General features: G+C 36.8%; 39 protein-coding genes (1 of these 39 cut by a window edge). 38 read left to right on the top strand and 1 reads right to left on the bottom strand.

Going from position 1 to position 41,540, the window contains the following annotated elements; genetic code table 11:
• From HA632_RS00905 to HA632_RS00790, 24 genes are all read left to right on the top strand, one after another.
• Nucleotides 1–392, top strand: a 392-nt coding sequence (locus HA632_RS00905) for a T9SS type A sorting domain-containing protein (RefSeq protein ID WP_176305361.1), incomplete at its 5' end; no start/stop codon positions are given.
• 190 nt (nt 393–582) lie between these two features.
• Nucleotides 583–2,040 carry a lipopolysaccharide biosynthesis protein gene (locus HA632_RS00900; protein WP_176305360.1) on the top strand — a complete coding sequence of 486 codons (1,458 nt, stop codon included), beginning with the start codon at nt 583–585 and terminating at the stop codon, nt 2,038–2,040.
• Complete coding sequence (locus HA632_RS00895; protein WP_176305359.1) at nt 2,033–3,265, top strand: polysaccharide pyruvyl transferase family protein; 1,233 nt, start codon at nt 2,033–2,035, stop codon at nt 3,263–3,265. The genes HA632_RS00900 and HA632_RS00895 overlap by 8 nt, the downstream gene beginning before the upstream one ends.
• Nucleotides 3,266–3,289: 24 nt before the next feature.
• Nucleotides 3,290–3,826 carry a serine O-acetyltransferase gene (locus tag HA632_RS00890; protein WP_176305358.1) on the top strand — a complete coding sequence of 179 codons (537 nt, stop codon included), beginning with the start codon at nt 3,290–3,292 and terminating at the stop codon, nt 3,824–3,826.
• A gap of 6 nt (nt 3,827–3,832) precedes the next feature.
• Nucleotides 3,833–4,831 (top strand): NAD-dependent epimerase/dehydratase family protein, encoded by a 999-nt coding sequence (locus tag HA632_RS00885; RefSeq protein ID WP_176305357.1) that lies wholly within the window; start codon nt 3,833–3,835, stop codon nt 4,829–4,831.
• Nucleotides 4,828–5,646, top strand: a complete 819-nt coding sequence (locus tag HA632_RS00880; protein ID WP_176305356.1) for a polysaccharide deacetylase family protein — start codon at nt 4,828–4,830, stop codon at nt 5,644–5,646. Before HA632_RS00885 ends, HA632_RS00880 begins: the two co-directional genes overlap by 4 nt.
• Nucleotides 5,643–6,752 (top strand): glycosyltransferase family 4 protein, encoded by a 1,110-nt coding sequence (locus HA632_RS00875; protein ID WP_176305355.1) that lies wholly within the window; start codon nt 5,643–5,645, stop codon nt 6,750–6,752. Before HA632_RS00880 ends, HA632_RS00875 begins: the two co-directional genes overlap by 4 nt.
• Before the next feature lie 21 nt (nt 6,753–6,773).
• On the top strand, nt 6,774–7,640 hold the full coding sequence (locus tag HA632_RS00870) for a GNAT family N-acetyltransferase (RefSeq protein WP_176305354.1): 867 nt from the start codon (nt 6,774–6,776) through the stop codon (nt 7,638–7,640).
• 10 nt (nt 7,641–7,650) lie between these two features.
• On the top strand, nt 7,651–8,739 hold the full coding sequence (locus HA632_RS00865) for a glycosyltransferase (RefSeq protein ID WP_176305353.1): 1,089 nt from the start codon (nt 7,651–7,653) through the stop codon (nt 8,737–8,739).
• A complete protein-coding gene (locus HA632_RS00860) occupies nt 8,740–10,188 on the top strand; it encodes an MBOAT family protein (protein WP_176305352.1) in 1,449 nt (482 codons plus the stop codon).
• A 2-nt stretch (nt 10,189–10,190) separates the two neighbouring features.
• Entirely contained in the window at nt 10,191–11,144 is a 954-nt protein-coding gene (locus HA632_RS00855; protein ID WP_176305351.1) for a D-alanyl-lipoteichoic acid biosynthesis protein DltD, read from the top strand.
• A 4-nt stretch (nt 11,145–11,148) separates the two neighbouring features.
• Nucleotides 11,149–12,264 carry a glycosyltransferase gene (locus HA632_RS00850; RefSeq protein ID WP_176305350.1) on the top strand — a complete coding sequence of 372 codons (1,116 nt, stop codon included), beginning with the start codon at nt 11,149–11,151 and terminating at the stop codon, nt 12,262–12,264.
• On the top strand, nt 12,261–13,202 hold the full coding sequence (locus HA632_RS00845) for a GNAT family N-acetyltransferase (RefSeq protein ID WP_176305349.1): 942 nt from the start codon (nt 12,261–12,263) through the stop codon (nt 13,200–13,202). The genes HA632_RS00850 and HA632_RS00845 overlap by 4 nt, the downstream gene beginning before the upstream one ends.
• Nucleotides 13,203–14,408, top strand: coding sequence for a hypothetical protein (locus HA632_RS00840; RefSeq protein WP_176305348.1), 1,206 nt, complete (start codon nt 13,203–13,205; stop codon nt 14,406–14,408). It begins immediately after the preceding gene.
• The gene (locus HA632_RS00835; protein ID WP_176305347.1) at nt 14,405–15,361 is read left to right on the top strand and encodes a polysaccharide deacetylase family protein; all 957 of its coding nucleotides are present in this window, start codon (nt 14,405–14,407) and stop codon (nt 15,359–15,361) included. The genes HA632_RS00840 and HA632_RS00835 overlap by 4 nt, the downstream gene beginning before the upstream one ends.
• Before the next feature lie 8 nt (nt 15,362–15,369).
• A complete protein-coding gene (locus HA632_RS00830) occupies nt 15,370–16,476 on the top strand; it encodes a hypothetical protein (RefSeq protein ID WP_176305346.1) in 1,107 nt (368 codons plus the stop codon).
• The gene (locus HA632_RS00825; protein ID WP_176305345.1) at nt 16,469–17,632 is read left to right on the top strand and encodes a glycosyltransferase family 4 protein; all 1,164 of its coding nucleotides are present in this window, start codon (nt 16,469–16,471) and stop codon (nt 17,630–17,632) included. Before HA632_RS00830 ends, HA632_RS00825 begins: the two co-directional genes overlap by 8 nt.
• 99 nt (nt 17,633–17,731) lie before the next feature.
• Nucleotides 17,732–18,853 (top strand): ATP-binding protein, encoded by a 1,122-nt coding sequence (locus tag HA632_RS00820; RefSeq protein WP_176305344.1) that lies wholly within the window; start codon nt 17,732–17,734, stop codon nt 18,851–18,853.
• Nucleotides 18,854–18,862: 9 nt separating this feature from the next.
• Nucleotides 18,863–19,465 (top strand): sugar transferase, encoded by a 603-nt coding sequence (locus HA632_RS00815; protein WP_176305343.1) that lies wholly within the window; start codon nt 18,863–18,865, stop codon nt 19,463–19,465.
• 1 nt (nt 19,466) lies between these two features.
• Nucleotides 19,467–20,075 (top strand): acetyltransferase, encoded by a 609-nt coding sequence (locus HA632_RS00810; protein WP_317174595.1) that lies wholly within the window; start codon nt 19,467–19,469, stop codon nt 20,073–20,075.
• Nucleotides 20,068–21,219 (top strand): aminotransferase class I/II-fold pyridoxal phosphate-dependent enzyme, encoded by a 1,152-nt coding sequence (locus HA632_RS00805; protein ID WP_176305341.1) that lies wholly within the window; start codon nt 20,068–20,070, stop codon nt 21,217–21,219. Before HA632_RS00810 ends, HA632_RS00805 begins: the two co-directional genes overlap by 8 nt.
• A 53-nt stretch (nt 21,220–21,272) precedes the next feature.
• Entirely contained in the window at nt 21,273–23,249 is a 1,977-nt protein-coding gene (locus HA632_RS00800; RefSeq protein ID WP_228778730.1) for a nucleoside-diphosphate sugar epimerase/dehydratase, read from the top strand.
• 147 nt (nt 23,250–23,396) lie between these two features.
• Nucleotides 23,397–24,128, top strand: a complete 732-nt coding sequence (locus HA632_RS00795; RefSeq protein WP_217902799.1) for a polysaccharide biosynthesis/export family protein — start codon at nt 23,397–23,399, stop codon at nt 24,126–24,128.
• Nucleotides 24,129–24,132: 4 nt separating this feature from the next.
• A complete protein-coding gene (locus tag HA632_RS00790) occupies nt 24,133–26,526 on the top strand; it encodes a tyrosine-protein kinase family protein (protein WP_176305339.1) in 2,394 nt (797 codons plus the stop codon).
• A 12-nt stretch (nt 26,527–26,538) separates the two neighbouring features.
• On the opposite strand, the gene HA632_RS00785 is transcribed toward HA632_RS00790, so the two are convergent.
• The gene (locus HA632_RS00785) at nt 26,539–27,279 is read right to left on the bottom strand and encodes a tyrosine-protein phosphatase (RefSeq protein ID WP_176305338.1); all 741 of its coding nucleotides are present in this window, start codon (nt 27,277–27,279) and stop codon (nt 26,539–26,541) included.
• A 164-nt stretch (nt 27,280–27,443) separates the two neighbouring features.
• Here HA632_RS00785 and HA632_RS00780 point away from each other — a divergent pair, with 164 nt between their 5' ends.
• The 14 genes from HA632_RS00780 to HA632_RS00715 form a co-directional block, all read left to right on the top strand.
• Nucleotides 27,444–28,313, top strand: coding sequence for an ABC transporter permease (locus HA632_RS00780; protein WP_176305337.1), 870 nt, complete (start codon nt 27,444–27,446; stop codon nt 28,311–28,313).
• A gap of 129 nt (nt 28,314–28,442) precedes the next feature.
• Nucleotides 28,443–28,814 (top strand): four helix bundle protein, encoded by a 372-nt coding sequence (locus HA632_RS00775; RefSeq protein WP_176305336.1) that lies wholly within the window; start codon nt 28,443–28,445, stop codon nt 28,812–28,814.
• Nucleotides 28,815–28,822: 8 nt separating this feature from the next.
• A complete protein-coding gene (locus HA632_RS00770) occupies nt 28,823–30,085 on the top strand; it encodes an ABC transporter ATP-binding protein (RefSeq protein WP_176305335.1) in 1,263 nt (420 codons plus the stop codon).
• Nucleotides 30,086–30,096: 11 nt separating this feature from the next.
• Nucleotides 30,097–30,936 carry an FkbM family methyltransferase gene (locus tag HA632_RS00765; RefSeq protein ID WP_176305334.1) on the top strand — a complete coding sequence of 280 codons (840 nt, stop codon included), beginning with the start codon at nt 30,097–30,099 and terminating at the stop codon, nt 30,934–30,936.
• A gap of 9 nt (nt 30,937–30,945) precedes the next feature.
• Nucleotides 30,946–31,962 (top strand): glycosyltransferase family A protein, encoded by a 1,017-nt coding sequence (locus HA632_RS00760; RefSeq protein WP_176305333.1) that lies wholly within the window; start codon nt 30,946–30,948, stop codon nt 31,960–31,962.
• A gap of 7 nt (nt 31,963–31,969) precedes the next feature.
• Nucleotides 31,970–32,878, top strand: coding sequence for a glycosyltransferase family 2 protein (locus HA632_RS00755; protein WP_176305332.1), 909 nt, complete (start codon nt 31,970–31,972; stop codon nt 32,876–32,878).
• Between the two features lie 30 nt (nt 32,879–32,908).
• A complete protein-coding gene (locus HA632_RS00750) occupies nt 32,909–33,916 on the top strand; it encodes an N-acetylneuraminate synthase family protein (RefSeq protein WP_176305331.1) in 1,008 nt (335 codons plus the stop codon).
• The gene (gene neuC, locus HA632_RS00745) at nt 33,913–35,073 is read left to right on the top strand and encodes a UDP-N-acetylglucosamine 2-epimerase (protein WP_176305330.1); all 1,161 of its coding nucleotides are present in this window, start codon (nt 33,913–33,915) and stop codon (nt 35,071–35,073) included. The genes HA632_RS00750 and neuC overlap by 4 nt, the downstream gene beginning before the upstream one ends.
• Entirely contained in the window at nt 35,073–35,771 is a 699-nt protein-coding gene (locus HA632_RS00740) for an acylneuraminate cytidylyltransferase family protein (RefSeq protein ID WP_176305329.1), read from the top strand. The genes neuC and HA632_RS00740 overlap by 1 nt, the downstream gene beginning before the upstream one ends.
• A complete protein-coding gene (locus HA632_RS00735; protein WP_176305328.1) occupies nt 35,752–36,693 on the top strand; it encodes a D-isomer specific 2-hydroxyacid dehydrogenase family protein in 942 nt (313 codons plus the stop codon). The genes HA632_RS00740 and HA632_RS00735 overlap by 20 nt, the downstream gene beginning before the upstream one ends.
• Before the next feature lies 1 nt (nt 36,694).
• Nucleotides 36,695–38,389 carry an asparagine synthase (glutamine-hydrolyzing) gene (asnB, locus tag HA632_RS00730; protein WP_176305327.1) on the top strand — a complete coding sequence of 565 codons (1,695 nt, stop codon included), beginning with the start codon at nt 36,695–36,697 and terminating at the stop codon, nt 38,387–38,389.
• A 1-nt stretch (nt 38,390) separates the two neighbouring features.
• On the top strand, nt 38,391–39,254 hold the full coding sequence (locus tag HA632_RS00725; RefSeq protein ID WP_176305326.1) for an FkbM family methyltransferase: 864 nt from the start codon (nt 38,391–38,393) through the stop codon (nt 39,252–39,254).
• On the top strand, nt 39,254–40,342 hold the full coding sequence (locus HA632_RS00720; RefSeq protein WP_176305325.1) for an acyltransferase: 1,089 nt from the start codon (nt 39,254–39,256) through the stop codon (nt 40,340–40,342). Before HA632_RS00725 ends, HA632_RS00720 begins: the two co-directional genes overlap by 1 nt.
• 64 nt (nt 40,343–40,406) lie before the next feature.
• Nucleotides 40,407–41,540, top strand: the 5' portion of a protein-coding gene (locus HA632_RS00715; protein ID WP_176305324.1) for a UDP-glycosyltransferase. The gene runs 267 nt beyond the window's last position; 1,134 of the gene's 1,401 nt are visible here — the first part of the coding sequence; the start codon lies at nt 40,407–40,409; its stop codon lies off the right edge, out of view.

Genomic DNA, 41,540 nt, shown 5'->3' with positions numbered 1-41,540 from the left:
TAAATCAATTTACAGGACTTCAGCCGGGTGTTACTTATGTAATTACAGTGGCGGTTGAAATGTTTGGTGAATTTGGTCCTTACGGAAAAGATTGTACGGTGACCACTCCTGCATTTGCTGCTAAATCAACACCGGCTATGGTTACAGGATTTGAGGCAACGGTTTATCCGAATCCGTTTACTACAAACTTCACTTTGGCTGTTGAGACATCAAGTCAATCTGATTTTGGTATTAAAGTGTTTGATATGGTTGGAAGATTAGTTGACCAAAGAACCGTTTCGGTATCAGAATTAAAGAAAGGCATCTTAGGCGACCAATACCCAAGTGGTGTTTACAATGTAATTATCACCCAAGATGAAGTAGTAAAAACACTTCGTGTAGTAAAAAGATAAGTTTAATTAAAATATCGGGCATTCTTCAATATGCTTAAAATAAAATCCCCTGTTTTGTGATTGTGCAAAGCGGGGGTTTTTATTATAAAGCCTCGCAAACGTTGTAATGTTTTATTTTTCCGCTAAAATTTGTGCCCTTAAAAAATACGACTACTTTTGTTGTCTAATTCTTAAAAAGAAATCAAATATTTTGTCTACTTCTAAACAAATAGTCAATGGTGTTACTTGGACTACAATTCAGACTTTAATAAATAGAAGCTCAGATTTTATAGTCAAAATGATTTTGGCAAGGCTACTATTTCCTGAAGATTATGGTCTCATTGGCATGGCTGTTGTCTTTTCTGGATTTTTTAAAGAGATTACCAATTTAGGATTTGGTAGTGCGATAATTCAGAGACATGAGTCGATAATTACTAAGGCTTATTTATCAACTGCTTTTTGGACAAATTTCATATGGAGTTTGTTTACTTTTTTAATTTTGAGTTTTATTATCGGGCCTTTAGCAGCTTCATTTTACAATGAAGAAGCACTGATTTATGTGATTCCGGCTTTAGGAGTAAGTATTTTAACTAATCCTTTGTATCTTATACATCGGTCTTTGTTTTTTAAAGAACTGGAATTCAAGAAGATATCAAGAATCAACAATATTGCAAATATCACTTCAGGAGTGGTAGCTGTTATTTTAGCTTTTTTAGGTGCTGGTGTATGGGCGTTGGTTGCCCAAAGTGTGGTATTAACAATAGTTGAAATGCCGTTGTATTATAGAGCTTCTAAATGGAAGGTGGATTTTTTGTGGGATAAAGAATCATTTCACAATATTTTTGGCTTCGGAGTTTTTACAACATTATCGGGTTTAGTAAACAGGTTTGCTTCTCAGGGAGATTATCTTTTGGTAGGTAAACTTTTAAATAAAGTTGAATTGGGCTTTTATTCTTTTGCCTTTATAATGACTGACTCTTTTAGAGTACAGGTTAGGCAAATTATAGATAGTGTCATGTATCCAATTTATTCTAAAAACCAACATGATATCATTAAACAAGAAGGTTTTATGAATAAAAGCATATTCTTCAATAGTCTTATCATAACACCAATAATGGGAGTTATGTTTATTTCAACTGAGTTGGTAACTTATATTTTTGGACATAAATGGGTTGGAAGTTTGTTAATAATGAAGATTATAGCTGTTTCAGTAGTTGTGCAAATTATTACAAATTCCTTTTCAACAATTATGAGAGCAAATAATTTAAGCTATATTGAATTTAAATTACAGTTGGTAAAGGTTTTTCTGTTTTATTTTCCTTTGATATTTGTTGGGACTTACTATTATGGAACTATTGGTTGTTCATACGCTGTTGTTATAGCTAGGGTAGTCATCAATATTATTAATATTTATGGTTTAAAAAAGTACTTGAATATTAAACCAAAGGGGATTTTAATAAGTTTTTACAAAGGTATTTTACCTACATTTATTTCTGGCTTTATTGTCATTACAGTTTTTTATTTTTTTAAGTTCGAAGGGGTGATATTTGTATTAATAAAAACTTTAATTTTATTTATATTAATTGTTGTTCTATCCTATTTAATGAATAAAAAAGAAATCAAAAATTTAGTTGCAAACTTTAAAAATAAAACTATAACGTATGAGTAATATCATAATCAGTACAAAACTGAAGACCACTAATATTGGTAACGAGGCCTTGTCGAATGAGCTAATTAGAATGTCAACCGAATTTTGCAAGCCTGAAGATAAGTTGAAGTTTGTTGGAAGACCATTTGGTTTGGATCGCTATACGATTCATCAGCTTAACGAGAATGACATTTTAGCCGACTTTGATAGTATAGCAGAGAGAATTGCAAAAACAGTAAAGAAAATTCCAAATAGTGAATTTGAAGGGTCTGATTTAATTACTTTAAAAACAAATCTTTTGAACGTTGATGGTGTTACCGTTAAAACTGAGAAGTTAAGAAGAATAGCCAGAGACATTAGAAAAGCAATTTATTCATTCTTCCCTTATTCATCACACTATAAAGAAAGGCTTTCATTTTATAAGAATGCTGATTTTTATATTTATAGTGGGGCCGGAGAAATTGGTGAAGCAGATTATTTTTACAGACAACTTTTGGATTTAAGAGTAGCACAATTGCTAGGTGTTAAAACGTGTGCTATTAACCAATCAGTTGAGTTGTTGAATGGTAAATATAAAGACTTATTAGCACATGTTTATGCAAACATGTATCGAATTGTGGTTAGAGGTAATATTACTAGGGAGGAGTTAATAAGAATAGGTGTTGACGAGTCAAAAATATTTCTATGTCCCGATACGGCTTTTTATAATGAAATGGATTTCCAAACCAAACAAAAATGGAATAAAAAAATAGCAATAAATTTTACAGAAAAGACTTTTAAGTCAAAACACATAGAACCATTAATTGAAAAGTTAATAGCAAATGATTATAAGCTCTATTTTGTTTCTAATGAACCTAAAGGAGATAAAAAAATAGCAGAACACTTAAATAAAAAGTATGGTATCCCTTTTACTCTAGAATCAAAAGGATATAAAGATTATTGTAAGTTCATACAACAGTTTAATCTCTTGATAAGTTGTCGATTACACTCAAATGAATTGGCTATTACCGCAGGAGTTCCTGTATTACCAATTGAAGGTAATATTCATAAAACAACAGAGGTGTTTTCTTTAGTTAATTATCCAATATCGGCGGTAAATTATAATTCAGATGAATATGGCAGTCAGATATACAATAATCTAATTTATTTAGAAGATAATTTTGAAACGATGCAAAAATGGATTGAAGATAATTTAACTAGTATTGCTGAAAAGACCAAAGGGAATTTCCTTAAAGCAGTATATTAATTTCGTCACTTAATTAGCCTAAGTATGCCACAAAAAGTAATTCATAACGATTTAAAAAGGTTTGGAAATACCAATAGGCTACTCTGTTTTTTTACCAACCCAATGTTCAGGTATATGGTGATTTTTAGAGCAAACCAACGAGTGAAAAAGTACCATCCTTTGTTTTTTCCGTTGCGAGTATGGTATAAAAACATAAGCAGAAAATACGGAATCCAAATTCCGGTGTTGACTAAAATCGGTGGTGGTTTTTTAATCAATCATTATGGTGGAATAGTCGTTAACCAAGGCGTGAAAATTGGAACCAATTGCAATATTTCTCAAGGTGTTACCCTGGGGAATGTCAGCAGAGGAAAATTAAAAGGCTGTCCGCAAATAGGCGATAGGGTTTGGATTGGGGCTAATTCTGTAGTGGTTGGAAAGATTACTATCGGTAATGATGTATTGATTGCACCGCTTAGTTATGTTAATTTTGATGTTCCGGATAAAGCCGTGGTCATGGGAAATCCGGCTCAGATTGTCAACTACAATACCAGCGCAGTATATATTAAAAACGCTAACTAATCAAGTATGAAAATTCTAATTACAGGGAGTGCTGGTTTTATTGGGATGCACACGGCTCAAAAATTGGCCCAAGCCGGCCATGAGGTTGTTGGGCTTGACAATATCAACTCGTATTATGAAACCCAACTAAAGTTCAATCGCTTGCTGCAATTAGGAATTGAAAAAGAAGACATACAGTACAACAAAAAATTAAAGGGTCAGGACCATTTTACTTTTATCGAACTAGACATCCAAGATGCCGGAAATCTGAGTGCTTTATTTGCTTTTGAAAAATTTGATTGTGTGATTCACTTGGCCGCTCAAGCCGGGGTTCGATATTCTATCACCAATCCGAGAGATTATATCGACAGTAATATTATTGGTTTTTTTAACATACTCGAATCGTGTCGCCAATTCAATACACCGCATTTGGTTTTCGCCTCGAGTTCTTCAGTATACGGCAACTCAACGGCAGTCCCTTTCTCGGAAAGTCAAAATACCGACGAGCCGGTTAGTTTTTATGCCGCCACCAAGAAAAGCAATGAAGTAATGGCACATGCCTATGCCGATTTGTATAAAATTAAAGTGACCGGTTTGCGCTTCTTTACGGTTTACGGGCCATGGGGAAGACCCGATATGGCGCCCATGTTGTTTGCCAAAGCCGGGGTGGAGCAAAAACCCATTAAGATTTTTAATAACGGGAATCAAAGCCGAGATTTTACTTATGTAGATGATATCGCAGAAGGCATCAAAATAGTAGTAGAAGACCAAACATCAACGGTTAATTACCAAATTTTGAATATCGGTAAGGGCAATCCCGATTTGTTGATGGATTTTATAAGCATCCTCGAAAAAGCACTACAAGTTGAGTTTGTTTATGATTTTAAACCGGCCCAAAAAGGTGATGTAGTGACTACTTTTGCCAATACCAAGGCGCTGGAACAATTAGGCTACAAACCCAAAGTGTCTCTTGAAGATGGCATACCCAAATTTGTAGCATGGTTTAAAGAATACTATAAACTATGAAAAATTTAAGGGTATTGACTTATCACGAAGTGGATAATCCGGCCAATTTTGGACAACAGTTAAGGTGGTTGAAGAAAAATTATACCATAATTGGTATTGATGCCTTAGAAGAATTGCAAAGGCAAAATTCAGATTTAAGCGGCTGTGTTTTGATTACTTTTGATGATGGAGAACGTACTGTTTTTGAACAAGGATTACCCATCTTAAAAACATTATCTATCCCGGCCACTGTTTTTATTGTAACCGATTATATCGGAACTAAAAAACCTTTTTGGTGGCAAAAAGTCAATTACTATTTTAAAGGTCAACCTATACAAGAAAGGCAAAATTTTACCAAACAATATAAAAATGCTACCGTTGAACAAAGAGAGACGTTGATGAACCGCTTAGAGCATGAAAGTCACTTGCCTATTTTCGAGTATAATCAGCTTACTTTGGCTGAGTTAAAGCAAATGCACGACAATGGTGTAACCATTGCCAATCACACTGTTAATCATCATTTTTTGAATGAACTGGGTTATGAGGCGCAATGTAAAGAAATGACTGAGGCTAGAGATTTTCTGAATCAGCATGGCTTTTATGGCGATTATTTGGCTTATCCCAATGGGTTTTACAATGAGCTCACGGCAAAAGCCTTGAAAGACAGCAAAATCAAATATTCTTTTTTATTTGATCATAAAATTAATAAAGAAGCCAAAGATTTTAATATTAGTCGGTTGAGTGTTAACTCTAATACGGCACTTTGGAAATTCAAATTTATTCTCAGTGGTTGGCACAGTAAAATATTAAAATTCAGATTATTATTAAAAAGATGAAAATAGTGGTTGTCATCAATTCATTTGGTAGAGGCGGTGCTGAAAAGTCAACGGCTTCCTTTATGATACATTTGTCAAATAAATATAAGGGTTATGAAATCATAGGTGTTTATTTACATGACCGTAAATATGGTGCTTACGATAGTTTGGTAAACAGCAATATCCCTTTGTATCATATTGCTCAAAAAGGCTATGTTAGAAAATTTTTTGCCTTACTGAAATTGTTGAAAACCTTAAAGCCAGATGTCGTTCATACAGTATTGTTTGAAGCTAATATACTGACCAGATTTGTTAGTTTGTTTCATAAGTTTTATTTGGTCGAGAGTTTGGTTAACAGGAGTTATGCCTCTAACAGAGAATTCAGAACAAAAAGTTTGAAGTTTAAGAACAATATTATAAAATGGATTGATTCCACTACCAGTTTTTTAGTAGATCATTTTCATTCTGTCTCTGATGCCGTTCTCGAACATTATGAGTCGGTTTACGGAAAAAAAATTAGTTGTACCATAATACGCCGAGGAAGAAAAGCGGTACCGGTTCAAAAATCGAAATATGAATTGGGTGATGAACTCCGTCTTTTTACCATAGCCCGACAAGAATACCAAAAAGGGCTTATTTATTTGTTTGAAGCCATAAATAAAAGTGATAAGAATGTTACCTTAAAAATAGCAGGTAGAGAAGGAGATGCCTCAAAAGATCTTTTAGATTATATTAGGTTAAACAAATTAGAAAGTAAAATACAATTTATTGGCTTCAAAGATGATTTAAGTGCTTATTTTTTGGAGGCTGATGCTTATATTTCCAATTCTTTTTTTGAAGGTTCTCCTGGCAGTGTAATCGAAGCTATGTCCTATGGATTGCCCTTAATATTAAGCGATATACCTGAGCACAGAGAAATAGCTAAAGCGGAGGTCAATACAATTTTTTTTCAGCTTAAGAATACAGATGAAATCAAAGGCGTCTTTGATGGAATTTTTAACAAGGAATACAGTTTGTCGTTTTTGGGAAAGAACTCGATTAGAATTTTTTCAGAATCATTTGTCGAAGAAACTATTTATGCCGCTTATGATTTGATGTACCAACGCATAAAAAGTCAACTTAAATAGTATTTTTAATCTGAATTTAATATGCTCCAACTAAAAACAATCAATTTTGATGAGGATATGCCTCAAATCATCGAATTAACCAAAGGTCATTTAGATGATAATTTTAACGAAAGTTTTTTTCTTTGGAAGCATCTTCAAAATCCTTTTGGTGTTTCTTTTGCTATGGGCGCTTGGGATTCGGATCAATTGGTAGGTTTGCGACTGTTTATGCGATGGGAATTTGTTGGGTCTGATAATGCTGTAATCAAAGCCATTAGACCGGTTGATACCGTGACGCATAACGATTATCGCGGACAAGGTGTTTTCAAATCGCTTACACTAAAAGGGCTTGAGTTAAATCAAAATAACAATGATTTGGTTTTTAATACACCCAATCAAAACAGTTTACCAGGTTATTTAAAAATGGGTTGGCAAAAAATCGCCTTACCTCATACTTTTATCTATGCTTTAGTGAACCCTTTTAGCCGTAAATTAAATGCCGTTTTTTTTAGTAAAAATTCAGAACATTTGCCAGAAGCAAAAACAAAAATCGGGCAAACATTTTTAAGCAAGGATTATTTAAAATGGCGGTATCAAGACAATTCGTTTCGCTATATTTATTCCGATGACGCATTTGTAATTTATAAAACAGGAAGTTTGAAAGGTTTAAAGACTGCGCTGGTCTATGAGATTTCCGGGGAGAATGATAAGGTTGCTTCTTTATTTTCAAGTATAGCTTGTAAGGAAAAATTAATTTTGTTTTATGGCTATTTTGGAAGTCGGACACATGATTTAAATTTTAAAATGATTTTTAAAAGAAATACTCCGGTAGTTGTTTGGAGAGATGATAAAAAGGCTATTCATTCAAGTTTGCAATTTAGCTTAGGAGATTTAGAAGGAAAACTGTGAGGATTCATTTATGATAATATTTCAATTAATTCAAAAACCGCAATTCAGAGGTGCCGAACTTTTTGCTTGTCAGCTTTCGGGTCATTTGGAAACTTTGGGACATCAAGTTTACCTTATTTCTTTGTTTCCCGGGGAAAGTGACTTGCCTTTTTCGGGATCCAAAATCCATTTGAATCGTCCGGTTGCCAAGCGATGGTTTGACTATCAAGGTTGGAAAGCTTTGGCCCAATTGATCCAACAACACCAACCCGATGTGATACAATGCAATGCCGGTGATACGCTGAAATTTGCCGTTTTGTCAAAGCAATTCTTTGGTTGGAATTCACCTATCATTGCCCGAAACGCCAGTATGGTCAGCCTTTATATCACCAATCCGTTGACATTATGGATTAACAGACAGTTGTATAAAAATACTGCGGCTATTATTTCGGTTTCTGAAAATTCTAAAAAAGACCTCACCACATTATTCCCCGAAACGCTTGACAAAACCACCGTGATACCGGTGGGTATTGAAATCCAACCGATCAAAGCAGTAGCGTGGTTGGGCGGAGGAAACGCCGGTAAACACCTGATTCATGTGGGCGGTTTTAGTTTTGAAAAAAATCACGAAGGTTTGTTGTCCATTTTCAAGCAGTTTTTAGCTCAATATCCGGATGCCCATTTGCATCTTTTGGGTGAAGGACCCAAGAAAGAAGCGATCCAAAAAAGAGCCAACGACTTGGGTTTACAAAATAATATCACTTTTTACGGCTGGGTTTCCAATCCGGTGGATTATATCGCTAAAGCCGATGTTTTGGTTTTACCCAGTATTATCGAAGGTTTGCCGGGCGTTATTTTAGAAGCCATGTCTTGTAAAACACCGGTGGTAGCTTATAATGTAGGGGGTATTTCCGAAGTTGTTGATAATTTAACCACCGGATATTTAGTTCCTAAAAATGAGGAAACTATATTTGTTGACGCCTTAGGCAAGGTTTTTTCAGCAATGAACCAATCCATGATTGACCGTGCTTTTGAACTGGTCAACCAAAGTTATAACAACGCAGTTATCGCTAAACAGTTTGAGAAAGAATACTTTTTAATAAACCATAACCATAGATAAATGCTTTTTAACTCTATTGATTTCCTCTTTTTTTTACCCATAGTTTTTGTTTTATATTGGTTACTCGCCAATAAAAAATTGGTTTATCAAAATACTTTGCTTCTTGTTTCCAGTTTCTTTTTTTACGCTTGTTGGGATTGGCGTTTTCTTTTTTTACTCATTTTTTCAATTCTTTTAGACTATATCACCGGAATCAAAATGGGAGAAGCCAAAAATTTGGGTTCCAAAAAGTTTTGGTTTTGGTTGAGTATTTCTGTCAATGTTGGTTTTTTGGGCGTTTTTAAATATTATAATTTCTTTGCCTCTTCTTTAGCGGAATCATTCGCTGCAGGTGGAATCCATATTAATCCTTGGACTTTAAAAGTGATCTTGCCAGTCGGAATTTCATTTTATACTTTTCACGGGTTGTCTTATGTAATTGACATCTATTATAATCGCATAAGGGCGGAGAGAAATTTTATTGATTATGCTGTTTTTGTTAGTTTTTTTCCGTTGTTAGTTGCAGGTCCTATTGAAAGGGCTACCCATTTACTGCCGCAAATAAAAACAAAACGAAAGTTTGATTATCACCAGGCTGTTGATGGATTACGTCAGATATTGTGGGGACTTTTTAAAAAAATTGTAATCGCTGACAATTGCGCTGAATTGGCCAACTTGATTTTCAATAATGCCGATAGTTATAACGGAAGCACGCTTTTCTTGGGTGCAATTTTCTTTACATTCCAAATTTATGGGGACTTTTCGGGATATTCAGATATAGCGCTTGGGACAGCCAAATTGTTTGGCATTGATTTGTTGCGAAATTTTGCTTTCCCATATTTTTCAAGAGATATTGCTGAGTTTTGGAGACGTTGGCACATCTCTTTATCTTCATGGTTTAAAGATTATTTATATATTCCATTGGGAGGGAGTAAAGGAGGCATTTGGATGAAAGTCAGAAACACTTTTGTCATCTTTTTAGTCAGTGGTTTTTGGCATGGTGCCAATTGGACTTTTATTATTTGGGGATTGTTAAATGCCTTATATATTATGCCTTCTATTATTTTTAATACCAATAGGAATAATTTGGAGATTGTGGCTAAAGGCAGATTTTTTCCCTCATTGAAAGACTTTTTTTCAATAGTCATCACTTTTATACTTACTGTTATTGCATGGATATTTTTCAGAGCAGAAAATGTTGGGGATGCTTTATATTTTATTAGTCGTATTTTTTCTAGTTCTGTAATTAGTATGCCAGACGTTAATAGTTTAGATGATTTTAAATTAGTAATTTGTTTATTATTCTTTTTTATCTTTATTGAGTGGCTTGGTAGGGAAGATAAATTTGCTATTGAGAAAATCTTGACTTCTAAAAATAGATTGTTTAGATATGCTTTTTATTATATAATAATCATGCTAATAATTTTTTTAACAGGCGAGAGTCAGGAATTTATTTATTTTCAATTTTAGTTATGAAAAAATTTTTAATTAAAATTTTTATTTTTCTTAGCCCTTTCATTGTGGTTACACTTTTTTTTGAAGTTTATTTGAGAATTGTTAATACACATTATAAAGAAAAATTAAATGGTCTTTATGATAATAATGATAAAATTGAACTATTAATTCTAGGGAACTCTCATGCTAATTACGGAATCAATCCTAAGCAAATAAATATTGAGTCTTACAATATGGCCATGGTTAATCAACCCTTGCTCCATGATTATAAAATTTTAGCTAAAGTGATTGATAGTTTGCCAAACTTGAAAGCAGTTGTGATAAATTTGGACTATCATTCATTATATTTTTCAAATCAAGGCATTAGAGAAAATTGGGTCTTTTATGATTATGGTATTGATACCAATATTGAAACAGCAGCAAAGCTCTCAAGGTTTTGGATTGGTTATACACCAAAAGTTGCTTTTTCAATGCTGAAATATGATGTAAAGACTTACGCCTACAGTTTGAAAAATAGAAACCCAACTTTGAATTTTAAAGTTGAAGAAGGAGTTTCGTTTACCGATACCATTTATAACGGCTGGCTAGGATATACTGGTTCTAAATCGAAAAAATTCACCACTGAGTCAATACAAAATAGAGCTGATATTTTTAACGAAAATATTACTAGAAAAAGCGAAAGATTTAAAAATCTGATTGTATTTAACTCAATTTTAAAATTATTAGATAAAAAAAATATAAGAGCTTATGTCATAACAATGCCATGTCATCCAAAATTTAGAGATATGATAAATGAGAATGTTAGACAAAAGGATATCAAAGAAATAGAAAAAGCTATAAAAGGTTATAATGCAATTTATATTGATTTTTTTGATGCAATCAATAAAGAAGAGTTTTATTATGACAGTGATCATTTAAACAAGCAAGGGGCTACATTCTTTTCGAAAAAATTAAACAGCTATATACAATAGAGCTATGAAAAAAATCAAAGTTCTCCATATCATTAAATCTTTGGGACGCGGCGGCGCGGAAATGTTACTGCCTGAAACGCTGAAAGTGCATGATACTACCCAGTTTGAGTTTCACTATATTTATTTTTTGCCTTGGAAAAACCAAATGGTCGAAGCCATAGAAACTGCCGGCGGAAAAGTAACTTGTTTTTCGGCTAACAATAATCTCCAACTCTTACTCCAATACCCCAAAATTATTCGGTATTGTAAAAAAAATGAGATCCAACTCATTCATGCTCATTTGCCGTGGGCAGGATTTGTGAGCCGATTGGTGCACCGATTGACCAAAATTCCCACTTTGTATACCGAACACAATCTTCAGGAACGGTATCATTTTATTACCAAAATCCTCAACCGTTTGACCTTCAACTCGCAAACCTTGGCTATCGGTGTATCTGAAGATGTGACGGGTTCAATTCAAAAAAACATTCAACCCAAGATACCGTCGATTACCATTTTAAACGGGGTAAATACCGATAGTTTTAAAAGAGACCAATCAGTTGCTCCAAGCGAGGTCAGGGCTGCTTATCAAATTCCGAAAGAGACCTTTTTGGTTGGAACCGTAGCTGTTTTCAGATTCCAAAAGCGATTAGACAAATGGCTCGAAGTCATGGCAAATGCTATTGAAAAAAATCCCAATATCAAGGGAATCATTGTAGGTGCCGGACCACTCGAGGCCGAACTGATCGCCAAACACCAAGCCTTACAGTTGGAAGGGAAAGTGTTTTTTGCCGGTTTGCAAACCAATGTCAAGCCTTTTTATGAAGCCATGGATGTGTTTATGATGTCTTCCTCTTTTGAAGGATTGCCCATCGCGCTTTTAGAAGCCATGAGTATGGAATGTGCTATAGTTTCTACTGATGCCGGCGGGATTAAAGAAGTGCTACGACCACAGGAAGACGGTCTTATCATTGGGGTAGACCAATGGCAATCGCTTTCTCAATCTGTCATAGATTTGAGCCAAGACCATGAAAAGCTGGCTTTTTATCAAACCAATGCCCGAAAAAGAGTCGTAGCCCATTTCAGTATCGGCGCGATGGTAAAAACACTAGAATCCTATTATTTAAAATACACCTCATGAATGTAAGAGCTTCCCAATCCTCCGATAAACAGGCCATTATTTCGCTGCTGAAGTTGAGTTTGGGCGAAGGGCTTTTGAAAAAATCTCAAACGGTATGGGACTTTAAACACGAACAAAATCCTTTTGGGACTTCCTATGTTTTGTTGGCTTTTGAAACTACCGAATTGATAGGTGTAAGGGCTTTGATGCAGTGGCGTTGGCAACAAGGCAACAAACTTTGGACTGCTTATCGAGCCGTGGACACGGCCACTCATCCTAATCACCAAGGCAAAGGGATTTTTAAAAAACTCACTTTACAAGCTTTAGACGATGTTGCCCAAAAAGGCGATTGCTTTATTTTTAATACGCCTAATGAGAAAAGTCGTCCGGGTTATTTAAAGATGGGGTGGCAGGAAGTGAGTGCTATTCCCTTGGCTTTAATTCCAATACCAGTTTATGGGTTTCATTATCTTTTTTCAAAGAAACAACCCTTAACAAATACCATTACACCAAGCCGACTAGAAGAGATTTGCCAACTTCACAATACTGTTTTGTCAAAAAAAAACAGCATCTTTACACCCAAATCAGCGGCCTATTTGAAATGGCGTTTTGAAGACAATCCAATGCAGAATTATGTGGTGGTTTCTGACGAGGATTGGTATGTAGCGATGTATGTAAAGCGGCATCGATTCTTCAAAGAACTCCGAGTGGCTGAAATCATCAACGCTAATCCTAAAGAGGCTTCTGCTTCAATCAGGAAGTGCGTGATACAGTTTGCCTTTCAAAATAAATGTTGGTTAATAACGTCAGCTGATAAAAGTTTATTTGGGTTTAGAATTTTCGGAAAGTTTGGTCCAAAGCTCACTTTCAAACCCCTGACTCAAGACACCACATTCAGTAATAACGCGCTCCAAATAGACTATTGGGAATATAGTTTGGGCGATTTAGAATTGTTTTAGATGATAGAATTTATAATTGTATTCATACTACTTTATTTTTTGAACCAATTGCTTTTGGGCCGTTTGTCAAGAAAGTATTCTTTTTTTGATGCCGGTTTGATGCGGAAATTGTATTGGTACCATCTGGTTTTTTATTTGATTTATTTTGTTTACACTTTATATAATCCTTCTGATTCCTTGCAGTACTATAAAGTTGCTAAAGAGGCGGGAGATATGTGGCCGTTGTTGTTTGAGCCCGGAACGCATTTTATTAGCTTTTTAGGTGCGCCTTTAGTGCAGTTGGGACTTGAGTTTTCCTCCTTAATGCTCGTTTTTTCTTGGATGGGATATATTGGGTTTGTTTATGCTTATCTGTTTTTTAAGGAAAATATTCCACTTAATGTCACTATTTTTAAACGGTTTGATTTGCTTACCGTTTTACTTTTTTTACCCAACATGCATTTTTGGACAGTATCATTTGGTAAAGGTTCAGTCATTTTTATGGGATTGATGTTGTTTACACAGGCGGTTCGTTACCCGCAGAGAAGATTGGTTACCCTTATCATTGGAGGTTTTTTTGTTTATATGGTGAGACCACACGTAATTCTTTTTGTTTTGGTTGGCGTCATGATTGGATTGTTAACCGGTAAAGGAAAATTAACACCCGGTATTAAAATCTTGATTTTGGTGGTTTCGATAGGTTTTTTGTATCAGGCCAGCAGTACCATCTTGGCAGTAGCCAAATTGGAAAAATCCGAAAATGTAGTAGAGGATTTTGAGCAATTCTCCGAAAGTAGATCTACTAGCTTGTTACAAAGTGCAGGTTCGGGAGTAGCGATGAATGATTACCCGCTGTCATTGAAACTCTTTACTTTTTGGTTCCGACCGCTGTTTGTAGATTCACCGAGTATCTTAGGGATTTTCAGTTCGTTAGAGAACTTGTTCTACTTATTACTGTTTCTCAAAATTTGCAACCGAAATTTTTTAAGGTTTTTGAGAAAATCACCTTATATGGTTAAAATGTCAGCGATTGTTTTTTTGTTGACCTCGTTTGCTATGACCTTTGTGATGTCTAATTTAGGGATTATCATGCGTCAGAAATCGATGGTGATGTATTTTGCTTTTTTTGTCATTTATTATTTTTTAGCACAAAAAGAATTCAATAAGAGACAGAAACTACTGCAGAAACAAAAAGAAAATGAGTTGACACCAATTGTAAGTCTATGAAAAAAGGTGCTTTAGTCATATCGTTGGATTTTGAGTTGGTTTGGGGCATTTTTGACCATATCGAACTCAAAGATAAAGTAGCCTATTTTGATAATACACTGGCTGCCATTCCAAAAATGCTTGAGATTTTTGAGCGTCATGACATCAAGGTGACTTGGGCTACCGTTGGTATGCTTTTTAATGAGAATTGGGACGAATGGCAGGCTAATATTCCTGCTATGTTACCCACTTATGACAACACTGCTTTGAACGCTTATGCCTATGGTAAAGCTCACCAGAAAAGCGGTTATGACCGGTTCTTTTTTGCACCAAACCTTATCAAATTCATCCAAAGTGTCAAAGGACAAGAAATCGGAACCCATACTTATTCTCATTATTACTGTTTGGAAAAAGGACAAACGGTAACGCAATTTGAAGCCGATTTGCAACAAGCCAATCTTTTGGCCAATCAGTTTGGGATAAAGTTGGCTTCTTTGGTTTTTCCTCGCAATCAGTTTAACAAAAACTATTTGGAAGTTTGTGCCCAAAATAATATAGAAACGGTGCGCACCAATCCTGATAATTGGTATTGGGATACCACCAAACCGGATACGCTTTTCTCTAAATTAGCCCGAACCGGAGATGCTTATATCCCTTTGGGCAAAAAATCTTATACAACGGAAGGGATTCAGTCGGATACTGTGGTTTGTCAAAAAGCCAGCCGTTTTTTGAGACCGCAACATGCCGTAGGTTTATTAAATACGACAAGATTAGCCAGAATAAAAAACGAGATTAAGACTGCCGCTCAAAACGGGGAGGTTTACCATTTGTGGTGGCATCCGCATAATTTTGGGATTGATACTGAAAATGCTTTGAAAGCACTCAAGGAAATAGCCTTGATTTATCAGCATTGTGTTCAAGTCTATGGGATGGAAAGTCTCACTATGAAACAAGTAAGTGATAATAGTTTATAGACCAAAGCATGAAAAATGTTTCCAATTTATTGTTTTCAAAGTCCTTTAAAATTTATGCTATAGTATTTGCTTACCACTTAATTTTTATACTCTTTGCTTACCAATTCCGGGTTTCCAGAACAGTTTCTGACGCTCATTTCTATTGGGGAAAAACCATAAACTTCAGTCAGCATTCCTGGTTTGAGTTTGCCAATTACGGCGCAGAATTCATGCTGTTTCTCAATTATCCCTTGGTTCAATGGGGTTTTCCTTTTTGGAGTGGTTTCTTATTGTATGGTATCATCGGTTTTTTGGGTATTCTTAAATGGATGCAATGGACCGATTTAGTACTAAAAGACCGCTTGATTTATAAGGGTTTTAATGTAGCACATTTGCTTTTTTTTATGCCTAATTTGCATGTGTGGACTTCAAGTATTGGCAAAGAAGCTCTTGTCTTTTGGGGGATTGCCGCAGTTGTATTAGGGCTCACAACCCAAAGATACAAGACCTTCGGATTTATAGTTGGGTGTTTGTTGGTTTTAATCATTCGGCCTCATGTGGCTCTCATGTTATTGGCCGCGATCACCCTTGCTTATTTGTTTCAAAAAGGAATATCACTCCAAAAAAGAATGGTTATAGCAGGAGTTTCTTTTGCCGGTGTATTGGTACTGTTGTATTTGGTTTTTCAAACCACTCAAATCCATTATTGGGACTGGAAAAGAATCAATTATTTTAATGAATATTCCATCTTGTCGTTCAAACATTCCGGTTCTTATGTTCCTATGCTGGACTATAATTATTTTTACAAATGGTTTTCGTTTCATTTCCGCCCGCTTTTCTATGATGCCACTACGGTTTTGGCTTTTTTGGCCAGTATTGAAAATGCTTTTACACTCGTTGTTTGTATTGTAGGCTTGTTTTTTGCCTTTCGATTTTACCCTAAAATAAACTATAGCTTAGCCATGAAGGTTGTATTTTTATTTACTTTTACTGCTAGTGTATTGTACGTGGAAAGATATGCCAATTTGGGCATTTTTATGCGGACCAAAATGATGTTTCATCCCTTTATGATAGTGGCTTTACTGCTCATTATAGATCAAGGTTTGAGACTAAAGCAAAATAAGAAATATGAGTAAGCCCAAATTAATCCGCATCACTACAGTTCCTTTGTCTTTAGACAAGCTTTTGGGCGGTCAGCTTCAATTTATGAATTCGTTTTATAAAGTAGTGGCTGTTTCCGCAGAAAAAGAATATTTAGAAAGGGTTGGAATTAAAGAAGGCGTGAGAACTTTTCCATTGGAAATGACCCGGAAAATTACACCCTTTCAGGATTTGATGGCGGTTATTAAATTGTTTTTGTTTCTAAGAAAAGAAAAACCGCTTATAGTGCATACGCACACGCCCAAAGCCGGAATTATAGGCATGTTGGCTTCAGTGTTGGCCGGGGTTCCACATCGTTTTCATACCGTGGCCGGAATGCCTTTGCTGGAAGCTACCGGTGCCAAACGCAAAATGCTCGATTTTGTTGAAAAGTTGACTTACAGTTGCGCGACCAAAGTATATCCCAATTCCTATGGGTTGGCCGATATCATTTTGAAAAACAATTATTGTACAATTGAAAAGGTTAAAGTTTTGGCCAACGGCAGTTCTAACGGTATTGACACGTCTTATTTTAATCCGGAATTGTTTGATAAAGTCCAAAGAACCAATTTGAAACAGGATTTGAACATCGCAGAAGGCGATTTTGTTTTTGTCTTTGTAGGCCGATTGGTAGCAGACAAAGGAGTGAATGAATTGGTCATGGCGTTTGAACAATTGTCAGCAGAACATAAAAAAGTAAAATTGCTTTTGGTAGGGGATTACGAAGCCCATTTAGATCCTTTATCTCCGGAAACTTTGGCAATTATCCAAACCAATAAAGCGATTGTTTCTGTTGGTTTTCAAAGCGATGTCAGACCTTATTTGTCCATTTCAGATGTTTTGGCTTTTCCGAGTTATCGCGAAGGTTTTCCCAATGTGGTCATGCAAGCCGGTGCTATGGGTTTGCCATCAATTGTGTCGAATATCAATGGTTGCAATGAAATTATTGTTGAAGGTGAAAACGGAACTATAATTCCGGTAAAGAATACACCTGCTATTATAGAAAAAATGGAATTGCTTCTGAGTGATGCCAATTATTTCAAAAAGCTACAATCAAATGCTAGGGAAATGATAGTGTCACGTTATGAGCAAAAGCTGGTTTGGGAAGCAATTTTAGCAGAATATTCGGAGTTTGGTAAAGGTTCTAATTAGAAAAATAGGTCTTATTAAGGAATCAAATCCAAAAAAGTTGTAACTTTTAAGGAATCAAATCCAAAAAAGTTGTATTTTTGGTGTTTTATACCGGCTGTTATGATTGATCGTAGTTTAGAAAAGATTCTTTTGTCAAAGCTTTTTGAAAAAAAGGCAATCTTACTAATGGGCCCAAGGCAAGTAGGGAAAACTACATTATTAAGGCAGCTTTTTCCAAATCAGTCTGATGTGGTTTGGTTAAATGGCGATGAGATTGATGTTCAAAATTTGTTTGCTTCAATTTCAGCCGACAGATTTAAAGCAATAGTTGGTCAAAAGAAAATAGTTATTATTGATGAAGCACAACGAATTGAAAATATAGGTTTGCGACTTAAGTTAATTACAGATTCCATTCCGGATGTGCAGTTAATAGCAACCGGCAGTTCTTCTTTTGAATTAGCCAACAAAGTAAATGAACCGCTTACGGGGAGAAAATGGGAATACAAAATGTTTCCACTTTCCTTTTCAGAAATGGTACAGCATCATGGACTATTGGAAGAAAAAAGATTGTTACCCCATCGGTTATTATATGGTTATTATCCTGATGTGGTAAATAATCAAGGAAGTGAGAGGGAAATTTTAAAGCAACTTTCAGATAGTTATTTGTATAAAGATGTTTTACTGTTAGAGCAAATAAAGAAACCGGAAAAATTAATCAAACTTTTACAGGCATTAGCGTTACAAGTTGGCTCGCAAGTTTCTTACAACGAACTGGGGAATTTGTGTGGTTTGGATACTAAAACAGTAGAAAAATATATAGCGGTATTAGAGCAAACTTTTGTTGTTTTTAAGCTAAGTTCCTTTGCTAGAAATGCACGGAATGAACTAAAAAACAGCAAAAAAATATATTTTTATGATAACGGGATTCGCAATGCACTCTTATCTAATTTCAATCAAATAGAAAACAGAACTGATATTGGGGCTTTATGGGAGAATTTTTTAATTTCGGAAAGGATTAAATATATTAATTACAATAGTAAATGGGCTAACTTTTGGTTTTGGAGAACTAAAGAACAAAAAGAGCTTGATTTTATTGAGGAAGAGGATGGTAAAATTTCGACCTATGAATTTAAATGGAATTCAAAATCTAAAATTGTTTTTCCAAAGCAATTTTCAGGAAGTTATCCCAATTCAAGTTTTGAATTAATACATCAAGATAATTTAGAAAAATTTTTATTATAAAGTTAAAGCATGTATACCTTAATTATTAAACCTTTTTTCGATTTCTTCGCCGCTTTAATTGGTTTGGTAATGCTATCCCCTTTATTTCTATTAATTACCATTTTACTCTTTATTGCTAATAATGGGAAACCGTTTTTTTTTCAATTGCGTCCCGGAAAGAATGGTAGGATATTCAAAATTGTCAAGTTCAAAACCATGAACGATAAAAAAGATGTTAACGGACAATTGCTTCCCGATGCCATGAGGTTAACTAAAGTGGGTAAGTTTGTTCGCAAAACTTCGCTAGATGAAATTCCGCAATTGCTTAATGTAATTAAAGGCGATATGAGTATAGTAGGGCCGAGACCTCTATTAACCCATTACCTGCATTTGTATACTGATTTTCAAAACCGCCGTCACGAAGTCAAACCCGGAATCACCGGTTGGGCACAAGTCAATGGAAGAAATGCCATTTCTTGGGATAAAAAATTTGAGTTAGATGTGTGGTATGTTGATCATATTTCCTTTATTTTAGACCTCAAAATTCTTTTTAAAACCGTACTGAAAGTGATCAAAAGCGATGGTATTAACGCTGCAGATGCAGCCACAATTGAGCCTTTTAATGGGAACTAACATAACACTTTACGGCGCCAGCGGTCACAGCAAAGTTATCATCGATATTCTGAATTGTAATTCGGTGGCTATAGCGGTCATCATTGATGACAACCCTAAAACGGATTCTATCTTGGGAATGCCGGTAGTAAAAAATACCGAAATCGATTTTTCCAAAGTGGAACAGATGATTATTTCTATTGGTAACAACAAAGTAAGGGAAAGAATTTCAAGTCGCCTAAAAGTAAATTATGGCAATGCGATTCATCCTACTGCGGTACTTTCAAAATCCATTATTCTCGGAAAGGGAACCGTAATTATGGCAGGAGCCATTGTGAATCCGGATGTCACTATAGGAGACCATTGCATTATCAATACCGGAGCGGTAGTAGAACACGATTGTTACATAGCCGATTTTGTTCATGTTTCTCCGAGTGTTTCCTTGGCCGGAAATGTTACGGTTGGCCAAGGCACTCACATAGGTATTGGTGCCAAGGTGATACAAGGTATTACAATAGGGAAATGGGCCACCATAGGAGCCGGAGCCGTTATTATTAAAGATATTCCCGATTATGCCGTGGTAGTGGGTAATCCCGGAAAAATTATAAAATACAACAAAGAAAATGAGTAATTCAAAAATATGGCTTTCCTCTCCTCATATGGGCGGAAGCGAACAAAAATATGTACAGGAAGCTTTTGATACCAATTGGGTTGCCCCTTTAGGACCTAATGTCACGGGATTTGAGCAGGATTTAGAAAGCTATTTAGGCGAAAATGTCCATGTTGGTGCCTTGAGTTCAGGTACTGCTGCGCTTCATTTGGCACTGATATTATTGGGAATCAAAAGTGGTGATGAGGTGATTTGTCAAAGCATGACGTTTTCAGCTTCTGCCAATCCGATAGTGTATTTGGGAGCCACACCTATTTTTGTGGATAGTGAACCTGAGACTTGGAATATGTGTCCGACTGCTTTAGAGCAAGCCATTCAAGACCGCATTGCCAAAGGCAAAAAGCCCAAAGCCATCATAGGCGTTCATTTGTATGGTATGGCCTTTAAAGTGGATGAGATTACTGCGATAGCTCAGCACTATGATATTCCATTGGTAGAAGACAGTGCAGAAGCCTTAGGAAGTACTTACAAAGGAAGGAAATGCGGCACTTTCGGTGACCTTTCGATTTTGTCTTTTAACGGGAATAAAATCATCACTACTTCGGGAGGTGGTGCTATAGCGACCAAAACCTTGGAACAAAAAAATAAAGCTGTTTTTCTTTCGACTCAAGCCCGAGACCATGCACCACATTATCAGCATAGCGAAATAGGCTATAACTATAGAATGAGTAATATTTGTGCCGGTATCGGAAGAGGACAAATGGAGGTTTTGGACAAACACATTGGTTTGAGAAGAGCGATGCACGAGTTTTATGTCGATTTATTTAAAAACATTTCCGGAGTTACTGTATTTTCTGAGCCCAATAGTGATTATTTTTCCAACCATTGGCTTAGTTGCATTGTGATTGATGCTGCTAAAACCAACGGAATAACCAGCGAAATGATTCGGTTGGCTTTGGAAAAGGAAAATATAGAATGTCGACCACTTTGGAAACCCATGCACTTACAACCGGTATTTCAAGATTGCCTGTATTTTGGTAAAAGTGTAGCGGAAGACTTATTTTTAAAAGGACTTTGTTTGCCCTCGGGGTCTAATTTGTCAGAAATTAACCGAGATACTATTAGAAAAACATTTTTGCATTATTTTAAAGATAAAGTTTGTTAATTTATTTGTAATATTGAGCGCCCAAACTATTATTAAAATAAAATCACATGTAATTGAGTAATAATGCTTCAAGAAGTTTTTTTTCGGTTGTAAAAGGCTATTTTTCAGAACTTCAGTTTGGTTTTAAATTAGAAAATTTAAGTTATCTACCCAGATGGATGGTCTTGTTATTAGACGTTACCATGATTTTTTTGGGTGGGTTTATCACTTTTTTTATTTTTCATGGTCTACAACTTGATTATATAAAGGGCGATAGTATCTTACTGTCAACTCTTATTTATATTGTAGTTAATATTTTTTTCTTTTGGATTTTCAGAACCTATTCGGGTGTCATTCGTCATTCTTCCCAAGTAGATGCTTTAAAGTTATTTTTTGCTCAATTTTTCTCAACCACTGTATTGTTGTTGTTAAATTATTCCAGCTTAATTTATTTGAATGACAAATTTTTTCTAACCACCGGATTAATTATCAATGGGGTAATCTCCTTCAGTTTTTTGTTTTTTTATCGGGTTGTGGTAAAGCACACTTTTGAAAGGTATTTTAATAATAAGCACACGGAGAATTTGACCAATGCCTTGATATATGGTGCTGATGTTAATGCGATAGCTTTGGCCAACTCGCTTCAATCAGAATCTCCTAAGCGATTTAAGGTGGTTGGATTTATGGATAAGTCAAACCAAAATGCAACAAAGCGAATCCACAATTTACCAATTTTTACCGGTAACGTCATCACAGTACTCAGAACCATGGATGCGGATGCTTTGATATTTGCGGACAAATCCATCTCTAAAGATGAACGTTCTCAAATCATTGAGGACTGTTTGGAATATAATTTTAAGGTCTATACCATTCCGCTTTTAAGCGATGTAGACGATCAAAAAGAAATATCCAAGAAAATTAAAAATTTCCAGATTCTTGATTTGTTGGAGCGTGAGCCCATAGTGTTAGACAGCAATTCGATTTCCAAACAATTGCACAAAAAAACCATTTTGGTTACCGGTGCGGCCGGTTCTATTGGCAGTGAAATTGTGCGACAAGTGATTTTGTTTAAACCCAAAAAAATTATCGTTTTAGACCAAGCCGAAACTCCTTTGCACAATTTGAGTTTAGAAATCTCGAGTTTAGACCCCGAAGTGGAGACTGTTAATGTGATTTCGGATATCAAAAATGTGGATGAAGTAGAACAAGTATTTATTAAACACAAACCGGAAGTGGTTTATCATGCTGCTGCTTATAAGCATGTGCCATTGATGGAAGAGAATCCTGCTCAAGCCATATTAAATAACGTAATGGGTACAAGAAATTTAGCTGATTTGTCGGCCAAGTATCATGTAGACAGTTTTGTAATGGTTTCTACGGACAAGGCGGTTAACCCAAGCAACGTGATGGGTGCCAGCAAACGAATTGCTGAAAAATACGTACAGTCTTTAGACTACAAACTGAAAAGCGAAAGCAGTAAAAAGCACACCAAATTTATCACCACCAGATTCGGAAATGTTTTGGGTTCCAATGGTTCTGTTGTTCCATTGTTTACCAGACAAATTCAAGAAGGCGGTCCAATTACAATTACCCATCCCGAGATTATTCGTTATTTTATGACCATACCGGAAGCCTGTCAATTGGTGCTGGAAGCCGGTTCTATGGGGCAAGGCGGTGAGATTTATATTTTTGATATGGGTAAGCCGGTTAAAATCATCGATTTGGCTAAAAAAATGATTCGTTTGGCCGGTTTTACGCCTGATAACGAAATTAAAATTAAAATAATAGGTCTTAGACCGGGCGAAAAGTTATATGAGGAATTGTTGAACAATACTTCTAAGACCTTGCCTACCCACCATACTAAAATTATGATTTCGCAGGACGAGTTTCACCACCACGAAGAACTTAACAAGTCTATTGATTTATTGGTGGAAATCGCTAAGGTAAAGCCCAATTCCGTTATTGTCAGCAAAATGAAGAGAATAGTGCCTGAGTATAAGAGTTTGAATTCTGTTTATGAAGCTTTAGACAATGTTGAGGTGGACAGTTAAAATTTAGCTATTTCTTTACAAACCAAACTTAATAAATTGGAAGATTAAATTTGATTTTGGAAATCAAATCGTAGCTTTGCAATCTTAAAATGATAATAACCCACAAATTTACAGATGATGATTAAAAAATTATTGCTCTTGATAATAATGTCATTTTTTGTCTTGTCTTGCGCAAGTAAAAAAGATATTTTATACTATCAAGACATCCAAAATAATAGCCAAGACCCAATCAGCTACTTGTCGAGTAATGTACAAATCAACGATATCCTTTATATAAAAGTAACTGCCATCATCCAGGAATCGGCTGAGCCTTTTAACATTCAAATGAATACCAATGGGAACGTTAATTTGGAATCCTATAAAATTCAAGGTTATCTTGTATCTCAAGAAGGGAACATTATTTTTCCGTTGTTGGGAAAAATTAATGTAGTCGGTAAAAGTACCGAGGAAGTTCAAACGCTTTTATCCAAAATGCTAACGGATTACGGTTATATTAAAGAACCCACAGTAAGTGTTAGAATCATCAACAGCAAAGTCACTGTTTTAGGAGAGGTAAAATCGCCTGGGACATATGCATTTGATGAGCAAAATATTTCCTTGAATCAAGCTATTGGTTATGCCGGTGATTTGACCATTAACGGTGTCAGAAAAGATGTTTTGTTAATCAGGGAAGTGAATGGTGTTAGAACTTATATTCATTTGGATTTGACTTCTTCTAATTGGTTTAAAAGTCCTTACTATTATGTTAAGCAAAACGATATCATCATTGTAAATCCTAATGGTCCAAGAGTAATGGCATCGGGTTATTTAAACAGCATCGGAACTACTTTGGGAATTATTTCTTTTGGGTTGACCCTATATTTATTGTTAAAAAATTAATTCAATGGAGAATATTCAATTTGAATCTCAGGAAAATGAGAGTCCACTCAATATTTTGAACCAATTATTCAGATACTTACGTTTTTGGTATTGGTTCTTATTGTCTGCACTAGTTTGTCTTTTGACCGTTAATTACTATTTGAATCACACACTTCCGGTGTATGAAACCAGAGCCAATATCAAAATCATTGATGATTCAAAAAACACCTTTGTGTTGCCAACAACCGGAATTACCGGTTTTGGTAAATCCAAAGTCAACTTAGACAATCAAATTGAAGTTTTAAAGTCGCATAGACTACTTGCTCAAGTGTCTGAAAGCTTGAATTTAACCACTCAGTATTATACTATTGGTTATTTTAACAATGTTGAGATTTGGAAGAAAAGACCTTTCGCAGTAAACTGGTTGGATTCGCGCTTGTCAATGGAGGAAAAGAATGTTTCTTTTGAAATTGAAATAGTTCCGGGTGGTTATAAAGTCATCAATTCAGATGATAATGAAAAAGTTTATAGTTTTGGTTCTGTCCAAAAAATAGAAGGAGTTCCTTATAGTCTATCCTTGCAAGTTGGAACCCAATTAGAAAAACTGCTCGAACGCAAATATTTAATTCGACACTTGGCACAAAGCTCAGTTGTGATTGGTTTGTCAAATAGCCTTAAAATTGTTAACAGCAATGAAAATTCAGATATCCTAAATATTTCCTTAGCCGGTGGAAACAAAGACAAATCAGAAGCCATAATCAATGAATTAATCAAACAGTTTGACATCGACGGTTTGACCGACAGAAGATTGGTTTCTGAAAGAACGATTGAGTTTGTGAATTCGCGTTTCAAGTCATTAGAAAGAGAGTTGGATTCTATTGAAACCAACAAGGCGAGTTACAAGCAAAATAATGAGCTGACGTTTATAGAATCTGATGCTGCCACAGCAACCACCGGAAAGATTGCATCCAATAACGATGTGTTCCAAACCGAAACCCAAATCGAATTATCGAAGCTTTTGGAACAAACCGTCCGATCGGATAAAAAATTAAACTTGCTTCCTACCAATTTAGGTGTTAGTAACGGCAATGTTAACGGTTTGATTAATGATTTTAATATGGTGGTTTTAGAGCGCGATCGTTTATCAGTAAGCGCCGGAGAAAATAACCCGAAGATTAAAATCTTGAACAGTAAATTAATCGAATTGCAGAAAAATATACTGGGATCGATTAAAACTTATCAGCAGGAATTGCAAACCTCACTTTCTCAAAATAATTACATCAAGAGAACCAATACCCAAAAATTCAGTTCTATCCCTGTTAATGAGAAAATTCTAAACTCTATTGAACGCCAGCGTGCCATCAAAGAATCGCTTTATATTCTTTTGTTGCAAAAGCGTGAGGAAGCTGCAGTTAATTTAGCCATTACGTCATCTTCGCTTAAGGTGGTTGATTATGCTATGACCAACGCCAATCCGATTGCTCCTAAAAAGAGCGTATTCTATTTAGGTGCCCTTTTCATTGGTTTGTTTATTCCGTTCTTAATTATTTATATCGGATTCTTGTTGGATGATAAGTTGCATACTAAAGAAGATATCTTGAAATTAACCAAAAGCAAGATCATTCTGTCTGAAGTACCACATATCAATGCAGATACCAAATTGACCAGTGCCAATGACCGAAGTTTGTTAGGAGAATCCTTCAGGATTTTGAGAACGAACCTGACTTATATTTTCCCATTACAAAAGGAGAAAAAAGGCCAAACCCTTATGGTAACTTCAACCATCAAAGGTGAAGGAAAAACCTTTACGGCACTTAACTTGTCTATTTCGTTTTCTACTATGAATAAGAAGGTATTGTTGATTGGTGCAGACATGCGTAATCCTCAATTGCACAATTATTTGAATGTGAAAAAATCGGAGATAGGACTCCAGAACTATTTGCATGATTTAAATGTTGATTGGCATACAACCGTAAAGAAAAAAATGAACGGAATCGATAATTTAGATGTTATTCTTTCGGGAGCTATTCCTCCAAACCCGGCAGAGTTGCTTTCTAACGGAAGACTTGAAACCCTTTTGAACGAAGCTAAGGAAGAGTACGATTTTGTTATTGTTGATACACCGCCTACTTTATTGGTAACTGATACACTTGTGATTTCTCATTTGGTAGACACTACTTTGTATGTAGTAAGAGCTGATTTTACCCCTAAAAATATATTGGAATTCTCAGTAGATTTGAGCAACAGAGGCAAATTGAGAAACATGGCTTATGTAATCAATAATGTAGGGTCTAATTATAAAGGTTACAACTACAGTTATAAATACAGTTATGCCTATGGCTACGGCTACGGCTATGATGATACAGATAACGGAGAAAAGTCTATTTTCAAAAGATTTTTGTCCTTTTTCAAGAGATAAATAAAAAGGGAATCAGAAGTTAAAGAAAGCATTGTTTTGGAAAATTGCCGGTAAATTACCGTGGTTTTTCAAAACAATTTTCTTTTGCATAAACTCCAAATGTCTGGTGTGGTGCACATCTGAACCGATAAAATCAATTAGTCCTGCTTTGAGTAAAGCATCACTGATTTTAGCCACTCTTTCTCCATAATATCCCACGGTTGACAACATGTTTAACTGGAAAAGGCATCCCGCTTTTTTAAGTTTGTGGTAATCAGATAAAGTAGGATGATGGTAAAAATTATACCTTTCAGGATGCGCTAAAACAGGCTGGTAACCGGCTATTTGAAGTTCAAATAATATATCATAAAGCTGAATCGGCGGATTCAAATAAGAGATCTCCACCAAAACATAATTTTCTTTCAGTGTCAACAGTTTTTCTTTGATAAAGAGGTCTCTAAACTCGGCGTCAATCATGTATTCTGCTGCCGCTTTGAAATTGGTCCCAATGTTTGGAATCTCTAATTCTGCTGTAGTGGTCTTCAGTTTTTCCTCAATATGGGTTCTTTTATTATTCCATACTTCACCCATCACATGTGGTGTGGTGATGAATTTTGAAAAACCTATTTTTTGTAAACCTGCAATCAAAGTACCGGTATCATCAATAGTAGCTGCGCCGTCATCAATACCGGGAAGTAAATGAGAATGGATGTCAATGTGATTGTTTGGAATTAAATCACACAAGTAGGGTTTAGGTTTGAAAAAATGAATCAAAATGAGGTGTTTAAGGGCACAAAATTAATCAAATTATAATCGGTTTTGCCAATTTAAATGAATTAGTAAATAAAACAAGTCAATTCTTTTTATAGGGTTTCGTAATTTATATATTTGCAATTATTAGTTAACTTTGAATGTTACTTAAAATCCAAAACCCTTAAATGGAAAACAATAGTCAGTCTCAAGATTGGGATTTAGTCATCAAAGGGCATACTTCGCTTTTTGACCTTAAATTCAAAGATCTTTGGAATTACAGAGATTTGTTGTTGATGTTTGTAAAACGCGATTTTGTTAGTTTTTACAAGCAAACCATTTTAGGACCGCTTTGGTTTTTTATACAGCCGATATTTACCACTTTGGTTTTTACTTTTGTCTTCGGGAACTTAGCCGGAATCAGTGCTGACGGATTACCACATCAATTGTTTTATTTGGCCGGAATTACCTCTTGGAATTATTTCTCCGATTGCCTGACCAAAACCAGCACGGTTTTTAAAGACAACGCCAATATTTTCGGGAAAGTCTATTTCCCCAGATTGATTATGCCGTTGAGTATCGTGGTGAGTAATCTGGTTCGTTTCGGAGTACAATTGATTTTACTGTTCCTTTTGATGATTTATTTTTATATCAACCCTATCGAAGGAACGAGTTTTCATGTGAGCAACGGCTTGTTTTTATTCCCGTTTTTAGTGTTACTGATGGCTTTTTTAGGATTGGGATTAGGACTGATTATCACTGCAGTAACTACCAAATATAAGGACTTAACGTTTCTGGTTACTTTTGGCGTACAGTTGTTAATGTATGCCACAACCGTTATCTATCCGTTGAGTTATGCCCGCGAAAAAGGCTACGGACATATCGTTGAACTGAATCCCATGACCGGCATTATCGAAGCTTTCCGTTATGCTTTTTTAGGTAAAGGCGAGTTCACGCTGTGGAGCATAGGCTATTCTACTATAGTTACTCTGGTCATTCTTTTTTTGGGGATTGTCATTTTTAATAAGACGGAGAAGAATTTTGTTGATACTATATAGAGGTTGAGGTTAAGGTTGAGGTTGAGGTTAAGGTTGAGGTTGAGGTTAAGGTGGAGGTTGAGGTTAAGGTTGAGGTTGAGGTAGAGGTAGAGGTAGAGGTAGAGGTAGAGGAGTTTAATTTTTTTGGAAATGAGTTATTATAGTTTTGAAGATATGAATGTTTGGAAGTTGGCAATGGAAATTGCTGAACGTGTTTTTCACTTAACTTCGAAACTGCCTCGAAGCGAAGATTATGGGTTGACCAGTCAGATCAGGAGATCTGCTTTATCAATATCTGCGAATATTGCTGAAGGATACGGAAGGAGTACATTATTAGATAAGAAGAGATTTTACATAATAGCCAGAGGAAGTATTTTTGAAACGAAAAGCCATCTGATTTATGGAAAGAATGTTAACTATTTTGAGAGATCAGAGGTTACAGAGATAAATAAAATGATTGAGACAACCTTATTAGAGTTGAATAAATTAATTAAATCGTTGGCGCCTAAGCCTCAACCTTAACCTCTTCTATGAAACCTATTATAAAAGTAGAAAACCTCTCTAAAGCCTACCAAATAGGTCAAATTGGAACCGGAACGATTTCAAGAGATATCGAACGTTTTTGGTTGACCAAAGTGCGCGGCAAGGAAGATCCTTTTCTCAAAATCGGACAAACCAACGACCGTAGCACTAAAGGCGACAGTGATATCGTATGGTCTCTAAAGGATGTCAATTTCGAAATCAATCAAGGCGAAGCGGTTGGGATTATCGGTAAAAACGGCGCCGGAAAAAGTACGCTACTCAAATTATTATCGAGAGTTACCGGACCAACCACCGGCGAAATCAAAATAAAAGGCAGAATAGCCAGTTTGTTAGAAGTTGGAACCGGTTTTCATCCCGAATTGTCCGGTAAAGAAAACATCTATCTCAACGGTGCCATACTCGGAATGCGCAAAAAAGAAATCACCCGGAAACTGGAAGAAATCATTGATTTCTCGGGTGTAGAACGATATATTGATACTCCGGTTAAAAGATACTCTTCCGGAATGTATGTGCGCTTGGCCTTTGCCGTAGCCGCGCATCTCGAAAGTGAAATCCTCATCGTTGACGAAGTATTGGCCGTAGGCGATGCCGAATTCCAAAAGAAATGCTTGGGCAAAATGGGCGACATCAGTAAAGGTCAGGGCAGAACCGTGCTTTTCGTATCGCACAATATGGCGGCAGTTCAAAATTTATGCAGCAAAGGATTGCTGATAGAAAACGGTCAAATGGTGTTCCAAGGCAATATCAACGAAACCATTACGACTTATTTGCAAGGCAACGCGTTTTCGAATGATTTATTAAATGTCAGAGGCCGAAAAGGCAACGGCAAAGTCAAATTTGAACGCATAGATATCTACGGTGAAAATGCCTCAGAAAGTATTATTTCAGGGAAAGATTTACACCTCAATTTAAAACTCCAAAACCCGGAGAATATCAGCAGCGACAGAATCCGACTCGATGTGCGTATCGAAGACGACTTTGGACAACGCTTGTGTTGGGTCAGCTCGAGTTTGGTGGATATCGACCCGAAAATTGTGCCCCAAAACATTAACATCACTTTCCCAAGAAATACGTTTAATAACGGAGTTTATTTTGCCACTATTTACATGACCGTCGACAATGAAGTCGCCGATTGGATAGACAATGCTTTTCAAATCATTGTTGAAGAAGGTGACTTTTTCGGCAATGGGAAGCAAGTGCCCAATCGTCAAAGCAAGATTTTAATGGATTTTGGAATGCGTTTTACCTAAGATAGTCTAAAATGAAAAATACAATCATAACTTTTTTACTTTTTCTTTACCACAAGGTCAAACGCAGCCATTTGTTGCGAAAATGGATTAAACGATTAATCGGTTCCGGCAAAATAGCGCTTGAATTTAATGGTTTCAAAATGTACGCAGGTGTGACTTCGGCCATCGAATCTAATGTGGTGTTCAACAGTTATAACGAAATCAAAGTCTTGCAATTAATCTCAAAATTGGCTTCCGAAGGCTATCATTTTATAGATATCGGTGCCAATATCGGAATCCACTCCCTAACGGCTGCAAAGGCTAATAAAGACATTGAAATTTTTTCTTTCGAACCCGAATCCAATAATTTCACCAACTTTATACGAAACATCGGACTCAACCAATTTGACAATATCCGTCCGTTCAAAATGGGATTGGGCAATTTTAAAGGCAATACCTTTATGAATATCAATGAAGGTTGGAACAAAGGAAAGCATTCTTTGAAAGTGAACTTTCAGGAAAATGATAAAAAAATCACGATTCCCGTAAACCAATTAGACAGTTTCAAAGAATATGTCACCGGAAATCAGTTGTTGCTCAAAATTGATGTCGAAGGTTTCGAAAAAGAAGTGCTTGAAGGAGCCAAAGAGGTGCTAAGCCAGGTGGAAAATGCGGTAATTATCATTGAATTGGTCACCGAAATCAACAGCTTGGAAACGTGTAATCAGATAACAAATTTGCTTAAAGAATATGGTTTCGACCAAATCTATAAAATCAATACCGAAAACCAATTGGCCACCGTTCATGCTTACGAAGGCAGTGCCGATTATGTTTTTGTAAAAGGAACAGTAGCGACTAAACATTTATTCTAATTTTTTAAAATGCGCCAAGGATTCAATCCCCATAAAGATGTACCCCAAGATCCCACCGAGTTCAAACATCAGGTGGTCATTCCGGTGTATATCCCTAATCAGGAAGGCTATTTCAAAGACAGTTTTAAGAATTTTCAGTTGTGTGTTCAATCTTTGTTGCTCACTTGCCACAGCAAAACATTCATCACTATTGTCAATAACGGCAGTTGTGCCGAAGTCAAAGCGTATCTAAACGATTTATTAGAGACCCAAAAAATCAACGAGCTGATTCATTCTGAAAATATCGGTAAACTGAACGCCATTCTCAAAGGTCTGGCCGGAAACAACATCGAATTGGTTACCATATCTGATGCCGATGTGCTTTTTTTAGAACATTGGCAGCAAGAAACCGTAGCCGTTTTTAATCAGTTTCCCAAAGCCGGCGTGGTCGGAATCGTGCCGCAGTTCCGCACTTTCGGGCACTGTTGCGGCAACATGGTTTTTGACAATTTGTTTACTAAAAAATTAAAGTTCAAACCGGTCCAAAACGTTGAAGCACTCAAGAAATTTTATTACAGCATAGGTTGGGGTGATGATTACAATCCCGATTATTTGAAACAAATTTTAACCATTGAAAATGGAAATCACAGTGCGGTTGTGGGTTCGGGACATTTTGTGGCGACGTACCGCAAAGAATTGTTTACCGAAATCCCGACGTATTTAGGGTTCAAATTGGGCGGAACTTCGGAAAGGTATTTGGATGAAGCAACTTTACCCTACGGGTTGTGGCGATTGACTACCAACGACAATTATGCCTATCACCTCGGTAATGTGTATGAAGAATGGATGACACAAGTGCTTCAATCTTTCCAAAACAAAGAAAATGCTATTCCAGAATTGCATGCATTAGACTCTTTTAAAAAAGTGAGTGCTTTTAGTTACTATATCAAGAACAAACTGTTTATCAAGTTTTTCAACAAAAGAAAATACCGACGCCTTTTTTATAAATTTATTGGTTTGCCCAAAGCCATGATTCAAAAATATTAGTCGAGCCATGTCTGTAGTCAAAACAACTATATTAATTTCCACCAAGAACCGTTGTGCTGACTTGCTTTTCACCTTGGAAAAAATCAGACACTTAATAAGCGAACAGCTGACTTGCGTTGTTTTTGACGATGGTTCTGTTGACGGTACTTTTGAAAAAATCAAAGCACAATTTCCACAAGTCCAATTGCACCGAAATGAAGTCTCCAAAGGCTATATTTATTGTCGGAACAAAATGCTCAACGAAACTGATGCCGATTTTGCTATTTCCTTAGACGATGATGCTCATTTTCTAAGCAAAAATCCCATTGATTCCATCCTAAATTATTTCACCAATAACCCACGTTGCGGACTTATAGCAACCAGAATATTTTGGGGCAAAACCGTTCCGGAAGCATTGCAAACTGAGGAAACATCGCAAAAAGTAAAGAGTTTTGTAGGCTGTGGACATGTATGGAATATGAAAGCGTGGCGAGAAATACCCAATTATCCCGAATGGTTTGAGTTTTACGGCGAAGAGAATTTTGCGGCTTTCCAATTATTCAAAACCCAATGGGAAGTGCATTATGTTCCCGAAATATTGGTGCAACACCGCGTCGATTTAAAAGAAAGAGCCAAAGACACCAAAGCTTTTGCCTTCCGTTATCGCAGAGCCATTCGCGCCGATTGGTATACTTATTTTCTATTCTTGCCTTGGTCAAAAATCCCCCGAAAGATGGCGTATTCGCTTTGGATGCAAGGGAAAGGCAAAATTTTTAAAGGACAGTTTAAAGTAATCACACCTTTGTTTTTGGCGATTTGCGATTTGTTTTGGGCGGCGCCCAAATTGATGCAGCACCGAAATGCGCTGACTTCTCAAGAATATGAGGCTTATGCCAAATTAAACGAAGCAAAAATATTTTGGAAACCGGAAAAATAGTTATTTTTACTTCCGTTACAATCCAAATTGATGAACCACAAACCCTATTTAATAGCCGAAATTGCTCAAGCGCACGAAGGCAGTTTGGGAATATTGCATTCCTATATCGATGCCGTGGCTAAAACCGGTGTGCAGGCGATTAAATTCCAAATGCACATAGCCGAAGCCGAAAGTAGTATCCATGAGCCTTTTCGGGTGAAATTCTCCAAAGAAGATGCCACTCGTTACGACTATTGGAAGCGCATGGAATTCACACTCGAACAGTGGAAAGGCATCAAACAACATTGCGACGAAGTAGGATTGGATTTTATCTGTTCGCCTTTCAGCAATTTGGCGGTGGATTGGTTGGAAGAAGTAGGCGTTCACACTTACAAAATAGGTTCAGGCGAAGTCAATAATTTTCTTTTGTTGGAAAAAATTGCCCAAACCGGAAAACCGATTGTCATTTCTTCGGGCATGAGCAGTTTTGCCGAATTGGACAAAACGATCGATTTCTTGAAAAGCAAAAAAGTCCATTTTTCCATCTTGCAATGCACCACCGCTTATCCGACAAAACCCGAACAATACGGTTTGAATGTGATAGCAGAATTGAAAGCAAGATACGATGTGTCCATTGGTTTTTCTGACCATTCGGCCAAAATCGCTACCGGAATTGCCGCAGTTGCCCTCGGTGCGGAAATCTTAGAGTTTCACGTGGTGTTCAGCCGTTCGATGTTTGGACCTGATGCGATTGCGTCACTGACTATAGAAGAAACCAAGCAATTGGTTGAAGCAGCAGCCGAAATACATTTGGCACAAAATAATCCTATTGATAAAAATAACAATGATAATTTCACTGAACTGAAAAGCATCTTTGAAAAATCATTGGCCATTAATAAAAATTTACCACAAGGACATGTCCTTACGTTTGCCGATTTGGAAAGCAAAAAGCCCAAAGGTTACGGCATCGACGCAGCCGATTTTGAAAAAGTAATCGGAAGACAATTGAACACTGATAAGTCCCAATGGGATTTCTTGAATGAAGCAGATTTAGCATGAGCCACACCCGAAAAATAGCTGTCGTTATCACAGCCCGACCTTCTTACAGCCGCGTTAAAACCGTTTTAACCGCCATTAAAAAGCATCCCGAATTGGAGTTGCAACTCATCGTAGCGGCTTCGGCTTTGCTCGACCGATACGGTAGTGCGGTGAATTACATTGAAAAAGATGGTTTCGAAATTGCCGCCAAAGTTTTTAATGTACTCGAAGGGGAGAATTTAACCGCTGCTGCGAAAACAACCGGCATCGGAATACTCGAATTGTCAACGGTTTTTGACAATCTTCGACCGGATATTGTGGTTACTGTTGCCGATAGATTTGAAACCATGGCCACAGCGATTTCGGCTTCGTACATGAACATTCCTCTGGCACACATTCAAGGCGGTGAAGTAACCGGCAATATTGATGAAAAAGTCAGACACGCCATTACCAAATTGGCCGATTACCATTTTGTGGCTTCCGAAAATGCAAAGCAAAGAGTGATTCAGCTCGGTGAAAATGCCAATATGGTGTTCAACACCGGTTGTCCTTCTATTGATATTGCGCAGGAAGTGGCAAAAAATGATGCGTTGACTTTCAATCCGTATGAAAAATACGGCGGCGTTGGTTCGCAACCCGATTTGAGCAACGGCTATATCGTCGTGATGCAACATCCGGTGACCAATGAATACCAAGATTCCCGAAAACACATAGAAGCGACTTTGAGAGCGATTCAAACAATCAACAAACCCACACTTTGGTTTTGGCCCAATGTGGATGCCGGAGCGGATGGCACTTCCACCGGAATTCGTTCGTTTCGCGAAAAATATAAAATGGAAAACGTACACTTTTTTAAAAACATGGAAGGCGATGATTTCCTCAACTTGTTACATTCCTCGCTTTGCCTGATTGGGAATTCCAGTGTTGGCATTAGAGAATGTGCTTATCTTGGTGTGCCGACAATCAACATCGGATCGCGTCAAAACCGTCGTGACCGTGGGCGAAATGTGGTCGATGTAACTTATGACGAAAACGAGATTATAGCGGCGGTCGATGCTATACTAAAAAAACAAGAAAGACCGAAATCGGATGTGTACGGCGGAGGTGATGCCGGAGATAAAATAGCGCAATTGCTCAAAGAATTACCGCTACAGTTTCACAAAACCATTACCTATTAATGAGAGTTTTGGTCATCATACCGGCGCGTGGCGGTTCGAAAGGCGTTCCCAAGAAGAACCTTAAAATATTGGGAGACAAACCGTTGATTGCACACGCCATTGATTGTGCCAAAGCCTCCAAAAAAACCACAAGATTCATTGTCTCTACGGATTCAGAGGAAATCGCCGATGTGGCAAAGCAATTTGGGTCCGAAGTGATTCTCAGACCAAGCGATTTGGCCACCGACACCAGTAATGTGGTGACTGCCGTAGAACATGTTTACCAAGAATTACAAGAAGATTTTGAGATTATAGTCTTGCTGCAACCGACTTCACCATTAAGAACAGCCGCCGATTTAGACAACATCATTACTATATTTGAAAACGATACAAATACCAACGGTGTTATCAGTGTCGTTCCGATGGATGATATGCATCCGGCGCGCATGTATAATTTGGGCGCCAATGATGTTCTGATTCCTTTTTTAACCGAAGGCGAAACTGCCAGAAGACAAGATTTGCAACCGGTGTATTATCGCAATGGTTGTTTTTATGCCGTGAAAACTGCTGCTTTTTTCAAAGAAAACTCCTTTATGGTAGCCAATAAAAAAGCGTATGTAATGCAGGCGGATTGGTTGGCCAACATTGATACGCCAAGAGATTTTAAAATAGCCGAAATATTATACCAAGATTGGAAAGATGAGAATTTTAATCACTGAATCGGAAGATTTTAGTCCGAATGCGATTGCCGAACTTCAAAAACATTTTGAGGTGGTTCAACGTGATTTTACTTCACTTGAAGACTTGACTGAAAATATTGCTGAGGTTGATGTTTTGTTTGTCCGATTAAGATTCAAATTGACCCAAGAAATACTTGAAAAAGCACCACAACTTAAATACATTTTAACCGCTACAACGGGTTTAGATCATATTGATACCGACTATTTTGAAAGCCGTGGCGGAAAAGTCATTTCGTTAAAAGGCGAAGTCGAATTTTTAGGGTCGATTCCTTCCACAGCCGAGCATACTTGGGCTTTGCTAATGGCTTTGCTCAAGAAAATCCCAAGCGCTTTCGAAGACGTAAAAGAAGGAAATTGGTATCGAGATCATTTCAAAGGAAACAACCTTCGCGGAAAGAAAATCGGGATTTTAGGTTTGGGCAGAGTAGGCAAGCAAGTCGCTCATTTTGCCGAAGCTTTCGGTTTGGAGATAGGTTATTTTGATATCGTTTCCCAAACCAATAAGTATAAGAGTTTCTCTAATCCGGAAGACTTATTTGCTTGGGCTGAGATTATCAGCATTCATATTCCGTACAATATAGAAAATGAAAATTTTGTCAACGAAGAATTATTGGAACATTGTCAAAAAAATGCAGTGCTAATCAACACCTCTCGCGGGAATGTTTGGGATGAAAATCGGGTAGCCGAATTGCTCAAACAAAATAAAATATTTGGCATTGCCACCGATGTTTTACAAGACGAATTCAACAAAAAGCAATTGATAAGAAATCCTTTGGTCGAATTGGCCACCGAGGAATACAATATCATCATCACACCGCACATAGCCGGTGCTACTTATGAATCGATGGCGATGACAGAAGAGTTTATAGTGTTTCAATTTTTAAAAACAACGACTTCATAAGATGTGCGGAATTGCCGGAATCATTGGGCCAAAAGCCAATAAGTTTACCATCTTGCAAATGCTCGAAGCCCAAAAGCATCGCGGTCCCGATTTTACCGCCGATTGGGAAATAGAAGGCAAGATTGCTTTAGGACACAACCGTTTAAGCATCATTGATTTGTCGGAAGGCGCAAACCAACCTTTTTTGAGTGATTGTGGAAACTATGTCATGGTTTTTAATGGCGAAATTTACAATTACTTGGAGTTGCGAAAAACGCTTCAGTCCAAATACACTTTCAAAACCCAATCCGATACCGAAGTTTTACTCAACGCTTATCGCGAATGGGGTGAAAATTGTTTAGACCAATGCAATGGTATGTTTGCTTTTGCGATATGGAATGTCAAAGAACAAAGCTTGTTTGCCGCGCGCGACCGATTTGGTGTAAAACCGTTCCATTACTTTTTTGACCAAAATAACTTCTTTTTTGCTTCTGAAATTAATACGCTTTTTGCGGCCGGAATTGCTAAGAAACCGAATGATAAAGTTTGGCTCAATTTCTTTTCCGAAGGCAGTTACGGGTTACCCAACGAGACATTTTGGACCGACATTCAGCAACTCGAAGCCGGACATTTTTTGACTTTACAACACAATCATTTGCAAATTAAAAAGTGGTACCACTTTGAGGAGCGAATAGCTCAATTGCAAAACCGGTTTCATCAAAACGAAGAAGAATACATTACCCATTTACTACTGAAAGCCATTAACTTAAGATTCAGAGCAGATGTTCCTATCGGGTTTAATTTAAGCGGCGGTTTGGATTCGAGTACGTTATTGGCACTGATTGACCAACAAGATATCGATAAATCAACGATTGAAGCTTTTACTTTTGTGACCAATGACGACCGTTACGACGAATTGCCTTGGGTCAAATCGATGTTGGAACAACGACCATATCATTTGAATGTTTGCCCATTATCGGCTAATGAAGTTCCCGATTTATCACTTAAAATTGCCCAATTGCAAGCCGAACCTTATGGCGGAATTCCAACGATTGCTTATTCGAATATATTTAAAACGGCGAGTCAAAACGGCGTTAAGGTTTTGCTCGACGGTCAAGGCTCTGACGAAGCTTGGGCCGGATATGATTATTATCTTTCCAATTCGCAAAGCATCGTGCAAGGTGTGACGAAATCGCCTTTTAGAGCCGGCGTTTTGAATGGAGATTTTGCGAAAAATTATGCCAAAACCCATTACCCGAAACCTTTTGAAGACGCCTTACTGAATATGCAATACCGCGATTTGTTTTGCACCAAAATCCCCAGAGCGTTGCGTTTTAACGACCGCATTTCAATGATGTACGGCACCGAATTGCGCGAACCTTTTTTGGATTATGAGTTGGTGGAATATGTTTTCAGTCGACCGACCGATTTTAAAATCAAAGACGGCATTCAAAAATGGATGCTTCGCAAAATAGCCGAAAAGTTTTTACAAAAAGACTTAGTTTTGGCACCCAAAAGACCTTTGCAAACGCCACAACGAGAATGGCTTTCGGAAGATTTGAAAGCTTGGGTAACGGCCGAAGTGGAAGTGTTGAAGCAGAACTCATGGTTTGATTCAAAGGCTTTGCAAACCGAATTGGATCATTTTTTTAACGGAGACAACCAGAGTAGTTTTCACATTTGGCAATGGATCAACGCGGCACAAATTTTAAAATAATATGCAAAAAATAACACAGCTCTATCGATTAAATTGGGCCAATCGACTACTGATACTTCGGTATTTGCTCAAGCGTGTATTGCATTTGAAAACCACTGAAAAGGAACGACAACTCAATGAGTTTTATTTTCACTTGATTAGTTTTAAGGGCTTTTTAAAACAAGAAAGCACCAAGGATTTTGTGTCTGCTTATCCCGATTTGGGTGTTACTTTAAAAATCAGAAAAAGACCTTCCAGCGATATGGATGTGTTTAGCCAAATCTACCGTTACATGGAATACAAACCGGTTGTGGAAGTTTTTCAAAAGCATTTTCCCAACGATAAGAAGTTGAATTTTATTGATGCCGGAAGCAATATTGGTCTGACTTCAGTTTACTTTTCTACCTTTTTTCCAGACTCCCGTTTTATTACCATTGAACCCGATGATTCCAATTTTGAAACGATGTCTTTTAACCTTTCAGCCAATGGAGTTATCGCCACAGAAAAAGTAAAAGGCGGTGTTTGGAGTACGAATTCGTTTTTAAGAATTGTAAGCGATTTTAGAGATCAAAACGATTGGTCATTTCGCGTGGAGGAAACTGCCACGGAGACTAATTTAAGAGCTTATTCCATTAATTATCTGATGGAGAAAAACCACTTTCAAACTATAGATATCCTTAAAATTGATATTGAAGGTTCGGAAAAAGAAGTGCTGACGTCATCCAAAGCAGACGTGTCCTATTTGGCAAATACCAAATGTGTAGCCATTGAAATTCACGATGAGTTTGATTGTAGGGAAGCGATTTATGAAGTGCTTAGGAACTATGATTTTGAGTTCTTCAATTCAGGAGAATTGACCATAGGAATCAACCAAAATTTACTGTAATGTCAACCCTAAACCGATTAAGAGAACTCGACTTTTTGCGCGGCATCGCTATTATTTTAGTGTTGTTTCGCCATCAAGTTTTGTTTGATTTTTTGGAAACGATGGGCTGGATTGGGGTCGATTTGTTCTTTGTGCTCAGCGGTTTTTTGGTCTCGGGTTTGTTGTTTAAAGAATACCAAAAGTTTGGTTCCATTAATGCCAAATTGTTTTTAATCCGACGCGGTTTCAAAATTTATCCTATCTTTTATCTGACTTACGTTCTCTACATTATTCCGAGAATCATACTCCACAAATTCGATTTAGAAAAAGCTTTTTACGAGTTGATTTTTGTTCAGAATTATGCTTTGGGTTGGGGTTATGCCTATGCCGCGAGTTGGTCGTTGGCGGTTGAAGAACATTTTTATTTTGGCTTAGCCTTAGTATTGTGGTTGGTTTTCAATAAAAAAATCCTCCGTTTTGAAATATTACCGAATAAAATCTCAGCTTTTGAAAAATACTTGGTAGCGGTTTTGGTGTTGGTTTTTCTTTTAAGAATAGTAGCCAACATCCAATTTCCCGACGACACAGCGCGAAATATGACCATGTCACACTTGAGGATAGATTCGTTATTGTTTGGCGTGTTGGTTTCGTTTTGGTATCATTTCAGAAGAGAAGCTTTGGCGACTTTTTATCTAACGCACAAGTCTAAATTACTTTGGCTTTCCTTAGCGTTGCTTTCCTTTACACCTTTTATAGCGCCCGGAGATTCTTTCTTCGTGAAAACAATTGGGTTTACGATGCTTTATATTTCTTTCGGAATTTTGCTGGTACATTTTTTAATTGATGCCAATGTGAACAAGCAACTGAACCAACTTTTTACGGAAACGGTGGTAAATTTTATCAGTAAAATAGGTTTTTGTTCTTATTCGATTTATGTGATTCACTCCATGGTGATTTATTGTTTTGGTTTTCTACCGATTACTAATCGTTTTGCAGCTTTTCCGATTGTATTTACAATCTCTGTCATTTCGGGTTTTATCATGACTTACAGAATTGAAAAGTTTTTCCTTAATTATCGCAATAAATATTATCCGAGCCGTACATTTTAGCATTCATTTACTTTCATATTAACTCTAAAATAGAGATATTTGAGACTTCAATTGAAAAACAGGAATGCAAAACAAAAAAATATTCATACTTCTTCCGGATGGTGTCGGACTGAGAAATTTTTCTTTTACAAATTTTCATAAAATTGGTTTACAAAAAGGGATTGACATTACTTTTTGGAACAATACCCTTTTTGATTTGAGTGAGTTGGGCTTCAAAGAAATACGTTTCCAAAATGCCAAAGCACATCCGATGACCGACCTATTGAAGATGGCTCAAACCCGAATAGAATTAAACTTAAATATCAAGAAATCCAATGATACTATTTACAAGTATTACCGATTTCCGTTTTCGTATTCCAATGTAAAATCAACCCTAAAAAGCCTTTACAAAGAAGGATTGGTTCTTTTTAACAATTCAGAAAAAGGACTGGAGCGCATCAAAAAAAGCATCGCCAAACAAGAGCGAAAAACCAAACTCTACTTTGACAGCTTAGAAACCCTGAAAAAAGAAAACCCCGATTTGGTTTTTTGTACGAACCAGAGAACCATGTTGGCTGTAGCTCCGATACTGGCCGCTCAGGATTTGGGAATTCCAACCGCCACGTTTATTTTCTCTTGGGACAATTTGCCCAAAGCCACCAAGATTGTAGAAACCGATTACTATTTTGTGTGGAGTGAACACATGAAAGGCGAATTGTTGTATTACTATCCGCACGTCAAAGAAAGTCAAATCAGGGTTACGGGAACACCACAGTTTGAAACCCACACCGAAAAAGAATTACTGGTTTCCAAAGAAGTGTTTTTCAACGAGCACCATTTGGATTTAAATAAAAAATACCTCTGTTTTTCGGGTGATGATGTGACTACTTCTCCCAATGATCCAACCTATTTGTCGGATACCGCTGCTGCAGTGGTTAGGCTGAACCAACAAGGACATAATTTAGGCATCATTTTCAGAAGATGTCCGGTGGATTTTTCCAATCGATTTGATGCGGTATTGGAACAATACCAAGACGTTATCACCAGCATTATTCCCAAGTGGGAGAAAAAAGGAGAGGCTTGGCACGACATTTCACCTACCAAAGCTGATTTAGCGCTGCAAATGAATACCATAGCCCACACTGAAATGGTAATTAACCTAGGTTCTTCAATGGTGTTTGACTATGTGTCTTTCAACAAGCCTTGCGGTTATATCAAT

The organism is Flavobacterium sp. J49, assembly GCF_011742145.1.
In the GTDB taxonomy this organism is placed as follows: Bacteria; Bacteroidota; Bacteroidia; order Flavobacteriales; family Flavobacteriaceae; genus Flavobacterium.
This window is presented reverse-complemented; position numbering and strand designations above follow the sequence as displayed.

What these genes read in the sequence shown, in the direction of transcription:
- HA632_RS00895 (WP_176305359.1), top strand. Translation starts at nt 2,033, where the DNA reads ATGAGTAATATCATAATCAGTACAAAACTGAAGACCACTAATATTGGT.
- HA632_RS00890 (WP_176305358.1), top strand. Translation starts at nt 3,290, where the DNA reads ATGCCACAAAAAGTAATTCATAACGATTTAAAAAGGTTTGGAAATACC.
- HA632_RS00885 (WP_176305357.1), top strand. Translation starts at nt 3,833, where the DNA reads ATGAAAATTCTAATTACAGGGAGTGCTGGTTTTATTGGGATGCACACG.
- HA632_RS00880 (WP_176305356.1), top strand. Translation starts at nt 4,828, where the DNA reads ATGAAAAATTTAAGGGTATTGACTTATCACGAAGTGGATAATCCGGCC.
- HA632_RS00875 (WP_176305355.1), top strand. Translation starts at nt 5,643, where the DNA reads ATGAAAATAGTGGTTGTCATCAATTCATTTGGTAGAGGCGGTGCTGAA.
- HA632_RS00870 (WP_176305354.1), top strand. Translation starts at nt 6,774, where the DNA reads ATGCTCCAACTAAAAACAATCAATTTTGATGAGGATATGCCTCAAATC.
- HA632_RS00865 (WP_176305353.1), top strand. Translation starts at nt 7,651, where the DNA reads ATGATAATATTTCAATTAATTCAAAAACCGCAATTCAGAGGTGCCGAA.
- HA632_RS00860 (WP_176305352.1), top strand. Translation starts at nt 8,740, where the DNA reads ATGCTTTTTAACTCTATTGATTTCCTCTTTTTTTTACCCATAGTTTTT.
- HA632_RS00855 (WP_176305351.1), top strand. Translation starts at nt 10,191, where the DNA reads ATGAAAAAATTTTTAATTAAAATTTTTATTTTTCTTAGCCCTTTCATT.
- HA632_RS00850 (WP_176305350.1), top strand. Translation starts at nt 11,149, where the DNA reads ATGAAAAAAATCAAAGTTCTCCATATCATTAAATCTTTGGGACGCGGC.
- HA632_RS00845 (WP_176305349.1), top strand. Translation starts at nt 12,261, where the DNA reads ATGAATGTAAGAGCTTCCCAATCCTCCGATAAACAGGCCATTATTTCG.
- HA632_RS00840 (WP_176305348.1), top strand. Translation starts at nt 13,203, where the DNA reads ATGATAGAATTTATAATTGTATTCATACTACTTTATTTTTTGAACCAA.
- HA632_RS00835 (WP_176305347.1), top strand. Translation starts at nt 14,405, where the DNA reads ATGAAAAAAGGTGCTTTAGTCATATCGTTGGATTTTGAGTTGGTTTGG.
- HA632_RS00830 (WP_176305346.1), top strand. Translation starts at nt 15,370, where the DNA reads ATGAAAAATGTTTCCAATTTATTGTTTTCAAAGTCCTTTAAAATTTAT.
- HA632_RS00825 (WP_176305345.1), top strand. Translation starts at nt 16,469, where the DNA reads ATGAGTAAGCCCAAATTAATCCGCATCACTACAGTTCCTTTGTCTTTA.
- HA632_RS00820 (WP_176305344.1), top strand. Translation starts at nt 17,732, where the DNA reads ATGATTGATCGTAGTTTAGAAAAGATTCTTTTGTCAAAGCTTTTTGAA.
- HA632_RS00815 (WP_176305343.1), top strand. Translation starts at nt 18,863, where the DNA reads ATGTATACCTTAATTATTAAACCTTTTTTCGATTTCTTCGCCGCTTTA.
- HA632_RS00805 (WP_176305341.1), top strand. Translation starts at nt 20,068, where the DNA reads ATGAGTAATTCAAAAATATGGCTTTCCTCTCCTCATATGGGCGGAAGC.
- HA632_RS00795 (WP_217902799.1), top strand. Translation starts at nt 23,397, where the DNA reads ATGTCATTTTTTGTCTTGTCTTGCGCAAGTAAAAAAGATATTTTATAC.
- HA632_RS00790 (WP_176305339.1), top strand. Translation starts at nt 24,133, where the DNA reads ATGGAGAATATTCAATTTGAATCTCAGGAAAATGAGAGTCCACTCAAT.
- HA632_RS00780 (WP_176305337.1), top strand. Translation starts at nt 27,444, where the DNA reads ATGGAAAACAATAGTCAGTCTCAAGATTGGGATTTAGTCATCAAAGGG.
- HA632_RS00775 (WP_176305336.1), top strand. Translation starts at nt 28,443, where the DNA reads ATGAGTTATTATAGTTTTGAAGATATGAATGTTTGGAAGTTGGCAATG.
- HA632_RS00770 (WP_176305335.1), top strand. Translation starts at nt 28,823, where the DNA reads ATGAAACCTATTATAAAAGTAGAAAACCTCTCTAAAGCCTACCAAATA.
- HA632_RS00765 (WP_176305334.1), top strand. Translation starts at nt 30,097, where the DNA reads ATGAAAAATACAATCATAACTTTTTTACTTTTTCTTTACCACAAGGTC.
- HA632_RS00760 (WP_176305333.1), top strand. Translation starts at nt 30,946, where the DNA reads ATGCGCCAAGGATTCAATCCCCATAAAGATGTACCCCAAGATCCCACC.
- HA632_RS00755 (WP_176305332.1), top strand. Translation starts at nt 31,970, where the DNA reads ATGTCTGTAGTCAAAACAACTATATTAATTTCCACCAAGAACCGTTGT.
- HA632_RS00750 (WP_176305331.1), top strand. Translation starts at nt 32,909, where the DNA reads ATGAACCACAAACCCTATTTAATAGCCGAAATTGCTCAAGCGCACGAA.
- neuC (WP_176305330.1), top strand. Translation starts at nt 33,913, where the DNA reads ATGAGCCACACCCGAAAAATAGCTGTCGTTATCACAGCCCGACCTTCT.
- HA632_RS00740 (WP_176305329.1), top strand. Translation starts at nt 35,073, where the DNA reads ATGAGAGTTTTGGTCATCATACCGGCGCGTGGCGGTTCGAAAGGCGTT.
- HA632_RS00735 (WP_176305328.1), top strand. Translation starts at nt 35,752, where the DNA reads ATGAGAATTTTAATCACTGAATCGGAAGATTTTAGTCCGAATGCGATT.
- asnB (WP_176305327.1), top strand. Translation starts at nt 36,695, where the DNA reads ATGTGCGGAATTGCCGGAATCATTGGGCCAAAAGCCAATAAGTTTACC.
- HA632_RS00725 (WP_176305326.1), top strand. Translation starts at nt 38,391, where the DNA reads ATGCAAAAAATAACACAGCTCTATCGATTAAATTGGGCCAATCGACTA.
- HA632_RS00720 (WP_176305325.1), top strand. Translation starts at nt 39,254, where the DNA reads ATGTCAACCCTAAACCGATTAAGAGAACTCGACTTTTTGCGCGGCATC.